This window comes from Methylocaldum sp. (assembly GCF_035627495.1).
Taxonomy (GTDB): domain Bacteria; phylum Pseudomonadota; class Gammaproteobacteria; order Methylococcales; family Methylococcaceae; genus Methylocaldum.
This window is the reverse complement of record NZ_DASPLO010000167.1, coordinates 1-57,671: the sequence shown is the minus strand read 5'-3', so window position 1 is coordinate 57,671 and position 57,671 is coordinate 1. Positions and strand designations below refer to the sequence as shown.

General features: G+C 58.1%; 51 protein-coding genes (1 of these 51 running past the window's edge). 30 read left to right on the top strand and 21 right to left on the bottom strand.

All coding sequences use genetic code 11. The features are described from left to right. A protein-coding gene (locus VEB01_RS14960; RefSeq protein ID WP_324876784.1) for a PAS domain S-box protein crosses the window boundary here: on the top strand, positions 1-1,008 show its final stretch. It extends 1,116 nt beyond the left edge of the window; the window shows 1,008 of its 2,124 coding nt (coding positions 1,117-2,124); its start codon lies off the left edge, out of view; it ends in the stop codon at positions 1,006-1,008. A gap of 172 nt (positions 1,009-1,180) precedes the next feature. Here the strand turns inward: VEB01_RS14960 and thyA are convergent, their stop codons facing one another. The 6 genes from thyA to dnaA form a co-directional block, all read right to left on the bottom strand. Next, positions 1,181-2,077, bottom strand: coding sequence for a thymidylate synthase (gene thyA, locus VEB01_RS14955; protein ID WP_324876850.1), 897 nt, complete (start codon positions 2,075-2,077; stop codon positions 1,181-1,183). 60 nt (positions 2,078-2,137) lie between these two features. Beyond that, a complete protein-coding gene (lgt, locus tag VEB01_RS14950) occupies positions 2,138-2,950 on the bottom strand; it encodes a prolipoprotein diacylglyceryl transferase (RefSeq protein ID WP_324876782.1) in 813 nt (270 codons plus the stop codon). A gap of 319 nt (positions 2,951-3,269) precedes the next feature. Beyond that, positions 3,270-5,687, bottom strand: coding sequence for a DNA topoisomerase (ATP-hydrolyzing) subunit B (gene gyrB / locus VEB01_RS14945; RefSeq protein ID WP_324876780.1), 2,418 nt, complete (start codon positions 5,685-5,687; stop codon positions 3,270-3,272). 9 nt (positions 5,688-5,696) lie between these two features. After that, positions 5,697-6,776 carry a DNA replication/repair protein RecF gene (recF, locus tag VEB01_RS14940; protein ID WP_324876778.1) on the bottom strand — a complete coding sequence of 360 codons (1,080 nt, stop codon included), beginning with the start codon at positions 6,774-6,776 and terminating at the stop codon, positions 5,697-5,699. Between the two features lie 81 nt (positions 6,777-6,857). Further along, positions 6,858-7,961: a DNA polymerase III subunit beta gene (gene dnaN / locus VEB01_RS14935; RefSeq protein ID WP_324876776.1), complete on the bottom strand. Its 1,104-nt coding sequence runs from the start codon at positions 7,959-7,961 to the stop codon at positions 6,858-6,860. Positions 7,962-8,038: 77 nt separating this feature from the next. Continuing rightward, positions 8,039-9,364, bottom strand: a complete 1,326-nt coding sequence (gene dnaA / locus VEB01_RS14930) for a chromosomal replication initiator protein DnaA (protein WP_324876774.1) — start codon at positions 9,362-9,364, stop codon at positions 8,039-8,041. 184 nt (positions 9,365-9,548) lie between these two features. Here dnaA and rpmH point away from each other — a divergent pair, with 184 nt between their 5' ends. The 7 genes from rpmH (at position 9,549) to VEB01_RS14895 (ending at position 18,099) form a co-directional block, all read left to right on the top strand. Next, the gene (gene rpmH, locus VEB01_RS14925; RefSeq protein WP_324876772.1) at positions 9,549-9,683 is read left to right on the top strand and encodes a 50S ribosomal protein L34; all 135 of its coding nucleotides are present in this window, start codon (positions 9,549-9,551) and stop codon (positions 9,681-9,683) included. A gap of 3 nt (positions 9,684-9,686) precedes the next feature. Then, complete coding sequence (rnpA, locus tag VEB01_RS14920; RefSeq protein ID WP_324876770.1) at positions 9,687-10,082, top strand: ribonuclease P protein component; 396 nt, start codon at positions 9,687-9,689, stop codon at positions 10,080-10,082. Next, positions 10,037-10,261: a membrane protein insertion efficiency factor YidD gene (yidD, locus tag VEB01_RS14915; RefSeq protein WP_324876768.1), complete on the top strand. Its 225-nt coding sequence runs from the start codon at positions 10,037-10,039 to the stop codon at positions 10,259-10,261. Before rnpA ends, yidD begins: the two co-directional genes overlap by 46 nt. Positions 10,262-10,263: 2 nt before the next feature. Further along, complete coding sequence (gene yidC, locus VEB01_RS14910; RefSeq protein ID WP_324876766.1) at positions 10,264-11,898, top strand: membrane protein insertase YidC; 1,635 nt, start codon at positions 10,264-10,266, stop codon at positions 11,896-11,898. Between the two features lie 121 nt (positions 11,899-12,019). Then, on the top strand, positions 12,020-13,366 hold the full coding sequence (gene mnmE, locus VEB01_RS14905) for a tRNA uridine-5-carboxymethylaminomethyl(34) synthesis GTPase MnmE (RefSeq protein ID WP_324876765.1): 1,347 nt from the start codon (positions 12,020-12,022) through the stop codon (positions 13,364-13,366). A 241-nt stretch (positions 13,367-13,607) separates the two neighbouring features. Then, positions 13,608-14,903, top strand: coding sequence for an MFS transporter (locus tag VEB01_RS14900; protein ID WP_324876764.1), 1,296 nt, complete (start codon positions 13,608-13,610; stop codon positions 14,901-14,903). 133 nt (positions 14,904-15,036) lie between these two features. Then, positions 15,037-18,099 (top strand): bifunctional diguanylate cyclase/phosphodiesterase, encoded by a 3,063-nt coding sequence (locus VEB01_RS14895; protein WP_324876762.1) that lies wholly within the window; start codon positions 15,037-15,039, stop codon positions 18,097-18,099. Here VEB01_RS14895 and VEB01_RS14890 read toward each other — a convergent pair. After that, positions 18,058-18,948: a DMT family transporter gene (locus VEB01_RS14890; protein WP_324876760.1), complete on the bottom strand. Its 891-nt coding sequence runs from the start codon at positions 18,946-18,948 to the stop codon at positions 18,058-18,060. The genes VEB01_RS14895 and VEB01_RS14890 overlap by 42 nt on opposite strands. 479 nt (positions 18,949-19,427) lie before the next feature. Here VEB01_RS14890 and VEB01_RS14885 point away from each other — a divergent pair, with 479 nt between their 5' ends. Continuing rightward, complete coding sequence (locus tag VEB01_RS14885) at positions 19,428-19,748, top strand: RNA recognition motif domain-containing protein (protein ID WP_324876759.1); 321 nt, start codon at positions 19,428-19,430, stop codon at positions 19,746-19,748. 844 nt (positions 19,749-20,592) lie between these two features. Here the strand turns inward: VEB01_RS14885 and VEB01_RS14880 are convergent. After that, complete coding sequence (locus VEB01_RS14880) at positions 20,593-21,249, bottom strand: MlaD family protein (protein ID WP_324876758.1); 657 nt, start codon at positions 21,247-21,249, stop codon at positions 20,593-20,595. A gap of 179 nt (positions 21,250-21,428) precedes the next feature. On the opposite strand from VEB01_RS14880, the gene VEB01_RS14875 reads away from it, so the two are divergent. Next, a complete protein-coding gene (locus VEB01_RS14875; RefSeq protein ID WP_324876757.1) occupies positions 21,429-22,883 on the top strand; it encodes an amidohydrolase family protein in 1,455 nt (484 codons plus the stop codon). Between the two features lie 76 nt (positions 22,884-22,959). Here VEB01_RS14875 and VEB01_RS14870 read toward each other — a convergent pair whose 3' ends face one another. The 3 genes from VEB01_RS14870 to VEB01_RS14860 form a co-directional block, all read right to left on the bottom strand. Next, positions 22,960-23,103 (bottom strand): DUF3309 family protein, encoded by a 144-nt coding sequence (locus VEB01_RS14870; protein ID WP_324876755.1) that lies wholly within the window; start codon positions 23,101-23,103, stop codon positions 22,960-22,962. 92 nt (positions 23,104-23,195) lie between these two features. Continuing rightward, positions 23,196-23,570, bottom strand: coding sequence for a 3D domain-containing protein (locus tag VEB01_RS14865; protein WP_324876754.1), 375 nt, complete (start codon positions 23,568-23,570; stop codon positions 23,196-23,198). A gap of 119 nt (positions 23,571-23,689) precedes the next feature. Next, entirely contained in the window at positions 23,690-24,241 is a 552-nt protein-coding gene (locus tag VEB01_RS14860; RefSeq protein WP_324876752.1) for an rRNA large subunit pseudouridine synthase E, read from the bottom strand. Positions 24,242-24,278: 37 nt separating this feature from the next. Between VEB01_RS14860 and VEB01_RS14855 the strand changes: the two genes are divergently transcribed. The 4 genes from VEB01_RS14855 (at position 24,279) to VEB01_RS14840 (ending at position 30,321) form a co-directional block, all read left to right on the top strand. Further along, positions 24,279-25,235, top strand: a complete 957-nt coding sequence (locus VEB01_RS14855; protein WP_324876751.1) for a TrmH family RNA methyltransferase — start codon at positions 24,279-24,281, stop codon at positions 25,233-25,235. A gap of 107 nt (positions 25,236-25,342) precedes the next feature. Continuing rightward, a complete protein-coding gene (locus tag VEB01_RS14850) occupies positions 25,343-27,544 on the top strand; it encodes a putative bifunctional diguanylate cyclase/phosphodiesterase (protein WP_324876750.1) in 2,202 nt (733 codons plus the stop codon). Positions 27,545-27,667: 123 nt separating this feature from the next. Then, entirely contained in the window at positions 27,668-29,119 is a 1,452-nt protein-coding gene (locus VEB01_RS14845) for a B12-binding domain-containing radical SAM protein (RefSeq protein WP_324876748.1), read from the top strand. Positions 29,120-29,247: 128 nt separating this feature from the next. Next, on the top strand, positions 29,248-30,321 hold the full coding sequence (locus VEB01_RS14840) for a cytochrome-c peroxidase (RefSeq protein WP_324876746.1): 1,074 nt from the start codon (positions 29,248-29,250) through the stop codon (positions 30,319-30,321). Positions 30,322-30,441: 120 nt separating this feature from the next. On the opposite strand, the gene VEB01_RS14835 is transcribed toward VEB01_RS14840, so the two are convergent. The 6 genes from VEB01_RS14835 to VEB01_RS14810 form a co-directional block, all read right to left on the bottom strand. After that, positions 30,442-31,098, bottom strand: a complete 657-nt coding sequence (locus VEB01_RS14835) for a c-type cytochrome (RefSeq protein ID WP_324876744.1) — start codon at positions 31,096-31,098, stop codon at positions 30,442-30,444. Between the two features lies 1 nt (position 31,099). After that, positions 31,100-32,728: a b(o/a)3-type cytochrome-c oxidase subunit 1 gene (locus VEB01_RS14830; protein ID WP_324876743.1), complete on the bottom strand. Its 1,629-nt coding sequence runs from the start codon at positions 32,726-32,728 to the stop codon at positions 31,100-31,102. 3 nt (positions 32,729-32,731) lie between these two features. Further along, positions 32,732-33,253 carry a cupredoxin domain-containing protein gene (locus VEB01_RS14825; protein ID WP_324876741.1) on the bottom strand — a complete coding sequence of 174 codons (522 nt, stop codon included), beginning with the start codon at positions 33,251-33,253 and terminating at the stop codon, positions 32,732-32,734. An 8-nt stretch (positions 33,254-33,261) separates the two neighbouring features. Further along, entirely contained in the window at positions 33,262-33,417 is a 156-nt protein-coding gene (locus VEB01_RS14820; RefSeq protein WP_324876739.1) for a hypothetical protein, read from the bottom strand. 247 nt (positions 33,418-33,664) lie between these two features. Continuing rightward, entirely contained in the window at positions 33,665-33,979 is a 315-nt protein-coding gene (locus VEB01_RS14815) for a hypothetical protein (protein ID WP_324876737.1), read from the bottom strand. A gap of 85 nt (positions 33,980-34,064) precedes the next feature. Further along, complete coding sequence (locus VEB01_RS14810) at positions 34,065-34,922, bottom strand: hypothetical protein (RefSeq protein WP_324876735.1); 858 nt, start codon at positions 34,920-34,922, stop codon at positions 34,065-34,067. A 382-nt stretch (positions 34,923-35,304) separates the two neighbouring features. Between VEB01_RS14810 and VEB01_RS14805 the strand changes: the two genes are divergently transcribed. Continuing rightward, complete coding sequence (locus VEB01_RS14805) at positions 35,305-35,976, top strand: ribonuclease T2 family protein (RefSeq protein ID WP_324876733.1); 672 nt, start codon at positions 35,305-35,307, stop codon at positions 35,974-35,976. Positions 35,977-36,053: 77 nt separating this feature from the next. Here the strand turns inward: VEB01_RS14805 and VEB01_RS14800 are convergent, their stop codons facing one another. Further along, positions 36,054-36,560: a DUF1269 domain-containing protein gene (locus VEB01_RS14800; RefSeq protein ID WP_324876731.1), complete on the bottom strand. Its 507-nt coding sequence runs from the start codon at positions 36,558-36,560 to the stop codon at positions 36,054-36,056. Positions 36,561-36,996: 436 nt separating this feature from the next. On the opposite strand from VEB01_RS14800, the gene VEB01_RS14795 reads away from it, so the two are divergent. The 6 genes from VEB01_RS14795 to VEB01_RS14770 all read left to right on the top strand — a co-directional run bounded on the left by VEB01_RS14795 (position 36,997) and on the right by VEB01_RS14770 (position 45,149). Then, positions 36,997-38,046 carry a Fic family protein gene (locus tag VEB01_RS14795; RefSeq protein ID WP_324876729.1) on the top strand — a complete coding sequence of 350 codons (1,050 nt, stop codon included), beginning with the start codon at positions 36,997-36,999 and terminating at the stop codon, positions 38,044-38,046. Beyond that, positions 38,033-38,302: a hypothetical protein gene (locus tag VEB01_RS14790; RefSeq protein WP_324876727.1), complete on the top strand. Its 270-nt coding sequence runs from the start codon at positions 38,033-38,035 to the stop codon at positions 38,300-38,302. The genes VEB01_RS14795 and VEB01_RS14790 overlap by 14 nt, the downstream gene beginning before the upstream one ends. Positions 38,303-38,307: 5 nt before the next feature. Next, entirely contained in the window at positions 38,308-39,753 is a 1,446-nt protein-coding gene (locus VEB01_RS14785) for a DUF3375 domain-containing protein (RefSeq protein WP_324876725.1), read from the top strand. Continuing rightward, positions 39,753-40,397 carry a DUF4194 domain-containing protein gene (locus VEB01_RS14780; RefSeq protein WP_324876723.1) on the top strand — a complete coding sequence of 215 codons (645 nt, stop codon included), beginning with the start codon at positions 39,753-39,755 and terminating at the stop codon, positions 40,395-40,397. Before VEB01_RS14785 ends, VEB01_RS14780 begins: the two co-directional genes overlap by 1 nt. A gap of 1 nt (position 40,398) precedes the next feature. Beyond that, complete coding sequence (locus VEB01_RS14775) at positions 40,399-43,764, top strand: ATP-binding protein (protein WP_324876721.1); 3,366 nt, start codon at positions 40,399-40,401, stop codon at positions 43,762-43,764. Positions 43,765-43,958: 194 nt separating this feature from the next. Further along, positions 43,959-45,149, top strand: a complete 1,191-nt coding sequence (locus VEB01_RS14770; RefSeq protein WP_324876719.1) for a DUF3322 domain-containing protein — start codon at positions 43,959-43,961, stop codon at positions 45,147-45,149. Between the two features lie 2 nt (positions 45,150-45,151). Here VEB01_RS14770 and VEB01_RS14765 read toward each other — a convergent pair whose 3' ends face one another. After that, positions 45,152-45,343: a hypothetical protein gene (locus VEB01_RS14765; RefSeq protein WP_324876717.1), complete on the bottom strand. Its 192-nt coding sequence runs from the start codon at positions 45,341-45,343 to the stop codon at positions 45,152-45,154. Positions 45,344-45,423: 80 nt separating this feature from the next. On the opposite strand from VEB01_RS14765, the gene VEB01_RS14760 reads away from it, so the two are divergent. From VEB01_RS14760 to VEB01_RS14720, 9 genes are all read left to right on the top strand, one after another. Then, positions 45,424-45,708, top strand: coding sequence for a hypothetical protein (locus tag VEB01_RS14760; RefSeq protein WP_324876715.1), 285 nt, complete (start codon positions 45,424-45,426; stop codon positions 45,706-45,708). A 13-nt stretch (positions 45,709-45,721) separates the two neighbouring features. Next, entirely contained in the window at positions 45,722-48,133 is a 2,412-nt protein-coding gene (gene hsdR / locus VEB01_RS14755; protein ID WP_324876713.1) for an EcoAI/FtnUII family type I restriction enzme subunit R, read from the top strand. A gap of 129 nt (positions 48,134-48,262) precedes the next feature. Next, positions 48,263-50,005 carry a class I SAM-dependent DNA methyltransferase gene (locus VEB01_RS14750; protein WP_324876711.1) on the top strand — a complete coding sequence of 581 codons (1,743 nt, stop codon included), beginning with the start codon at positions 48,263-48,265 and terminating at the stop codon, positions 50,003-50,005. Continuing rightward, positions 50,005-51,969: a restriction endonuclease subunit S gene (locus VEB01_RS14745; protein ID WP_324876709.1), complete on the top strand. Its 1,965-nt coding sequence runs from the start codon at positions 50,005-50,007 to the stop codon at positions 51,967-51,969. Before VEB01_RS14750 ends, VEB01_RS14745 begins: the two co-directional genes overlap by 1 nt. A 138-nt stretch (positions 51,970-52,107) precedes the next feature. Continuing rightward, the gene (locus VEB01_RS14740; protein ID WP_324876707.1) at positions 52,108-52,299 is read left to right on the top strand and encodes a hypothetical protein; all 192 of its coding nucleotides are present in this window, start codon (positions 52,108-52,110) and stop codon (positions 52,297-52,299) included. A 13-nt stretch (positions 52,300-52,312) separates the two neighbouring features. Then, on the top strand, positions 52,313-53,941 hold the full coding sequence (locus tag VEB01_RS14735; RefSeq protein ID WP_324876705.1) for an AAA family ATPase: 1,629 nt from the start codon (positions 52,313-52,315) through the stop codon (positions 53,939-53,941). Between the two features lie 134 nt (positions 53,942-54,075). Beyond that, positions 54,076-54,795: an HNH endonuclease family protein gene (locus tag VEB01_RS14730; protein WP_324876703.1), complete on the top strand. Its 720-nt coding sequence runs from the start codon at positions 54,076-54,078 to the stop codon at positions 54,793-54,795. After that, positions 54,792-55,856 (top strand): virulence RhuM family protein, encoded by a 1,065-nt coding sequence (locus VEB01_RS14725; protein WP_324876701.1) that lies wholly within the window; start codon positions 54,792-54,794, stop codon positions 55,854-55,856. The genes VEB01_RS14730 and VEB01_RS14725 overlap by 4 nt, the downstream gene beginning before the upstream one ends. A gap of 243 nt (positions 55,857-56,099) precedes the next feature. Beyond that, positions 56,100-57,050 (top strand): acetylxylan esterase, encoded by a 951-nt coding sequence (locus VEB01_RS14720; RefSeq protein ID WP_324876699.1) that lies wholly within the window; start codon positions 56,100-56,102, stop codon positions 57,048-57,050. Between the two features lie 195 nt (positions 57,051-57,245). Here VEB01_RS14720 and rpmG read toward each other — a convergent pair whose 3' ends face one another. Continuing rightward, on the bottom strand, positions 57,246-57,401 hold the full coding sequence (gene rpmG, locus VEB01_RS14715) for a 50S ribosomal protein L33 (RefSeq protein WP_324876697.1): 156 nt from the start codon (positions 57,399-57,401) through the stop codon (positions 57,246-57,248). Between the two features lie 14 nt (positions 57,402-57,415). Further along, positions 57,416-57,652 (bottom strand): 50S ribosomal protein L28, encoded by a 237-nt coding sequence (gene rpmB, locus VEB01_RS14710; RefSeq protein WP_324876695.1) that lies wholly within the window; start codon positions 57,650-57,652, stop codon positions 57,416-57,418. Positions 57,653-57,671 lie beyond the last annotated feature (19 nt).

Here is a 57,671-nt window from a genome sequence, read left to right as displayed (position 1 = left end):
TCACCGCCGGACTCCATTGGCGCCGACTGGGCGAAAGCCGTTTATTCCGAAGATTACGAGCGGACAAGACTCCGCTGGCGGCATTCGGTAGAAACGGGCGAGCCATTCGAAACCAGATATCGTCTTCGCTCGGCCGAGGGGTCTTACCGATGGTTTCAAGTTCGCGCCCGCCCCATTTGTGACGGGAACAATTGCATCACCAAATGGTTTGGCACGGGCTCCGATATCGATGAACTGGTCCGGGTACAAGATGCACTGGAGGAAGCGGACCGGCGCAAGAACGAATTCCTGGCCATGCTTTCCCACGAACTGCGCAACCCCTTGGCACCCATCCGCAATGCGGTTCAGGTAATGGGGCTGCTGAATCTGAGCGATCCTCGGCTGCAGTGGGTTAAGGATATGATCGATCGCCAAGTCCAACATTTGGTTCATTTGGTCGATGATCTCTTGGATGTATCCCGCATTACCCGTGGCAAAATCACACTAAAAAACGAACCTGTCGAACTGTCCATGCTCATCGAGCGGTCGGTCGAGGCTAGCGCGGCCATTATCGAGGCCCACCATCATCAGCTGCTGATCTCATGCCCACAAGAACCTCTCCTGCTTACAGGGGATGTGGTCCGGCTTGTTCAGATATTTACCAACCTTTTGAATAATGCGGCCAAGTACACGCCCCACGGTGGACGCATTCAAATGACGGCGATCGCAGATACCCGGGAAGTCGTATTGTCCGTCAAGGACACCGGGATCGGCATTTCGCCGGAACTTCTCCCGCATGTATTCGATCTTTTCACCCAGGCCGAACGCTCGCTGGACCGCTCTCAGGGCGGCCTTGGGATCGGCCTGACTTTGGTGCGGAAGCTGGTTGAAATGCACGGTGGAAGGATAGAGGCCTTAAGTGCCGGCCCCGGTCAGGGGAGCGAATTCGTGGTCAGGTTGCCGTTGTCGAACAGCTCTTGGCTTAAAAACCGGCCAGAGATGACACAAGAACGGTCAGCCGAGACATGACGCTTTCTGGTCGTCATCACTCGCCTTGAGCTAGCGAACGGCGATGCCTGGTTGTTAGGGCTTTGGATGGATACACTGACCTAAAATTCCAAGGCTCTCCACCCCGGCAGGGTATTGCTCGGTACAGGCTGGAACGCGTTTAAAAGGCGCCGATTCGACTGGGCGAAAACAGCTAAACCGCCACTTCGGCCGGTATGTGGGGGTGGGGATCGTAACTTTCCAACTCGAAATCCTCGATTCGATAATCGAAGATATCGGCCGCCTTGCGCTTGATAAGTAATCTGGGAAGCGGACGCGGTTCTCGTTCGATCTGAACCTGCGCCTGCGGGATATGGTTCAAATATAAATGCACATCGCAGCCGAACCAGACGATCTCACCTGGCTCGTAACCGCAGTGATCGGCGAGCAGGTGCGTCAGTAAGGCGAGATTGGCGATGTTCCAGCCCAGCCCCAGATAGGCGTCGGCCGAACGTTGCATCAAGGCTCCCGACAATTTGTTGGTAGCCTGGCAAACGAAGAACTGATAGGTTTTGTGGCAGGGGGGCAGCGCCATCTCATCCAGTTCAGCCACATTCCACCCCTCGAAGAGCAGTCGGCGTGAAGTAGGATTGTTCTTCAACCCGTTGACTAATTCTTGTACCTGATCGATCTCTTTCCCATCGTAACCCCGCCAACGTCGCCACTGGTGCCCATACACAGGCCCCAAGTCGCCCCATTGAGCCGCAAAATCATCATCGTTAATGATTCGTTGCTCAAAATCTTCCTGGCTTATGGCTTCGCCGCTCGCGGCCCGGTATTTTTTTAACGGCCAATCGGTCCAGATGCGTACATTCTGCTCTAGTAGCTCGCGGATGTTCCGGCCGCCGGACAACATCCATAAAAGCTCCTTGAAAGCGATCTTCCAGAAGATCTGCTTGGTGGTGAATATCGGGAACCCTTCGGCAAGATTGAATCGCATCGTGTAGCCGAAGAGGGCTCGCGTCCCGACCCCGGTTCGATCAATGCGCTCGTCGCCTTCATTTATCAACTTTCGAAGTAAAGTGAGATATTGCTCTTCGGAGTGGGACATCATGATGGACGTAATAGGTGTGTAAAACCAGTCTTTGGCCGCGATACGACGCTAACGAACTTAAGACTCCTTTGTTCTCATTCGACCCGCCGCGGGGCTGCGACGATAGGCCAGAACAAGAAGCAGGATACCCAAAATAATCATGGGGAAGGTCAAGACTTGCCCCATGGTCAACCACCCGAAAGCCAGGTAGCCGATGTGCGCGTCCGGCAGCCGCACGAACTCGATCATGAAGCGGAAGATGCCGTATAGCAGCAGAAATAAACCGCTCACCGCCATTCTCGGAGGCGACCGCCGACTGAATAATTGTAGTGCGACGAAGAGGACGATGCCCTCCAGAAACGCTTCGTACAATTGGGAGGGATGGCGCGGCTCCGGGCCGGCGCCAGGGAACACCATTGCCCAAGGGACGTCAGTGGGCTTGCCCCAAAGCTCCGCGTTGATGAAATTTCCGATTCGGCCTGTGAATAGCCCGATAGGCACATACGGCGCGATGAAGTCCGTTACCTCGAAGAATGAGCTGTTCTGCCTACGCCCATAGATCCACATCGCGGCGATGGCGCCCAGCAACCCGCCGTGAAAAGCCATACCGCCTTCCCATACCCGAAACAACATTAAGGGATCTTGGATAAACGCGGAAAAGCTGTAGAACACCACGTATCCGATTCGGCCTCCGATCACCAGCCCAAGCGCCGCATAAAAAATTAGGTCTTCCACCTGAGAGGTGCTCCAAGGAAAGCCCGGCTCTTTTGCTCTTCGCCGAGCCAGCCACCACGCGCCGCCGATACCGATAACGTACATCAGCCCGTACCAGTGAATGTTCAAAGGACCGATGCTGATGGCCACGGGATCGATAGAAGGATAGGGCAACATTAGGCTGTCTCTCCGTAAATGAAGTTCGGTTAAGTGCAGTCTGAGGATTCTAAAATGAGCGATCGTGGGCGATCAGAAGACCGGGATGGGTTAAAAGTATACCCTGATCGCGAGCCGGAGGCGCCTCGGAAGATCGAGGAAGCTCATCTCAATTGTTCCACGTGGAACAATTGAGATGAGTCAGACGGCCCGCCCGCGCTATGACTTTGGTGATTTTCCGCGAGAAGGCAGGCCGCACCCTAAAAACAAAAAAGGCTCCCATTGAGGAGCCTTTTTAGAGTAACAGAAGAGCCCCCGTGTTTCCGGGAGCCAAGCCGGGTCACACGTCCAAATTTGCGACTTCCAGGGCGTTTTTCTCGATGAAATCACGCCGAGGTTCGACCTGATCGCCCATTAACGTGGAAAAGACCTCGTCGGCGCCTATCGCATCCTCGATCTTGACCTGAAGCAACCGGCGCGTGTTCGAATCTAGCGTAGTCTCCCAAAGCTGCTCCGGATTCATCTCGCCTAGGCCTTTATAACGCTGGATATGCTGACCTTTCTTCGCCTCGGTCATCATCCACTGGAAGGCTTCCTTAAAGTTCCGTACCCGCTCCCGTTTGTCGTCGCTGGCGATAAAAGCGTACTCGCCGAAAAGCCCGTCGATCTTACGACCGAACGCGGTAAGACGCTTGTAATCCCCCCCACTGAAGAAACCTGCGCCGATATCGAAGGTCTTGTGTACGCCGTGCAGCCGCTTACTGACATGAGCGCGGAACTCGTCCGAGTCACTTGAAAACTCCAGATTGATCGCAAAGCTTGCACTCCGGTCGCTAGCATTCGACCGCTCCACCAAGGCCGCGAACCACGCCTCGCACTCCGAACGGTTAGCGATAGTAGCCGCGTCCAAAACCGGGTGATCGATCAAAAGATCGAGCAGGATTTCATCGTAGCGGTGGGCGAGACGCTCGATGAGCCCCTGGACATTCAGGTACTCCCTTGCGAGCTGCTCCAAACCTTGCCCCTGTATTGGCGGCGTAGTTTCGTCGATATGCAGGCGGGTCTTTTCGAGGGCCAGTTGTAACAAGTAGTTATTGAGTTCCGTATCATCCTTCACGTATTGTTCCTGTCTGCCCTTCTTGACCTTATAGAGCGGGGGTTGCGCGATATAAATATGACCCCGTTCGATCAGTTCGGGCATCTGACGATAAAAGAAGGTCAGCAGCAGCGTCCGAATGTGGGAGCCGTCGATATCGGCATCGGTCATGATGATGATTCGATGGTAACGCAGCTTATTCGGATCATATTCCTCCCGCCCAATGCCACAGCCGAGCGCAGTGATCAAGGTGCCGACCTCCTCGGACGAGAGCATCTTGTCGAACCGGGCCCGCTCCACATTGAGGATCTTGCCTTTGAGCGGGAGTATTGCCTGTGTGCGCCGATCCCGGCCCTGCTTGGCAGAACCGCCTGCTGAGTCGCCCTCGACGATGAAAAGTTCGGACAAGGTCGGATCGCGCTCCTGACAGTCGGCCAGCTTGCCGGGCAACCCGGCAATGTCCAATGCGGTCTTCCGCCGCGTCATCTCCCTGGCTTTACGGGCCGCTTCGCGCGCGCGCGCGGCATCGATCATCTTGTTCGCGATCAATCGGGCGACCGGAGGGTTTTCTAAAAGAAACTCCTGAAACTTCTCGCCCATGGCCGATTCCACCACGGGCTTCACTTCGGACGAGACGAGCTTGTCCTTGGTCTGCGACGAGAACTTGGGGTCTGGAACCTTTACCGAGAGCACTGCAGTTAGCCCTTCGCGCGCATCATCGCCCGAGGTGGCGATTTTCTGCTTTTTCAGCAAGCTTTGATCTTCGATGTACTGATTGAGAGTACGGGTCAGCGCTGCACGGAAGCCGGCCAAATGCGTGCCCCCGTCCCGTTGGGGGATATTATTGGTGAAGCAGAAGATGTTTTCCTGGTAAGAATCGTTCCATTGCAAGGCGGCTTCGACCCCGGTTCCGTCCTTTTCCGTTTGGAAGTAGAACACTTTATCGAACAGGGGCGTCTTATTCTTGTTGAGATGCTCGACGAAGGCACGTATTCCGCCCTCGAACTCGAACACGTCGCTTTTGCCCGTTCGCTCGTCCTCCAGAGAAATCCGGACTCCGGAATTCAGGAACGACAGCTCGCGGAGCCGCTTGGCCAAGACTTCGTAATGGAACTCGATGTTAGTGAAAATGGTTGAACTGGGCTTGAAGCGGATGGCCGTACCGGTCCCATTCGCATCACCTACTTCGGCCAGCGGGGCCTGTGGCTCGCCTTCACGATACTCCTGCCGGTAACGCTTGCCGCCACGCTGGATTTCCAAAGTCAGATGCTCGGACAACGCATTCACAACGGAAACCCCGACGCCGTGGAGTCCGCCGGAAACCTTATAGGCATTGTCGTCAAATTTTCCGCCGGCATGCAGGACGGTCATGATGACCTCGGCGGCGGAGCGCCCCTCTTCCTCGTGAATATCTACGGGAATTCCACGGCCATCGTCAGTCACGGTCACCGACTCATCGCTGTGGACGATAACTCTGACCGTCTTGCAGTGGCCGGCCAAGGCTTCATCGATCGAGTTATCCACGACCTCGAATACCATATGGTGAAGGCCGGAACCGTCGTCGGTATCCCCGATGTACATACCTGGACGTTTGCGGACGGCATCAAGCCCTTTTAGAACCTTGATGGCGGAGCTGTCATAATCGTTAGCGAGTTTGGTCATGCTCATTTTTTAGTTCATGCTTTGCATTACTTGCCCATGTTCCACGTGGAACACAGCGGCGTCATCGTCAACGGCCTCTTTAATGATTTGCTCGGCGGTGGCGGTGATGAAAAACTGGGTGCGCCGCTCTCGCAAAAAACCGAGAAGCCGATTCTTATTGTCCTCGTCCAACTCGGATGCCACATCGTCAATCAGCACGCACGCGCTCACGCCGGCACTTTCTTCCATGAGCAGAGACTGAGCCAGCAAAAGCGCGTAAACCAAAAGCTTCATTTGGCCACGGGAGAGATAAGCTCTTGCCGGACGACCGTCCAGCGTAATCGAGAAGTCGGCTTTGTGAGGGCCCGATTGCGTATGCCCAAGGCGAATGTCCGCTGCGACATCCTCCTGCAACACCGCTTCCAGAGTTTTGCTCTTGTTCCACCCTGATTGCACGTGCAGATCAAATTTGAAGCCCGCGAAAAATCGCGCGGCACTTTGAAGAAAAAATGGTTTAAGTCTCTCCGCATAACGTTCGCGCGCACCATCCATTATTGTACCGTACCGCGCGACTTCGCGGTTCCATAGCTCGATTTCGCGAAGACGCTTTTCTCGCACTAGCGTATTGCGCTGACTCAATGCCTTAACATAGCGCCGCCAGCAATCAAGATATGACTCCTCGATATGAAACACGCCCCAGTCGAGAAACTGACGGCGGTGTTTCGGAGCACCTTCGAGCAAAGCGCCGCTTGCCGGCTGAATCACGAGGACCGGAAATGCACGAATCAGCTCGGCGCTGGAATGGATTGTCCTACCCGCAAGATGAATCTCCCGCTTATTGCGTGTGATATGAACTCCGCTTGGAACAACGAGGCCGGCATCGTTCCGGATCTTTCCGGTCACCATTAAACCGCTCTGACCGAACCGGATTGCCTGGTTGACCTGAGCAGTACGAAACGACCGTGCCCGCCCCAACAAATAAACCGCCTCAAGCAAGGACGTTTTCCCGCTGGCATTGGGACCGACGACGAAGTTGAGGCGCGGGGATGGCTCTATCGTAGCGGATTCGATGTTGCGTACATCAAAAGCCTCGATTTTGACCAGGCTCATGCGTAGCCTCGCTCACCCATAGCCTTAAGCACGGATCAGCCCGTAACCACGCCGTATCTGGCTGGCGAAGAATGCCCCACGCTACAGACGCATGGGCATGACGATGAATTTGAACTGGCTGTCTTCGCAATCCTCGATCAAGCAACTGGTAGCGCTCTCGGTAAACGACAATCTAACGCGCTCGGAATCCACGTTGTTGATGGCATCCAAAAGATAAGACGCATTGAACCCAACGGAAATGCCCTTGCCTTCCAGATCGACGGCAAACTTTTCCTCGGCCTCTTCGTGCTCCGGATTCTGAGCCTTGAGACACATGTCGCCGTCCTCGCTCACCTCCATGCTAATGCCCTTGTACTTTTCATTGGACAAAACGGAGACCCGCGTCAAAGCGCCTTTGAATGTGGCCTTGTCCGCCGACACCACGCGCGTCAGCTCGCGGGGCATGACGCGCTGGTAATCGGGAAACCGGCCTTCGATCAGCTTCGCGGCAAAGCTGACCGTCCCCAAATCCACGCGCAGATTGTTCGGCGCAATTTGAACGGTTACCGCATCATCCCCTTCGCCCAGCAACCGGTTCAATTCCAGAACACCTTTCCGCGGAACGATGATCTGCCTGCTTTCTCCGGCATGACCTTCCAGTTGCTGCTCGAAAAAAGCAAGACGATGGCCATCCGACGAAACCGCCCGAAGCATTTGGCCGCCCAAATCCAGCAGCAATCCATTCAGGTAATAACGAACATCCTGCTGCGCCATTGCGAAGACGGTCTTTTCAAGCGCGCGCCTCAAATAATTGCTGGGAATCGAAACTTCGACTTCCGGCGTTCCCGCATCGAATTCCGGATAGTTGCCTGCAGGCAGGGTGCTCAAATTGAAACGGCTGGACCCGCACTGGATAACGAATTTTTCCTGCCGGCAATCTATGTTTATCAAGCTTTTTTCCGGCAAGAGGCGGCAAATATCCAAGAACTTGCGAGCCGGTACGGTAACCGAACCCGAATCACCGACGTCCACGGCAACTTTGGTGACCAACTGAACTTCCAAATCGGTGCCGGTGAACTCCAAAGCGTCGTCGTCCAGCTTCAGAAGGACATTAGACAGGATGGGCAACGTCTGGCGCCGCTCGATGACGCCGACGACCTGCTGCAACGGCGTCAGCAAATTTTCCCGCGTTATGGTGAACTTCATAGTAGGGTCATGTGTTGATGCGGAACTAGTTGAGCAAAAAGAAAGATCCAGCTTCTCAAATCGCCATTACACCAAGTCTAGTTGGATAACGTGCGCATGAGGTTCGAATAGTCTTCGGCGAACTTGCTATCGCTTTCCTTCAGCTCCTGAACCTTGCGGCACGCGTGCAAAACCGTCGTATGGTCCCGCCCGCCGAACTGCTGCCCGATTTCGGGCAAACTATGATTGGTCAGCTCTTTGGCAAGTGCCATGGCGATTTGCCGAGGACGCGTCACCGAACGAGTACGCTTGTTCGCCAAGAGATCGGCCACCCGGATTTTGTAGTATTCCGCGACCGTCTTCTGGATATTTTCCACGTTGACCATGCGGTCCTGGAGCGCGATCAAATCCCGCAGCGCCTCTTTCGCGAACTCCAGCGTAATCGGCTTGCCGGTGAAATGGGCGTTGGCGATAACGCGCCGCAAAGCCCCTTCAAGCTCACGGATGTTCGAGCGAATCCGCTTACCGATGAAGAAAGCCACTTCCGGCGACAAATCGGCGCCGGCGTGATGCGCTTTACTCATGAGGATGGCCACACGGGTTTCCAGATCCGGCGGCTCGACGGCTACCGGAAGCCCCCACCCGAAACGCGACTTTAACCGTTCCTCGAGCCCCTTGATTTCCTTGGGGTAGCGATCGCAGGTCAGGACGACCTGATGCTTGTTTTCCAGGAGGCTGTTGAACGTATGAAAGAACTCCTCCTGGGAGCGTTCCTTGCCGGCGAAAAACTGTATATCGTCGATCAACAAGGCGTCGACCGTACGGTAATACTCTTTGAACGCCCCGATCGCGTTATGCTGCAACGCCTTCACCATATCCGAAACAAACCGCTCGGAATGAAGATAAACGATGTTTGCCGACGAATTCGCCCGGAGAATTTCGTTACCGATGGCGTGCATCAGGTGGGTTTTGCCGAGACCTACGCCGCCGTAAATAAAAAGCGGGTTGTAGGCTCGCCCCACATTCTGCGCCACCTGGATGGACGCCGCCTTGGCCAGCTGGTTGGATTTGCCCTCGACGAAATTGTCGAACGTGAAAGCCGTGTTCAGGTTGTTGGGAAGCCCTTTCTTGCCGCTGGATGGCCTCTTGATCGCCGGCGCGACGGGAGACGCTTCCTGCTGCTTTCGAGTACCGATTTCCAGAACGACGTGGGGTGGCGGCTGGATCTTCTGGTCAGATAGAACTTCTTCGATCTTGCCGATAAAATGCTGCTTGACCCAATCGAGCACGAATCGGTTGGGGGCTAAGAGTTTCAGTTCCGAACCATTTTCGACCGCTTGCAAGGGCCTGATCCAGGTATTGAACTGCTGCGGAGGCAACTCGCCTTCGAGCTTGCTCATGCACTGGCTCCAAAGCGCGCTCATTGTGTGGCTTCCTTATCGTGCTCGACGAATAGAACATAAGGCATAGGCGATAAATGCGTGAGCGCTTTAACGGAATCCTTTATCATACCTCAAGAGCAGACTTATCCACAGCATTGACAGAGTATCGCCTGTGAATTAGCATGCGGAGCTTTGTATTTTCTTTGCGGAATTCAACAGGTACACCATGAAAAGAACCTACCAGCCCAGCAAGATAAAGCGCGTCCGTACCCACGGCTTTCGCGCGCGTATGAAAACCCGTGGCGGACGTTCGATTTTGAATGCGCGCCGCGCCAAAGGCCGCAAACAACTTACCGTCTGACGTTTGGAGTCGCCTAGCTACGGCTTCCCCCGAACACGCCGCTTAAGCACCGCCGCCGACTTCCAGCGCGTTTTCGAGCAGCCCTGCAAGTCCGCTGACTATTACTTAACCGTGCTCGCGCGAACCAACGGTGAGACTTATCCGCGCCTCGGGTTAGCTATTGCCAGACGACAAATCCGTAACGCCTCCGATCGCAACCGCGTCAAGCGCCTCATCCGCGAAAGTTTTCGCCTACAGCAGCAAGCGCTCGGCGGACTCGATTTTGTGGTAATGGCGCGTAGCGCCGCAATTCAGGCAGACCATGAAACAATCCGAAGCTCATTGCACAAGCACTGGGAAAACCTGGTGAGGCGATGCAAGCCGTCCTGGTCTTCCTCATCAAATTCTATCAGTACCTGATTAGTCCTTGGGTGGGGCAGCATTGCCGTTTCCATCCGACATGCTCCAGCTATGCCTTAACCGCTATCCAGCGGTTTGGATCTCTGCGGGGCTCCTATCTTGCCGCGAGGCGACTGCTGAGATGCCACCCGTGGCACGAAGGCGGTGTTGATCCCGTCCCAGAACAATTCGGAAAATAAGAATGGATAATTTAAGGTTCGTTCTCTTCGTCCTCTTCATATTTCTCAGCTTCATGCTGTGGCAGCAATGGCAAGTGGATTATGGGCCTAAGCCCGAGCCCGTAGCGCAGTCCGGAGCTGGTCCGTCGACTCCGGCGGGCGATGTACCCGAGTCTGCTCGAGGCGTCGACGACGTCGCCAAAAAGGCTGAGCCGTCCGCTGCGGGCGCCGAGCATCAGCGCGTCAGCGTCGCCACGGACGTCATACATGCAGAGATCGACATCGAGGGCGGTGATCTGCGCATCCTCGATCTTCTCGGTTATCCCCAAAGCAAGGACCAGCCCGACCAGCCGGTCCGACTGCTCAACGATGAAGACAACTTTTTCATTGCACAAAGCGGCTTTTTGGGAGACGAGGCCCGCTCGCCCACCCATCACAGCACTTGGCAATCCGAAGCCGATACATACACGCTGGCGGAAGGCCAAGACACCCTTCGCGTGCCTTTCACGTGGACCAACGGTCAGGGGATCAAGATCACCAAAACCCTGGTCTTTACTAAAGGCAGCTATCTGATCGGGCTGGAGCAACAAGTGCTCAACCAGTCCGAAACCGAATGGAAGGGACGTCAGTACGTTCAGCTGCAGCGTAAGAATCCCGAAGACAAGGACAAGGATGCTTTCGTCCGGACGTACACCGGCGGTGTCTTGTACACCCCGGAAGAAAAATACGAAAAGATCACCTTCGAGGACATGGCGGATTCGAATCTGAACCGGAAAGCCAAAGAAGGCTGGATCGCCATGATCCAGCATTACTTCCTGGCGGCCTGGATTCCACCGGCCAGCGAAGAGCATAGCTATTACACCAAGGCTCTTTCCGAGGATCATTTCGTCATCGGAGCCTACTCGCCCGCGCTCGATGTCAAAGCCGGCGAGGAAAAAGTCTTCAAGGCCAACTTGTTTGCCGGCCCCAAACTCCAGCGGGTGTTGGAGCAAACGGCCCCCGGCCTGGACCTGACGGTGGACTACGGCGGGCTTACCATCGTCGCCAAGCCCATTTTTTGGCTGCTGGAACAGTTCCATAAAATTTTCAACAATTGGGGATGGGCAATCATCTTTGTCACCATCACTCTTAAGGCCCTATTCTACAAGCTGTCGCAAGCCAGCTACCGCTCCATGGCCAGAATGCGGAAGCTTCAGCCCAAGCTTCAGCAGTTGAAGGAGCGTCATGCCGACGACAAGCAGAAGTTCAACGCGGCGATGATGGAGCTGTACCGGAAGGAAAAAGTTAACCCTCTGGGTGGCTGTTTGCCGATCCTGGTCCAGATCCCTGTGTTCATCGCCCTGTACTGGGTTCTGATCGAAAGCGTGGAAATGCGTCAGGCGCCGTTCGTTCTTTGGCTGAATGACCTGTCCTCCAAGGATCCCTACTTCATCCTTCCGCTGATCATGGGCGTCTCCATGTTCATTCAGCAGAAGCTGAATCCGCCGCCGGCCGATCCGGTACAGGCCAAGGTGATGCAGTACTTCCCGGTCATATTCACCGGCTTCTTCGCCTTTTTCCCGTCCGGACTGGTGCTCTACTGGGTGGTCAACAATATCCTGTCCATCCTCCAGCAGTGGCACATAACCCGGCAGATCGAAAGGGCCGCCCCCGCCTAGCGCGGTCGCAATGCAGAGGGGTTTGCGGTGAACCCCTCTGCATACTTTCTTGTCCTACCGCTCGCAATAGCCAAAATCAGGGCTCCCGCCCGAAACCATCGGCTCGTCCCGAATCCATCCGATGAACACGCTATCCCGCGACACCATCGCCGCCATCGCCACCCCCCCCGGTAGGGGCGGCATTGGCGTAGTCCGTATCTCCGGCAATGCCGTACCCTCTGTAATACAAGCGGTATTGCAAAAGGACCTTGAACCGCGCTACGCCCACTACAGTCATTTCTACGGCCACGACGGTTCCGTTCTCGATACCGGTCTGGCCTTGTACTTTCCTTCGCCCCATTCCTTTACGGGCGAAGATGTCCTCGAGCTGCACGCGCACGGCGGCCCGGTCGTGCTCGATTTGCTGCTGCGCCGCGTCTTGACGTTGGGCGTCCGGCTGGCGCGTCCGGGAGAATTCAGCGAGCGGGCGTTCCTCAACGACAAGATCGATCTTGCTCAAGCGGAAGCCATCGCCGATTTGATCGAGAGCACTACCGAACAGGCCGCCCGATCCGCCCAACGCTCGCTTCAGGGCGAATTCTCGACCCGGATCCACCAGCTTGTCGAAGCCCTGATCGAACTGCGGCTGTATGTGGAAGCCTCCATCGACTTCGCCGACGAAGACATCGACTTTCTCTCCGAAGGCCATATTGCGGAAAAACTCGCGGAACTCATGACGGCGCTGCGGCACATCCGCCATTCCGCCCGGCAAGGCTGTTTACTCCGCGAGGGCATGACCGTCGTCATCGCCGGTCGCCCCAATGCCGGGAAATCCAGCCTCCTCAACCAACTGGCCGGACGCGAAGCCGCCATCGTCACCGAAATTGCCGGCACCACGCGCGACACCTTGCGCGAACATATCCAAATCGACGGAATGCCTCTGCACGTCGTGGACACCGCGGGGTTGCGCGACAGCGAGGATATCGTCGAACGCGAGGGTATACGCAGGGCTCAAGCCGAAATCCACAAGGCCGACCGCATACTGCTTTTGATCGACGACCGCACTCCGGAAGAAGGAGAAACCCTGTTCCAAACCCTGCCCGCCGACATCCCGGTCACCCGCGTCTACAACAAGATCGATCTCACCGGAAAACCCGACGGTTTCGTCGAGGGACAGGACGGCACGGCGGTGTATTTGTCGGCCAAAACCGGCGAAGGCATGGAACATCTCCGGCGGCACCTCAAAGCCGCGATGGGCTACGACAGCGAGGCGAACGATGTATTCATCGCCCGCCGGCGTCATCTCGATGCGCTAAGCCGCGCCCAGAGCCTCATAGAAAGCGCACAGACGCAACTCAAAACCCGCGCCGCGGAACTCCTCGCCGAAGATCTACGAGAAGCTCAGCATGCGCTATCGGAAATCACCGGCGAATTCACCAACGAAGACCTTTTAGGCCGGATTTTCTCCAGTTTTTGTATCGGCAAGTAATTTCGCCGTCAGGGTGTCAAATGCGGCTTTGGTCGAGCGAAGCCTGAGCTTCGAGTGTCGGGCGCCGGTTTAGGGGTGAAGATCGGCCTTTTCCCGGCCGAGAAAACCAAACCGCTTAAGCCATCAAAATTGGGAGCCAAGCTCGTCTCCCGAACACTCCAAGGAATTCTGCTAGCCTAGCAGGCGAGACACTAACCCCTACACCCGAATCCGCTGACAAATACCTACGGAATACATGTCCTTGCCTACGACCAAAGCCTCCGCACTCCGCCATCGCGACTTCACCCTTTACCTGTGCGCCCGGTTTCTCGGCGCCGTCGCGGTGCAAATGCAAAGCGTCGCCGTGGGCTGGCAAGTTTATGCGCTTACCGGCGATGCGCTGGATCTCGGGCTGATAGGGCTGGCCCAGTTCGCGCCCTTCGTACCGCTGGTGCTGATCGCCGGCCAGATGGCGGATCGCTTCGACCGCCGCCGGATCATCATGCTCTGTTACGCCGTGGAAGTGCTGTGCGGCCTGTTGCTGATCGGATTCACGCTGACCGGCCTCGAGATCGTCTGGCCGGTTTTTGCCGTGATGGCGCTGTACGGGTCGGCTCGTGCGTTCATGATGCCGTCGAGCCAGGCCATCGTGATCAACCTGGTGCCCGCCGAAAGCTTCGGCAACGCCGTGGCGCTCAGTTCCTCGAGCTTTCAACTGGCGGTCATCGCAGGCCCGGCGCTCGGCGGGGTGCTTTATCTGGCGGGACCCATGACCGTTTACACGACAGTTGCGGTGCTGCTCGGCCTCTCGGTAATCCTGATGTTGCTGATGCGCCGCCTTCCCCAGAAATCCGCTGACCGCGAACCCATGAGCTGGCATACCGTGCTGGAGGGCTTGCGGTTCGTGCGCTCCCGGCCCACCGTATTCGGCGCCATTTCGCTCGATTTGTTCGCCGTTCTGTTCGGAGGCGCCACGGCATTGCTGCCGGCCTATGCCAGCGACATCCTGCACGTGGGCCCGACCGGGCTGGGCCTGCTGCGCACCGCACCGGGAGCCGGCGCCGCACTGATCGCCTTGGTCCTGGCCTTCGCTCCCATATCCCGCCACGCCGGACGCTGGATGTTCGGCGGCGTCGTCCTATTCGGAACGGCGGTCATCGCACTCGGTCTGTCGACAAGCTTCGCCGTGTCGATAGCGGCACTTTTTCTGATGGGAGCCGGCGACATGGTCAGCGTGTACATACGCCACATGCTGGTCCAGCTCGAAACCCACGATGCCATCCGTGGGCGGGTCAGCGCCGTCAACTCAGTCTTTATCGGTGCCTCGAACGAACTGGGCGAATTCGAATCCGGCCTTACGGCCGCGTGGTTCGGTTTGGTTCCTGCAATCATTCTTGGGGGAACGGCAACACTGGGCGTTGCATTATTTTGGATGTACGGCTTTCCGGACTTGCGCGCGATGGACCGCTTTCCACACCGCGCTTCCGAGGCGCCATCCTCCGGACAGCGGACCGGAACCAGGCCAAAACCACGTTCAGGCCGACGGCGACGCCGCTGAAATGCCTTTCGACGAGGCTCGATTTCATCTCGGGCGGTACGAGCTTCCATTTCTTGTGCGTTATGCTTAAAGTTCCCCGCGGACAACTCCGCCTTAGGCCCTTTTAGCACCACACCTTTCAAGCACTACAGCGATGGCATCCGTCTCTCAATCCGTTCTTAAGAGCGGGCGGCTCACTTATCCGCTGGGCTTGATCATTTTCGCGGCATCGTATTTCGTGACGGCGAAACTCAGCCTGTCGCTAGCGACCGTCCACGTCAAAATCACCCCGATCTGGCCTCCAACCGGCCTCGCCCTGGCGGTCTGTCTCGCTTTCGGCCGGCGCTGGTGGCCCGGAGTTTTTCTCGGAGCCTTGGCGGTCAATCTCACGACCGGCCCGGTATCGTTAGCCGCCCTCCCGATCGCCGCCGGCAACACGCTTGAGGCCGTCGCCGGAGCCACCTGGATTGCCCGGTTGATGCCTCCGGACCGGATTTTTTGTACGGTCCGGAATGTATTGCGGTTTATGGCTCTGGGCGTGCTGGCCGCCCCCCTCGTCAGCGCCACCACCGGCCCGCTGAGTGTGATGCTGTTCGAGCCGGGTACATCCCGCTCGATCTTCGGTCTATGGTGGACCTGGTGGCTGGGGGATGCGGGCGGTGCGCTCGTGGTGGCCCCGCTTTTTCTGGCGCTGGCCGGCCAATCGAAAATCGTACGCGTGAGCGTGGAACAGGCAGTCCACGCTGCGCTGACGGTGCTGGCGTCGCTGTATGCCTTTGGCGGGTGGCTGCACGCGGATACGGCCCATTACCCATTGGTCTTTCTCACCATCCCCATGCTGATTTGGGCCGCCTTCCGCCTCGGTTTGCTCGGCATCGCAACCACGCTGGCGCTTAACGCCGCGATCGCGACGGCAAGCACGGCCCATGGAATCGGGCCTTTCGCCCAATATTCGGCAAACGCCTCTTTTCTGCTGCTCGACGCTTTCGTCCTCATCGTCGGCGGCACCACCCATGTCATGTCAGCCCTGGTGGCCGAACAAAAAGCCAATCAGTCCATGCTGCGCAATCGCGGCGAGCTTCTGGAGCAGCGGGTCGTGGAATCGACCCGCCAGCTCGAAGCGGAGCGCGAACGTTTCAAGAGCATCCTCACGAACATGCGGGACGCCGTGTGGAGCGTTTCCCCGAACGGCGACGAGGTGCTGTTCGTCAACAAGGTTGTCGAGGACATCTACGGCTATAAGCCGGAAGAGTTCTACGCCGACCCGAATCTGTGGATAAATGCCGTCCACCCGGACGATCGTGCGCGTGTGCACGAGGGGTTCGGGAACCTTCTGAAAGGCATGAGCTTCGACGCCGTGTACCGGATCGTTCGCCGCGACGGCGAAGTACGCTGGATTCACGACATCGGCTATGCCGTCACCGATCCGACCGGACACCGCACACGCCTCGACGGCATCACCCGCGACGTGACCGCGCAAAAGCATATCGAAGCCGAGCTCCGTCTCGCGCAGGCGGCATTCGAAAACACCGCCGAGGGGATAGTCATCACCGATGCCGAGACTCGGATCATCGCGGTTAACAAGGCATTCACGGCCATTACCGGCTATTCCGAATCCGATCTGATCGGCAAAACGCCGCGCCTTTGGCAGTCGAAGCGCCACAATGCCTCTGTTTACAAAACACTGTGGGCCGCCATCAGGACAACCGGGCAATGGCAGGGCGAACTCTGGAATCGGCGCAAGAGCGGCGAAATCTTTCCGGCGCTGGAGAACGTCAGCGCGATCCGGGGCCGGAACGGCGAGATTCTGAACTACGTGGCCGCAGTCTCGGATATCAGCGGCGTCAAACAATTCGAGAAGCAGTTGTTCCAACTCGCGCACCACGATGCGCTTACCCAATTGCCCAACCGCCTGCTGTTCACGGATCGGTTGGACCATGCCTTGTCCCATGCGCATCGCGAGGGCCATCGGGTCGCCGTCTTGTTCATCGACCTCGATCGCTTCAAGAACATCAACGACAGCTTGGGCCATACCGTGGGCGATCAATTGCTGTGCGAGGTCGCATCTCGGCTGACCTCCGCCGTCCGCGAGAACGATACCGTGGCCAGGCTGGGCGGCGACGAATTCGTCATCGCCCTGGAGCATATCAACACCTCCGAAGGCGCGGCCGTGCTCGCCGAAGCACTGGTAAGCGCGCTCGCCGAACCCGTCCGGGTCGACGACCACGAGCTTTTCGTCACCCCCAGTATCGGCATCAGCATCTATCCGGACGACGCGAAAAGCACCGAGGACCTGATCGGACATGGCGACGCGGCGATGTATTACGCCAAGCGGCTGGGGCGGAATCGCTTCCAGTTCTACAGCGAATCGCTAACCCAAGAGGTTCTCGAAAAGGTGAAGCTGGAAACCCAATTGCGTCAGGCGATCAAGCGGAACGAACTCGAGGTCTACTATCAGCCCCAGGTCGATCTCTTCGAGGGCTCCGTATCGGGGACCGAGGCGCTGCTGCGCTGGCGCCATCCGGAGATCGGCCTCGTGTCCCCCACCAAGTTCATCCCGCTCGCCGAGGAAAGCGGGATCATCTGCCAAATCGGCGAATTCGTGCTTCGCGAGGCGTGCCGGCAGGCCAAGACCTGGCTCGACCAGGCGCTTCCCCTCAAGCGAGTCGCCGTCAATGTGTCCGGCCAGCAATTGCTCGACACCGATCTGGTAGGACTGGTCTCGAAAGCGCTCGCCGAAACCGGCCTCGACCCGCAATACCTGGAAATCGAGATAACCGAGACCATCGTCATGCAGCAGACGGAGAAGACTTTGAGCACTCTCCAAGGCTTGCGCGCACTCGGTGTGACTCTCGCCGTCGACGACTTCGGCACCGGCTATTCGAGTCTCGGTTATCTGAAGCAATTGCCCGTGCACCGCCTGAAGATCGACCGGTCTTTCGTCATGGATGTCCCGCACGATCATAACGACGAAGCGATCATTCGGGCGATTGCCGCGATGGCCCGCTCGCTCCACCTGGAATTGGTCGCGGAGGGCGTGGAAACGGTGGCGCAACACGCTTTTCTCGCTGCAGAAGGATGCCAGATGGGCCAGGGATATTTGTTCGGCAAGCCGGTGCCGCCCGCCGAGTTCAGCTTCGAACCTCGCCAAGCGGCCACGGAAGCGGCCGACTGGTCACCTCCCACCAGCGGAACGGGCGGCCAAGAACGGCAATAACACCCCGCAGAGCAGCACCAGCATACAGCCGGCCAAGGCTTTCTGATCGGGAATCTTCGCGAATAGCAACATGCCCCAGATCACACTCATGACCGGAGCGAGGTAGCCCACGGCACCGACCAGAGCGGCGGGAGCCATTTGATACGCCCGCGTCATGTACAACTGGGCGCCGCTGCCGGAAAGCCCCGCTAGCATCACCCAGCCCCAGGCATTTCGCGAAGACGGCCATAGGACACCCGAAAACCCGAAATAAACGAGATGGATCGCCACGGCGACCAGGCAGAAATAGAAAACGACCACCTGCGGCGGATTGCTGCGGCCGGCACGGGCGACCATCAAGTACGCCAAAGCCGCCAGAAACCCGGAGCTCAAAGCCATGAAGCGCCCGAGGAAGTCCGAAGGATCCAGCCTGGGCTGAAATAGCAGAAGAAGGCCCGCAAGCGACCCGAATATGGCCAGCCAGACGGACAGGGAATTTCGCTGCGATAAAATCGCGGGTCCGAGCAGAGCCACGAACACACCGCTGCTCGCTGTCAAAAACGCGCTTTCGCCGGGGCCGATCCGCTGAATCGCCGCGAACGAAAGAGTCAGCGAAACTGCCCCGAACAAGCCCCGCAGCCAAAGCGACGCCCGCCGGTCGCCGAATAAAGCCCAACCCTGCTTGAGCCACAGCGCCGGCATCACGAGGATGAAAAGATTTACCGCGACCCGGATAAAGCTGACCATCGGTGCGGCAACCGGAGGAATGGTCAGGGAGGCAGCGTACACACCAACGCCCATCACCGAAAACAGGAAGGCGGCAATGGCCATGTAGCCAAGTCCCCGAATATGAATCGGGTTTTGGCGCACACGTCCGCGTTCCGCACACCCAGCGGTCCGATCAGAATTGTTAGAAATCACGGGTGGATCTGTCCGACGAAGCGATCTGAGGACATTAAGAAACGTTAACGAGGGATGAAGGCGCTCGATGACTGAATATTTCAGATACCCGAAGGGATTGCAAATCAATCCGGGAAAAGTCCCTGCGGGGTGGATTTTCCCTCAGGCCGAAATCAAGCCGTTAGCCGCTTTAAGCACACATTCGCGCCACATATTATCCGTAGAAATAACCATAGGCAAAGGCATACCGGCATGCTAGAGTTCGTTCGCCTGACACGTTCCTTCCGCGGCATTTGGTAACTCCTTCCTGGATCCGGCGTCGTTCCGCTCTGTTCCCGAAGTCCTCGCCTCATACCCCAAGAAGTAACTCGCTAGGTTTGTCCTCGGCCTTGGAGGCCGGTTTTGTTGTTTAATGTTCCGACCCGAGTCGGAGCGGGAGTTATTTTCAGATGAAGAATATTTACGTAGGCAATTTATCATTCCAAACTACGGAAGAAGAGCTTCGCCAGCTGTTCGCCCAGTACGGCGAGGTTCAATCGGTGAACCTGATTACCGACCGCTTTAGCGGGCAATCCAAAGGCTTCGGCTTTGTCGTGATGGATAGCCGCGGTGGACAGGAAGCCATTGATAAGTTGAACCAGACCCAGGTTGGCGGACGCTCCATCACCGTCAACGAAGCGCGTCCCCGGGAAAACAATGGTGGCGGATCTACGCAACGCCGCGGCGGCGGCGGTGGTGGTGGCTTTGGCGGTCAGCGCCGCGGTTACTAACCGGTAACCCAAAAACATTATGCGGAGCAGGCCGTCTTAGCGTCGCCTGCTCCGCAATGCCGGCCCGAGACTGGGCCGGCTTCTGCCGACCACCAGGCAGATCCCCAGCTCCAGCCCATTGCCTTATCCGCCTGCTTATTGCCCGAATAGGCTGCTTTCCGCAGACATCTCCCTCTAACCGAACCCGGAAGGACGCTTAATCCGTCAGCGCCTCGCGTAAATATAAGGAACCGGACGCGAATGGAATGTCTTCCCGATATATCGGGCAACCCGAAACGCGGCAGACGACATGATCAGGTAACTACTGGATCAGCAAGACAATTCCCGCGGACCTCCAGCCGGACGACACTGCTTCCCGGGATATGCGGCGTGTCTTTAAATATGTGAGAGCATGAGGTCTGCCAGTGTCCTAACAACACCGGCGAGTCGGAAATTACGGGTCTGCTTCCGGCAATCGAGCCGTAGGGGAACATCCTTGTTCGCTGCCGACATCCGTTGTCGCTATAGCTCGGCCCGCTGAAGAATTCCGGATCAGAATGTCCCGACTCCCTTCGAGACACCCCGAATCCGTTCGGAACATCCTGTTCCTTGCGACATCCCTAAGTCCCTTCGCAACATCCTAATCCCTACCGGAACATCCTGTTCCAGACCCGAAGCCGGAACCTTGCGGCGCTCACGATTTCGGGTGGTTTCATTAAACCTGTATATCGGCCCGATACAAATACGTACGCCTTCGTATGTACGCAGGGGTTACACGGATTGGAGCCCAAAAAGCCCGATTTCCGCAGAAGATTTTCATCTGTTTTCTCCGATGGTGTCTTAAACCCCTACGGCCCCCATAGCCTCAAATCGTCTGCGGCTTGTTTCGGGGTCTTGCTTCAAGAGCCCGCAGTTCCTCCTCCAGGTCCTGAAGTTCCTGTTGCAGCTTCGGCAGCAAATCTCTTTTGACGGATTCCTCGGTGGCCGCCTGCGCCCTTTGTATTTCGTCCAACAACCGCGCCCATTCGTCCCTCAGCCTTTGTGCCTCCTCCGATTCCGGCACCCGCCGGATATCGGACTCGAAGCGCTCTACCTGGTCGCGAAGAATACCCAGCCCCTCGGTGAAGCTGCGTAAAATTTCCTCCAAGGGAAAAAGCGGCGCCTGTTTTATCGAACCTCGAACCGTGGCGCCGTCCGCCAAAAGCGCATCGTCCGGATCTCCCGGTAGAATCTCGACACGGCGCCGGCCCGGATTGTCGGGGTCTTCGCCCACTAAGAAGCGGGCACTCTGCGTTGCCTCCGGAACAAGCTCGGACTCGATGGCGAGCTTCGCCAGATAGCCGCTCTGTCCGGCCGCTTCGACGGCCGTAACCTCTCCCACCGGCTGGTTCCGAAGTACCACCGTATCTCCCGGCTGCAAACCGCTCAGACCGTCGAGCTGCAGTGTCAGGTTTAATTCGTCCCTTCCGCAGCCCAATAGGAGCACGATCAAAGCGACGATAAAAGTGTGCCTGATAGGCATGGCAATATCTCCCGGACGTAACAAATGATGCCCCAAGATGGTGTCAACAAAGCCCAGCATGATAAAGCAAAGCTCCCGGATGAGCGGCAGAAATCGGCTTTCACCGAAACAAAGCCTTTTGTTGCAGGTCTCATAGGTAGATTTCGGGACCATGAATAGGTTCGGGCAAGGAGAGTTTCATGGCGCACATCGATCCGGAAGGCAGACGTTTACCTATCAAATTGGATACGGCGACAAACGGCGAATACCTGCCGATGCCGCTGTCGGAACCGGTGCATATGGCGAAGCGGCTGGCCCACGATCAAGTTTCCGAGGTTGCGCGACGGCTCGGCATAACCCGACGCGCATTTCTTAAATCGGTGTCCGGCGCCGCGGCGACGCTGCTGGCCATGAATCGGGCTTTCGCCGCCTCCGGTCGAACCGGAGGCCGTTACGAGATTGCTCCCGAAGCAGTCTACGAACCCGAGTTGGCCGAAGCGGCCTTGGGCGGAAAAGAGTTCATCTTCGACATTCAGGGACATCACGTTAACCCCAATGGCCAGTGGCGACGGCCGACCAATCGCTGGACTTATAGCCTCCGTTTCTTCCCGCAGGCCGATTGCGGCGATGGGGCCATAGAATGCTTCTCGGCGGAGCATTTCATCCGCGAAGTGTTTCTGGACAGCGATACGACCATGGCGGTGCTGTCCGCCGTTCCCGCGGCGCCCGGCGACGATCCTTTATCCACCGAGGAAGCCGCCGCCACCCGCGCCACGGTGGATGCCATGCAAGACTCTCATCGGCTGCTGATCCACGGCCTGGTCCGCCCCAACTTGCCGGGCGAGATCGATGCGATGTCGATGCAAAAGGAAAGATACGGTGTCGCCGCCTGGAAGACCTACACCCAATGGGGACCCTCGGGAAAAGGCTACTGGCTCGACGATCCCAACGTTGGGATTCCCTTCATCGAGAAGGCGCGGAGCCTGGGGGTAAAAGTCATCTGCATCCACAAAGGACTTCCCCTGTTCGGCCTCGACTACACCCACTCCACCTGCCGCGATATCGGCGTGGTGGCCAAACGCTTTCCGGACGTCGCTTTTATCGCGTACCACTCGGGCTATGAACCCAAACGGAAGGAAGGACCCTACGATCCCGCCAATGCCTCGGCCGGGGTGGACTCACTCGTCAAAACCATCCAGGACAACGGCATTCCGCCGAACAGCAACATCTACGCCGAGCTCGGCAGCACCTGGAAGCTGCTGATGCGCGACCCTGACCAAGCCGCCCATGTGCTCGGCAAGCTCTTCAAATATGTGGGTGAAAGCAACGTGCTGTGGGGCACCGATTCGATCTGGTACGGCAGTCCCCAAGACCAGATCCAGGCCTTCCGAGCGTTCCGGATCGCCGAAACCCTCCGGGAACGCCACGGCTATCCCGAGATTACCCCGGAATTACGGGCCAAGGTATTCGGCCTGAATGCCGCGAAACCCTACGGCGTTTCACCGGAAGAAATACGCAGGCGCACCGCTTCCGACCGGGTTGCGAACGTTAAGCGGGCGTATTCGGAAGACCCCGAACCCAGTTTCGCGACTTATGGGCCGAAAACGAGACGGGAGTTTTTCGAACTGCTTCGGCTTAGGGGCGGGCCGTTGTAGTCATGACATTCGGGACCACTATCTTGTCTCGCCCCGTCGGGGAATTTGCGTAAATCGCGTCTCTGGAGCGGGAATTTCACAACAAAACCATCAACACAATAATGATCAGAACGATGGCCACGACCCCGCTCGGGTAATACCCCCATCCGCTGCTATACGGCCACGTCGGCAGAAGGCCGATAATCAACAGGATCAAGACAACCAAAAGTATCGTTTCCATCGAAAGCCTCCTTACAAACGCATCCTTTAAACTCCAGGCGAATACCAAAGTTCGGGTTTATCTGCGTTATCGGCAAAACCACGGGCTTTGGGCTACCATGAGATTCTGACCTTCTTCTCGCCCCATGCTACCGCTTGTCCTACTTTTTTGCCCATGTGAATATCAATGCGCTTCTCCCATTTGTCGCCCATCTTGTCCAGCACGACGAATTCACCCACACCATGGACTTTGACCTTTGTTCCGCAATCGAGCCCCATCTCGAACAGATCGTGGGAAACGGCAATGACTTTATTGCCGGATTTGATGGGTTCGTTGCAGGCGCCGATGTGAGGCGTGCTGTCGGTTTGCGCGACGGTCGAATTGTAGGCGCTGGCGGTCACTGTCATTGAACAGGCTTGCACAGGTCCAACCAGCCATAAAGTTGCTGCAAGCAGGAAAGCTCCAAGCGGCTTGCACTTCGTGTCCATACTTACTACCTTCCCATGGATCTTTCAAATCCATCTCTCGGGTCATAATCCAGTAGACACTTGTTTTTGATCCGGGTTCGCCCCCTCTGGTAATGAAGATCGAAGTTGCCAGCCAAGGGCTATAGGGGTGGTTCGGCGTCGCGCCACTCCCCCGGTTTTAGATCGCCCAGCGTCCAGGACCCAACCGCCCAGCGAATCAAACGTAAGGTCGGAAATCCCACCGCAGCAGTCATGCGCCGCACCTGGCGATTGCGTCCTTCCCGTAGAACCAGCTCGATCCACGAGGTAGGGATAGCGGCACGATAGCGAATCGGCGGATCGCGCGGCCAAAGATCCGGCGGTTCCTCGATGACCCGCGCCTTGGCCGGCCGCGTCGGCCCGTCGTTCAACAGCACCCCGCGGCGCAACCGCTCCAAGGCCGCCTCGTCGGGAATGCCTTCCACCTGCGCCCAGTAGACCTTCGGCAACTTATGACGCGGATCGGCGATGCGAGCATGCAATCGGCCGTCGTCGGTCAGCAAGAGAAGTCCTTCGCTATCGCGATCCAGCCGGCCGGCGGGATAAACGTTCCGGAGCGGAATGAAATCGGCGAGAGTGGCGCGATCGTGGCTGCGATCGGTAAATTGCGACAACACATCAAAAGGCTTATTGAAAAGTATCAGGCGGGACACGGTCTTGGTTCGCCTCGGACGGCCCGGAATGGGTAGAATGGAAAACCGTAGAAACTACTATGCAAATCCTTCTGTGTCCAAACCGAAAACACCCCGAACTCCGGACCGCCCGCCCCGGCAAGTACGCCCCCCGAACCGCCCGCAACCGCAGCCGGAGAAATCGGCTGGCCACGCGCCCGAGCGTACGATCAGAATCGCCGGATTGCCCGCCGTCACGGCCCTGTTCAAGCGCGATCCCGACCGGGTTCTGCGGTTTTTTTACGACGAGCGCCTGGTGCCGCTGGTGGGAGACTTCTGCGCGCGCATGGCTCGGCTTCGTCGTCCCTACCGCATGGTGGACACCGAGGAACTGGCGCGTGTCGCCGGCACCGTGCTGCACGGCGGCATCGTCGCGGTTGCCGAGCCGCGGCCCATTCCACCCCTCGATCTCGCGGAAGCCCATCGTTGGGCTCAGAGCGGGCAGCCCCTATTCATCCTGGACGGCATCGGCAATTCTCACAACCTGGGCGCCATCGCCCGCACGCTGGCGTTTTTCGGATTTCAGAACCTGGTGATCTCCGATCATCCGGCCCAGGCCGGACTCTCCGAATCGGCTTATCGCGTGGCGGAGGGCGGACTCGAATACCTGCAAATCTATCGGGCGGTGTCTTTGCCCGGCGTACTGCGGAATCTCAGGCGCGACTATCGGATCGTGGGTACGGCCTTGGGGCACGGCGTTCCCCTGGAGACCCTGGCACAGGACTCTCGCCCCGTAGCTCTGGTTCTGGGCAACGAGGAAGAGGGGCTTCCCACCGCGACGCTCGCGGCCTGCGAAGCCGTCGTGACCCTACAGGGTTCCGGCCGAGTACAATCCCTCAACGTATCGGCGACCGCCGCGATTCTGGCCTACGGGTTGCGTCCACGCCCCGATGCCGCGCGGCCCGCACGTCGAATGAATCCGCCGCAGGGAAAACCGAGGGGCGGCAGTACCCCGAAAAATCGCCCTACGAAATGAGAGGAAACGGCTTTTCCGCTCCTTATGGCGCCATGCCGTGCCGGCCGACAGGCACGTCGGCGATTTCTGACTAAAATTCTTAGATCACTTTAAGATCTTCCCTCGCCTTGAATAATATCCCTTCCGATATGTCGGTCAGGCGCCGCTTGCTGAGCTATGGGCTGCTGGCCTTGCTCCTCGCGGCCGGCTACCTGGCTCTTCGCGGCCACCCCTGGACCGGCTCGGCGCATCTGCACACGGTCATGGAAGCGGTTGCGACACTGCTGGCGTTGATAATCGGGGCCCTGGCGCTGGTCCGTTACTACAGCCGCAAAAGCAATACCTTTCTCGTCATCGGCACCGGTTTCCTGGGTACCGGCCTCCTCGACGGCTACCATGCGCTGGTGACTTCCGAATGGCTGAGCCAGCGATTACCTTCGGAATTGGCGTCACTGATCCCGTGGAGCTGGATGGCCTCGCGTTTCTTTCTAGCCTCCGCCATGCTGTTGAGCTGGTGGGCTTGGCGCCGGGAAGCGAAGCTCGGCGAAGCCGGCCGATTGGATGAGCGATCCGTTTATTTGACGACTGCCACGGCCGCCCTGCTGAGCTTTCTTTTTTTCGCCTTCGTGCCGCTTCCGCCCGCCCATTACCAAGCTTCGTTGCCTAATCCGTTTCACCGTCCCCAGGAACTCGTTCCCGCCCTGCTTTTCCTGTTCGCTCTGGTCGGCTATTTGAAAAAAGGAGAATGGAAGAGCGACAGTTCCGAGCACTGGATGGTGCTGTCGCTGATCGTGAGTTTCGTATCCCAAGCCGTCTTCATGTCGTCTTCGAGCCAACTGTTCGATCTTGAATTCGACCTGGCCCATCTGCTCAAAAAGGCCAGCTACATTTGCGTGCTCACCGGTCTCATGATCAGCATGTCTTCCACTTACCGACGGGTGGAGAACGAGATCGAAACCCGCACGGCGGCGGAAGCGAAGGTCGAGCGATTGGCATTCTTCGACGAGCTCACCGGGCTGGAGAACCGCCGCTCTCTCCAGGCGCGGATCGATCAAGCATTGGCGGCCTCGAAAAGGCACGGCTGGTACGGGGCGCTGCTTTTCCTGGATCTCGACAACTTCAAAAACATCAACGACTCGCTGGGCTATTCGGCGGGAGACGCGCTGTTGCAGCAGGCGGCCAATCGTCTAGCCTCGCAGATTCGCAGCGAGGACACCGTAGCGCGGTACGGCGGCGACGAGTTCGTGATACTGCTTTCCGAGGTGGCGGACAAGCCGGAGAACGCCCGCGACAAGTGCTGGAAAATAGCGGAGAAGGTGCTCGCGTCACTGGGGGAACCCTATCGGCTCGGAGGTCATTCTTACCACGTGACGCCGAGCATAGGCATCGTCCTTTTTCCCGAGGCGACCGGAACGGGCGAAGATTTGCTCAAGCATGCGGATATGGCGATGTACCGGTCGAAGCACGAGGGCCGAAACGCCCTCCGGTTCTACGACCCACAAATGCACAAAAGCGCTCAGCGGAGGCTTGCTCTCGAAGAAGAACTCCGCAGCGCGATCGATCGGTTGGAACTGCGCCTCTATTTCCAACCGCAATTCGACCTCCAAACCGGCCGCCCCTCGGGCGCGGAAGTACTGATGCGCTGGCTGCACCCGGAACGGGGGGTGGTCGGCCCATCGGATCTCATTTCCCTCGCTGAAGCATCCGGCCTGATATTGCCCATCGGCGAATGGGTCATCGGGCAAGTGGCCATGTACCTGCGTCACTGGGAGCAAAAAGGCTTGCTCACCGACATCCGCACCGTGTCGGTCAATCTTAGCCCGGTGCAGTTCCGCGATCCGCACCTCGTAGACACCATCTTGCAGACGCTGACCCGACGGGGAGTCGATCCCTGCCTGATCACGTTTGAGCTGACCGAGAGCGCCGTAATGGAAGATGTCAAAAGCACACTAAAAAGAATGCGCGCACTGAAGGAGGCGGGTGTGCGCTTGTCCCTGGACGATTTCGGGACCGGATACTCCTCGCTGGCTTATCTCAAACAGCTGCCGCTCGACGAACTGAAAATCGACCGCTGCTTTATCCGCAGCATCGGGTACAACCAGCAAGATGCGGCCATCGTGGAGGCCATCGTCAACTTAGCCCAGCACCTCAATTTGGACGCGGTAGCCGAAGGCATCGAAACGGCCGACCAATTGGAGTTTTTACAGCGCATCGATTGTGGGTTCGGCCAGGGATATCATCTCAAGGAGCCTATCGACGCCGACGAGTTCGAGGCGTTTATCAGCCGGCAATCGGAGTCGTACGGCATACGCCACACCCGGATCGTGTAGCCGGACCATCCCGCCGCACGAGCTCCCGGCGGCGTAAAGTTTTGCAATCACCTCGACAAGCCGTCAAAATCGAATAGGAAATAAGCAGGAAGCCTTGATCCCTATGGACACGGAGGTTGCATAATGCCCGCTACGCGCCGCATCCATCTCATCAACCCCAGGGCGGACACATTCGCCACCCGGCCGATGCTCTTCGGCCGCGCACTGTACTCCCCGGTCGCGGGGCTATTGACCGTTGCGGCGCTCATCCCCGAGGACGAGTACGATATCGTCCTGACCGACGAAAACATCGAGCCGATCGATTTCGATCTGAAGATCGATATGGTCGGGATTTCGGCGATGACGTCGTACGTCAAACGCGGTTACGAAATCGCCGATACGTTTCGGCGCCGCGGCGTACCGGTGATCATGGGAGGGGTGCACGCGAGCTATATGCCCCACGAGGCCTTGCAGCATGCCGATGCAGTGGTGGTCGGCGAAGCCGAACTGGTTATGGCCAAGGTGCTCGACGATCTCAAGCGGGGACGGCTGAAAGGCATCTACAAGGCGGACCGTCTGCACTCGATGGAAGGACTTCCCCGCCCGCGCCAAGACCTCCTGAAAAGCAATCGCTACATCAACAAGGGGTTCATTCAAACCTCACGCGGCTGCCATCATGCCTGTATGTTCTGCGCCGAACCCACCATGTACGGGCTTCGCTTCCGCTACCGGCCCATCGAAGATCTCATCGCCGAAATCGAGGAAAGCGAGGAGAAGGTTATCCTGCTCAACGACGCCGATTTCTTCGGCACTCCGAAGCGGGCCATGGAAGTGATGAAGGCGTTCAAAGGACGCGGGCTCAAATGGCAGGCCGCCGTGAACAGCCGCGATGCGCACGATGAACGATTGTTGGAACTGGCGGCGGAGAGCGGCTGCTTCATGCTTTCGATCGGCTTCGAATCCGTCTCGCGGCAGACGCTCCGCAACGTGCACAAATGCCAAAACAATCCGGACGATTATCGGGCGCTGGTGGAGAAGCTCCACAAATACGGAATCATGGTTCTCGGACTCTTCATGCTTGGTTTCGACGGCGACGAACCTTCGGTCTTCGATGAAACCCTTCGTTTCAACATCGATTCCGGCTTCGACATGTGCGGTTATTCGCTCCTCACACCTTATCCCGGCACCATCACTTGGTTCCAGATGATGCGCGAAGGCCGAATCGTCTCTCACGATTGGGACAAGTACGACCAATCGCATATCGTCTACCGGCCGACCGGACTCACTCCCCAAGAACTTTACGAGGGCTATCTCAAAACCTACGACGGCTTTTACACCGTGCCTTCGATGATGCAGCGCTTTCCGTACTCGGACGCACGCAGCCGCTTCTATTGGACGATCTACAATCTCTTTTTCCGCAAAGGAGGTGTCGTCACGCGCGATCCCGCCGAACTGGTCGCCCGGCCCACGCCGGGACCTGAATATCCGGCGGTGCCACCGCTGATGCCGCAACGCGCCGTCTGGCGAAATCTGGTCCTTGAAGGCCTGGAAGGCACGAAAGCACCACCCGAAGCGAACGAGATTTCTGCAGCCTGAGCTGAACGAGTCTGCCCGGTCGGGCAAGCCGCAATTGAGAAATCGCATTTGAGCTACCGAAACGCAACTCGATAATGGCCCTCCGGGGCTTGTTCTTCCGATATTCGGTTTTCGTAAGGAGAGCAAAAGTGAAAAAACTACTGTTGTGCCTACTGCTAGTGGCAGGAACCGCAGGGGCAGCCGACGAACTCATGCAAAAGGCGCAGGCCCTGTTCAAACCTATTCCCACCGAACCGCCGCCCATCCGAAACACCGCCGTTACGCCGGAGAGGGTCGAGTTGGGCAAGATGCTTTACTTCGATCCGCGCCTTTCGAGGAGTTGGATGATCAGCTGCAATAGCTGCCACAACCTCGCGTTGGGCGGCGTCGATCTAGAGCAGACCTCGATCGGCCACGGATGGCAGAAAGGCCCCCGCAACGCACCCACTGTGCTGAATTCCGTGTTCAATGTCGCCCAGTTCTGGGACGGTCGGGCCGCAGACCTTCAGACGCAGGCCAAGGGTCCCTTGCAGGCGAGCGTGGAAATGAACAACACCCCCGAACGGCTCGAAAAAACCCTAACCACCATTCCCGGGTATGTCGACCGCTTCAAGAAAGCCTTCCCGAACGAGCCCAATCCAGTGAGTTTCGATAATTTGGCGAAAGCTATCGAAGCTTTTGAAGCGACCCTGATCACCCCGAATTCGCCGTTCGACCGCTATCTCAAAGGCGACGACAAAGCGCTTAACGAGGCGGAGAAGCAAGGCTTGGCAGTTTTCACGAACAAGGGCTGCTCGAATTGCCATAACGGGATCAACATGGGCGGCAACGGCTATTTTCCCTTCGGTGTCGTGGAAAAGCCCGGCGCGGAGATCCTGCCGCTGAAGGACAAAGGACGCTTCACCGTCACCAATACCGCGAGCGACGAGTACGTCTTCAAAGTGCCCTCCCTGCGGAATATCGTGTTAACCCCGCCCTATTTCCACTCCGGCCAGGTGTGGGATCTGAGGCAGGCCGTAGCCATCATGGGCACGGCCCAATTGGGCGCCAAGCTGACCGATCCGGAAATCGACTCGGTCGTCACCTTTTTGAGAACCTTGACCGGCGATCAACCCAAAATCGAATTGACCAGCCTGCCGCCTCACACGAAAGACACGCCCCTGCCGATCGTGGAAATTACCCCGGAGGGCACGGTGAAGCCTGAAGGAACGGTAAAGCATTAGCGGTGTAGGCCGGGATAAGCCTGTCCTGAGCGGAGTCGAAGGAGCGAGCCGTTCCCGGCGCTCATTTTGCCGGAAACGCTTCGCTTATTCCGGCCTACAACTACACGGACAATAGGTAAATCAGCGTTCCAAACCGGCGTAATACCGCGCGAGCTGTCTGATCTCCTCGTCGCTGAGCTGCTGCACGATCAGGCGCATGCGCTGGTAGATATCGTTGTGCCGCGCGCCGGATTTGTATGCCAACATCGTTTGTTCGAGATAGCTGGTTTTGTCACCGGCGAGAACCGGCGTGTCCATGGTTTGGCCTTGTCCGGCGGAACCGTGGCAGGAGGCGCAGGGTGCGACGATCCGCCTTCCGTCGCCCTGGCTGACGAGTTCGCGGATGGCGTCCGGAACCTCGCCCATCTTCTGTGCAGGGGCCGCGGGCTGGCGGCTGTACCACGCCGAGACGTCCGCCATGTCCTGATCCGACAAGCCGGCGGATATGCCCACCATGATCTCGTTCGAGCGGCTGCCGTCCTTGTAATCATGAAGTTGCTTGTAGAGATAGGTCGCCGATTGCCCTTGAAGATAAGGGTATTCGCTTTCGGCATTTTCAGGCGTGGCGGCATGACAGGCTTCGCAGGCTTGGGCGATTTCCTTACCCTTCTCGGCATTGCCGTTCTTAACGAACTTCAGGGTTTCCGGCGTCCACGCCACGTGCGTTGAAGGCTCCGCCACAACTTGACCGCTAACCGCCGCGAGCAACATCCATCCGAGCAGATAGGACTTTTTCATCTTAGTAACCCCACGCGACCGAGCCGAAGGTTTTAATAAGGAAAAATTGGGCGATGGGATAGCCGAAATTCGCCAGCATGAGCGCTGCTATCACGATATTCCACACGCTGAAGCCGTTCAACAGCGGATGCACCCGGGTCACCGGTTCCAGGTCTTCGACGTACTCGATCTCATAAGCCTGCACGGGTCCGGTTTCTTTCTGACGATGCGATTTCGCGAGGATGTAGACGAACAGCGCGGCCGAAGCCGTGAGCACCGTCCCCCCGACGACCATGGTCAGCACATAGGGATCCCAGGCAAATGTGAGAGGGCTGTTGTAGGTCACGGTCGAAATGCGGCGCGGCTGTCCGAGCAACCCGAGGATATGCCAGGCAGTCGTCAGAATGACGAACCCCCAAAACCACGACCACAGTTGTACGAGAACCATCTTGGATGAATAGAGCGGCTTGCCGGTCACAGACGGCCAAAGGTAATAAGCAATGGCCATGTACATGATGATGGTGGTCCCGCCAAAAATGAGATGGAAATGACCGGCCACCCAAGCCGTATTGTGGACCATGGCGTTCAGTGCATAACTGGCGTTGACGAGGCCGCCGAAACCGCCCAGGACCAGCATCGAAGCCGCCAGAATTCCAGCCAGCATCATAGGATTACGCCAAGGCAGCGTCCCGATCCAGCCGAACAAACCCGTACCGCCCTTGGCGCGGCCGCCCATTTCCACCGAGGCGGTCACCGTGAAGGCGGTAAGCAGAGTCGGCACGGCCACCAGAAAGGTGAGCACGCCGTGAGCCAGCTTGAAACCGGCCCCCTGTTCGGGGTCCATGTAGAGATGGTGAAAACCGATCGGCAGGCTCATCACCAACAGCATGACGAAGGCGATACGACCCAACTCATGGCTGAACAGCTTGCCGCCCGCCGCCTTGGGGACGAAGCTGTAAAGGGCGATGTAGGCCGGAATGAGCCAGAAATAAACGATCGGGTGGAGGGTCCAGGCGAAGAGCGTTCTGGCGAGCCCCACATCCACGGTCTGTTTGAGTCCCAAAGCCCAGGGAACGAGTTGGAACAAAACCTCCGCCGCCACGCCCGCGCTGGTCCAAAGCCACAGAATCGCATTGGCGGTGGTGGCGAACATCGGCAAGGGGACCGGCTCGCCCGGATGGGCTTTTTTCCACTGCCCGTGCATGACGATCATGATCACGCACCAGAACCAAGAGCCCACCACCAGCAGTGTCGCACCGATGTAAAACAGCGGATGGGCCTGTACCGGCGGATAAAAGGTGTAAAGCACGGACGCCCGGCCAAGCAGCAACGGGATCGCAGCCAATCCCGTCCCGACCGTGCTTGTCCAAAAGCCGATCCAGGCCCATTTCGGGTTCCATAACGGCGTTTTCAGGCTAGACACGGCCGTGACATAGCCGAACCCCATGATGAAAAAGGTCGTCAACACATAAGCCATCAACACGCCATGAGTGCTGACGGAAGCGAAGTACACGCCGGGCGACTGAATCGCCGGGATCAGCTCGCTGCGCTCCAGCACCTGGTAGAACCCAAAAACCGCTGCCAAACCGAAGGCGCCGAAAGCCACCCAAAAATGGCTCAGGGCGAGTTTTCTGACTTCGATATCCGCCATAGCTTATCTCCCGACTGGTTGCACGTTGGAGGCGGTGGGCCAGTTCTCCTTGGCCACCACCGTCACCTTGCTCCACATGTGATCGTGTCCGAGCCCGCAGTATTCGTTGCAGAGCATGGGATACTCGCCGGGCTTCGGAAATGTCGTGGTGACCTGCGAAACATAACCCGGCACGACCATGGTGGCCATATTGGTCATGGGGATATGAATGCCGTGCAGCACGTCGGCGCTGGCGATGCGAAAGGTGACCTGGGTTCCGGCGGGAATCTGAATCTGGCGAGGGTAAAACCCGTAGCGGGCGGCGACCAGGATCACTTTGATGGTTCCGTCCGGCTGGGTCCAAACGCCCAGTTTATCCTCGGCGAACTCCTCGCTGAGATGAAGGCTGGCGGAATCGATGGTTTCGATGTGGCCGGGCGGGTGGATATTCCGTGCGATGGCGGTATAGAAAATCGCGGCCAGCAAGATGCCGATGACCGCTAGAACCACATAGATCCATTTTTTTTCGAGCGGATGGATGTGCATGGCTTACCTCACTGGACGCCGCCGCGCGGCAGGAATACGCCGAAGTAAAGGAAGAGCCAGGCGATCACCATTCCGGTGACGATCAGGCAGAGCAGCGTCCAGGTACCGATCGGCGTGAATTTCGAGGGATCAAAACGTTCTTCTTCATTATTTCTTATATCCATGTCTATCCCCTTGACAGAATTAGCCGTGCGTCAACAAGCCGGAGTGTGCCCCGCCTGATTGCCAAAGGCAAGCTTTAATCCGTTACGATTTGCGGTAAAACAACAGATTCCGATGGCTGCGCGATAGCCTGTGGAGGGCGGAATAGGGTACTCCCGTATTCCGCCGCAATGGAGAGGCGGCTCATTCGGCGCATTACGCTAAAGCTAATGCGCCCTACGCGGGCTGGAGCGATGTGTTATACACGCCTCACCAATGGCGACGCCCCCTTGCTTGACGTGCCATTTTGTTGGCATGCGCATTAATCACATCCATCGCATCATCTTCATGAGTGCCGTCTATTTTGAAGATGGCGATGTAGTCGCCTGCTGGCTCATTCAAGTGCACGCTACCGAAGGGTGGATCGATGTAGTTTCCGCTCGACAAGGCAAGCTTATTCAAATGTTCACAATACTGCGAAACTTTGTCGTGATAGACCTTTAGATCTGATCTGGGAGGGCAGTTCGTAATGAATCCTCTTTCTTCTAAAAGATCATAGTGTTTTTGTAAGTTATCTAAGTTCATAAATCACCATGCTTGTACCTATAACGTGCCCGAGCTGAGGGCGGGGCGAAAGCTCCGCTGGCAGGCGTCCCACTTGAACGAATAGTTAGCCTTCATTTTCGGTTCTGAAGGTGAAACGGGTAGATGATTTCAGACGAAATAGGTCGAGAAGAAATTGTCGATCTTCGGGCCTACGGGAGAGCACATACGCATCCGACCTCCAGTCGCCAAGAATGACGAAGTGAACTCGGCTCACACAGAGGGCGGAAAAAGCGAAAAGAAGCCGCTCTTCATTTTGCTTTATGTCCGTGTATATCCAGACTCCCTGGAGCTGGTTATCAGGATTGGCTGCCACGAATTTCTGCTCGACGCTACGGAATAGAAGTGATGGATCATGGGTGGGTTCTTGAGAAGAACTATCTGCTGCCATCTCCTCCGCTTGTTGAATGAAATCGGTTGTTCTCCTTTTCACGTCCAGCAATACAATGCGATCCTCTTCGGGTCGGATAACCCAATCAATTGTGTGATTTCCTGCCCCGAACCCAGCCACTTCGAACTCCAGGGGGATGGCCGGATCGATTTTGTGTGGTGGGATCATCTCGACAAGCACTGCTTGATGTCTCTCCGGGTCAGCCAACCGAGCAAGGTAGTCGGTGCGCTTACCGTCAGCGAGACGGGTCTTAGCACAGTACAGCGCAGCGAAAAGCTTGGAAACGGGCACCCACATGTGGGTGCCCCAGACGTGACTCTTTTCGATGCTGTAGGGGACGCCGAACTCATAGCGCCACAAGCCAGTCATTTTGTCGAGAAAGCAGCCCGCATTGATAAGCCGTTCGGGAACGCCAGTAATCACAGAACCGAAAACTTCGCCGGACAAGCTATTCGCCGTTGCCTCAGCAAGCAGGCGGTTTTGCAGCGTGCTTTTCTCAGCTACGACGGCGGGGAAAATGTGGTCGATGAGCATGAAGGCTAGCTACAAATGGGCACTCCAAAAGGCGCAAAACTTTGCACCTCCGAGGTGTATAAAAAACTGTGATCCTAAAGCTGATGCGCTGCTTGAGACAACTAAAACCATTTTTGCACCCTAAATTCCAAATCGATTGCACCTTCGGTGCTCGGATAAGGAGGCCATATCTGGAACTATAAATCCGAGAACGCCGGGTTCCACGTTTTGGGCTCACGGAGAACCGCGGCGCCAGGCACTAATCCACTCGACCGCCGCCGTAGCCCGGATAATCCGTAATAAATCAAAATACAAGAATGGATTGAGGTACGAAACTCATCCTTTTACCATCGTTTCAATCACAAACGGTCGCGTCAACCGTGGCCTTTCCTAGGGGAAAATCGTGAGTATCCTGAAGAGGATTATCTTATTCCTGCTGAGCTTTTCGGCTTTAATGGTTTATGCCGACTGGAGCGCGGAAGACGAATACGCCTGCCGTAACAACGTGGCCGGAAAATTCAAGTATTACGCACTGGCTTTATCCTGGTCGCCGGAATTTTGCCGTTCGCATCCCGACCAATCAGACGAACGGCAATGTCGGGAAAACCGCCAATTCATCGTCCACGGGCTTTGGCCGCAATGCGAAAACGACTCCCCACGAAATTGCCGAAACGGCCGCCGAACCGATCCGGTCGATAACCCGAGAATTTACGCCTTCATGCCGTCGGACTATTTGATCCGTCACGAATGGCAAACGCACGGAACCTGCAGTGCGCTATCCCGCAACAATTATTTCGCTCTGACCGAAGCGCTTTACGGGAACCTGAATTTGCCCCGGCTCGCGGGTACTGTCGAAGCGGATGAGATCAAGTGGCTGTTTATGGAGAAAAATCCGGGGCTGGACGCCGACGAAATCGTGCTGTCCTGCGGTGCCAATGGGCAAAGAAGCAGCACCAAGACTTTGGATGAAGTCATGGTTTGCTTTGACCGGAACACCCACGCCTTTACCCGATGCGAGAATATCCGGGACACATGCCGAGCGCTAAAGACGGTTACGATCACCCAAGCGCAGTGAGTTCGGAGACAAGAACAGCGGCATACCGGGCTTTTCCCGTTCCAGCCGCCGTATCCGAGTCCGCTCTCGATCCGCGCTTACGGGAATGGCGGAATGGTCGGTTCGGTGCCTTCGCATTCCGCCTCGGGATGATGTTTTTTGATCAATTCTTCGATTTCCTCCACCCGATCTTTCGGGACGTCGACCATAACCAGCAACTCGCCCCGCTCCATGGCGTCTTCGTAATTCTTTAGCTGTCTATTGCCGATACTCGCGCCTATCATGCTCGACGACCAAGCGCCCACTCCCGCTCCCAGCAGCGAAATCGCCAGGACCGCTCCGCCGCCGAGAACCAATCCGGTCGGCAAGGCCACCGCGACCAGCCCGGCCAGCATGCCGGTCATTCCGCCAACGGCTATGCCTTGCTCCAGGGAGGGAATGAAGTCGGTCTTCTGCAGAAACGTCGCCTCCGGCAAATCTTCGAGCGGCACTCCCCGTTTCGCCAGAACATGGATATGCCGTTCATCCACCCGGGCGAGAAGCAGTTCGTCCACGATCTTCTTCGTGATCTCGATATCGGGCACCAAAAAATAAATTCTCTTCATAACCGTCTCCTAAACGTCATTTCCCGGCAGTTTCCCGTAGCTTCGGGATCGATCCGCTTCCCGATGTCGGCCGCTGGCGAGCGATATTTCCCGCCCACGGAAACAAGCTGCGACCAGCCGATCGGAACCATTCCTCTGGTCACGCTCGCCCAAACCCACGTGAAAAAGCCGGCTAGGACCGCCCCTTCGAAGCATTCAACACCGTCTGTTAGACAGCACTGTTGCGGGCGGGGTTCGTGGTCGCGCTTACACCTTTTCCCCGCGCCCATCAGCGTCTTTCCTCAGGAATTCTCACCAGCCCGCAAGCCAACTTACCCATCGATGCATAAAGTACGGCCAGTATCCTGCGTTCGATCGTCGATACTATTTGGGTGTGAATGGGTGCACTTTTGGTGAAAGATCGAGAATGGGTGTAATTGGGTGTAGTATTGGTTGGATGATCCGCTCCGACACCATCCAAATCACGCCGGAAATTCTGACTCTGATTTCCCGAATCGACGAGTTCAAGGGAGCATGGCGCGCCCTGGGCACGCTTGCGCCCGATCGGCTGTCGGCACTGCGCCGCGTGGCCACGATAGAAAGCATCGGCTCGTCCACCCGGATCGAGGGCAGCAGGCTGTCCGACCGGAAAGTCGAGCGCCTGTTGCCCAACTGGCAGATCAAAACGTTCGCCACCCGCGACGAGCAGGAGGCAGCCGGCTACGCGGAGCTGATGGAGCTGGTCTTTTCATCCTGGCAGGACATCACGTTCACCGAAAATCACATCAAGCAGTTGCATCAAAACCTGCTCGTCTACAGCGAGAAGGATGCCCGGCATCGCGGCAACTACAAGACATCAAGCAACAGCGTCGTCGCCTTCGATGAAAAGGATGTTCAGATCGGCGTTGTGTTTCAAACGGCAACGCCCTTCGACACGCCCCGCCTGATGACGGAACTCATGACCTGGATACAGGAAGAGCGCGCCGCCGCTCGCCTGCACCCGTTGTTGCTGATCGGATTGTGGGTGGTGGTGTTTCTGGAGATCCATCCCTTCCAGGACGGCAACGGCCGGCTTTCCCGGGTGCTGACCACGCTGCTGCTCCTGCAGGCGGGCTATGCCTATGTACCGTACAGTTCCCTGGAGAGCGTGATCGAGCAGAACAAGGAAGCCTATTACCTCGCCCTGCGACAAACCCAAGCGACGATCCGATCCGACGCGCCCGACTGGCAGCCCTGGCTGCTGTTCTTCCTGCGATCGCTAGCCGAGCAGATAAGGCGCCTCGAGAAAAAAGTCGAGCGTGAAAAGCTGGTACTGGCACCTCTGCCCGGATTGTCGCTACAGATCGTCGAGTTCGCCCGCGAGCACGGTCGCGTCACGATCGGCGACGCCATTAAGCTGACCAAGGCAAGCCGCAACACGCTCAAGCAGCATTTCCGCGCACTGGTCGAGCGAGGACACCTGAACCAGCATGGCAGCGGACGCGGCGTTTGGTATGAACTGCGCTGACGCTCACGGGCCGATGACTACGGATTGCACTCCATTTTGCGCGACGCTGCCGAAAGCGCCGCAGGATGTTTCCATGCCCGGCGGCATGATGCAATCTGTCGGATGCGCAGTCATACAACACGGGCGCCGCGGTACCCGCCCAGCCAAGGCATATCAGCGCTGGATGGAACGTATTCCCGCGGTCTATCGCGAAGCGGTACACGAGGACGGCGCTTTCACCGAATCGCTATGGGCGATTGATCCCTCTCACGGCTAGTAAGCATGAACTTGGACTACGCCACCCTTGACCTTCTCCGCCAGAACCATCCCGCCTGGCGCTTGCTGCGCTCGGATCATGCGCCGCTGGTGGCGAGTTTTCTTCATCGCGCGTTCGTCGCGCCCAATGTGCGGGTGATGGCGCAGGCGGATCTGGCCGAGGCGCTGGAGGACGAGCTATTCGGACTGCGCGAACGGCTGGGGCAGGACGCTTTTCCCAAACCCGCGCTCGAATATCTGAACGACTGGGCCGGCAACGACAAGGCCTGGCTGCGCAAGTTCTACGTTCAAGGCTCGGACGAACCGCATTTCGATCTGACCCCGGCCACCGAAAAGGCGATTGCCTGGCTGGGCACGCTGACCGAACGCGCCTTCGTCGGCACGGAATCGCGGCTCCTCACGCTGTTCGAGCTGCTCAAGCAGATGAGCGAAGGCTCCGAGACCGACCCCGAGGCGCGCATCGCCGAATTGCACAAGCGCCGCGACGAGATCGACGCCGAAGTGGCGCGCATTCTGGCCGGCGACATCCCCCTGCTGGACGACACGGCGCTCAAGGACCGCTTCCAGCAGTTCATCGCCCTGGCCCGCGAGCTGCTCACCGATTTCCGCGAAGTGGAGCACAATTTCCGCGCGCTGGACCGGCGGGTGCGGGAGCGCATCGCGCTGTGGGAGGGCAGCAAAGGCGCGCTGCTGGAAGAGATCATGGGCGAACGCGACGCCATCGCCGACTCGGACCAGGGCCGGAGCTTTCGCGCCTTTTGGGATTTCCTGATGTCCAGCCGACGGCAGGAAGAGTTGACGCAATTGCTGGATCGGGTGCTGATCCTGCCGCCCGTGGCCGAACTCGAGCCCGACGCCCGCACCCGGCGCATCCACTACGACTGGCTGGAGGCGGGCGAACACACCCAGCGCACGGTAGCCCAGCTGTCGCAACAGTTGCGCCGCTTTCTGGACGACCGGGCCTGGCTGGAGAACCGGCGCATCATGGACATCCTGCATGGCATCGAGGCCAAGGCGCTGGAACTGCGGGACACGCCGCCCTCGGGAGAGATGATGACCGTCGCCGACACCGCCGCGACCATCGAGCTGCCCATGGAAAGGCCGCTCTACGTCCCGCCGATCAAGCCGCGGATCGCCGACGTGGCGCTGGAAACGGGCGACGCCGAGGTGGACGCCGCCGCGCTGTTCTCCCAGGTGGTCATCGACAAGGCGGCGCTGTCGCGCCACATCCGCCACGCCCTGCAGGAGCGGTCGCAAATCACCTTGCGCGAACTGTGCGAGAAACGCCCCCTGAAGCAGGGACTTGCCGAGTTGGTCGCTTACTTGCAACTGGCGGGCGAAACCTTCAAGGCCGTAGTGGACGAAGAGGTCACCGAGATTATTGTCTGGCACTACGGCGACGACGGACGCATGAAACAGGCCCGGCTGCCGCGGGTGATCTTCGTGAGGTAATGATGGCGGAACAAGACATCGAAACGCCGAACAACGCCGCGCCCGATCTGTCGGCCCTGGTGGTGCCGCTGCTGAAGGGCGTGATCTACCGGGAAAGCGATCCCGCGCTGTGGAACGCGCTGCTCAATCTCCAGGGCCGCGCGCGCGACTACGTGGCCGTGCTCGGGCTGGAGCTGATGCTGGACGAAGCCGAAGGCTACGCCTTCCTGCGCTCGCGCGCCGACGACGAGGACGACGCCGCAGCCAAGACGCCGCGCCTGGTTGCCCGGCGCCCGCTGTCGTTCCCGGTCAGCCTGCTGCTGGCGCTGCTGCGCAAGAAACTGGCCGAATTCGATGCGAGCGGCGGCGACACCCGCCTGGTACTGTCGCGCGGCGAGGCGGTCGAGCTGATCCGGGTGTTCCTGCCCGAGGGCAGCAATGAGGCCAGGCTGATCGACCAGGTCGACGCCCACCTCAACAAGATCGTGGAGCTCGGCTTTCTGCGCCGCCTGAAGCCGGCCGCCGGGCAGGAAGCGACGGTCGAGGTGCGTCGCATTCTCAAGGCCTTCATCGACGCGCAATGGCTGGCGGAATTCGATCAGCGGCTGGACGCCTACAAGGCGCATCTGTTCGAGAACCGACAAGACAACCGAGACAATGATTGACATGGAAACGCTGAGCCTGGATTTCATCGGCGACGACACGCTCACCGGCTACCGCCTGCACCGCCTGGAAGTGTTCAACTGGGGCACCTTCGACGGCCGGGTCTGGACGCTGCATCTCGACGGCAAGAACGCCTTGCTCACCGGCGACATCGGTTCCGGCAAATCCACCCTGGTCGACGCCGTGACCACGCTGCTGGTGCCGGCCCACCGCATCGCCTACAACAAGGCGGCCGGAGCCGACACCAGGGAACGCACCCTGCGCTCCTACGTGCTGGGCCATTACAAGTCCGAGCGCAGCGACGCCACCGGCTCGGCCAAGCCGGTCGCCTTGCGCGACCACAATAGCTACTCGGTGATTCTCGGCGTGTTCCACAATGCCGGCTACGATCAGACCGTGACCCTGGCCCAGGTGTTTTGGATGAAGGAACCGCAGGGGCAGCCCGCGCGTTTCTTCGTCGGCGCCGAACGCGCGCTGTCCATCGCCACGGACTTCGCCCATTTCGGCTCGGACATCGGCGCCTTGCGCAAACGGCTGCGCAACTCGGGCGTCGAAATCTTCGACAGCTTCCCGCCCTACGGCGCCTGGTTCCGGCGCCGCTTCGGCATCGACAACGAACAGGCGCTGGAACTGTTTCACCAGACGGTCTCGATGAAGTCGGTGGGCAACCTGACCGACTTCGTGCGCAGCCACATGCTGGAACCTTTCGACGTCGCCCCGCGCATTACCGCCCTGATCGCCCATTTCGACGACCTCAACCGCGCCCACGAAGCGGTAGTGAAAGCCAAGCGCCAGGTGGAACTGCTCACACCGCTGGTGGCCGACTGCGACCGGCATGCGGAACTCGCCGCCCGCTGCGAGGAACTGCGAGCTTGCCGCGAGGCGCTCAAACCTTACTTTGCGCGCCTGAAACTCGGCCTGCTGGAAAAGCGCATCGCTACACTCGACGACGACCTGGCGCGACTCAATACGCAGGTGGCGCGGCTGGAGGAACGAAAGCAAGGGCAGCAGGCCGAAGAGAGGGAACTTAGGCGCAGCATCGCCGAGAACGGCGGCGACCGCATCGAGCGGATCGGCGAGGAAATCTGCCAGAAAGAGGAAGAACAAGCGCGGCGACGCAAAAAAGCCGAAGACTACGCCGAACTGGTGCGATCCCTGGCCCTCGCTCCGCCCGAGAATGACGACGCCTTTCTGGCCCAGCGGCGGGAATTCGCTGCCCTGCAGGAGAAGGCCGATGCCTGCGAAGCGGAGCTCCAGAACGAGCAAAACGAAGTGCGCTTCGCTTTCGCCCAGGGCCGGGAGGAGCACAAGGCGCTGACGGCCGAGATCGAGAGCCTGAAGGCCCGCCGCAGCAATATCGACGCCCAGCAGATCGCCATGCGCGCCGCCTTGTGCCGGGCGCTGAACCTGTCCGAGGACGACATGCCGTTCGCCGGCGAGCTGATCCAGGTGCGCGAGGACGAGCACGACTGGGAAGGCGCGGCGGAACGCCTGTTGCGCAACTTCGGCCTGTCCATGCTGGTGCCGGACGCGCATTACGCGCGGGTGGCGGAGTGGGTGGACCGCACCCATCTCAAGGGGCGGCTGGTCTATTTCCGGGTGCGGGAAGGCCATCGCGCCGAGCTGCCGAGCCTGCACCGCGATTCGCTGGTGCACAAGCTCGCCGTCAAGCCCGACTCGGCCTTTTACGACTGGCTGGAACGCGAACTCGCCCACCGCTTCGACTACGCCTGCTGCGCCACCCAGGAGCAATTCCGCCGCGAGCCCAAGTCCATCACCCGCGCCGGCCAGATCAAGGCGCCCGGCGAGCGCCACGAAAAGGACGACCGGCACCGCCTGGACGACCGCGGCCGCTACGTGCTCGGCTGGTCCAACGCCGCCAAGATCGCGACCCTCGAAGCCAGGGCCCGGCTGCTCGAAACCCGGCTGGGCGAATTGGGCAGCCGTCTCGCCGCCCTCGACACCGAACAAAAGGCGATCAGAGCCCGGCTGGCGACGCTATCCAAACTGGACGTCTACCGCGACTTCCGCGAACTCGACTGGCACCCCCTGGCCGGCGAAGTGGCCAGGCTGCAAGAAGAAAAACGCCAGCTCGAAGCCGCCTCAGACGTGCTCAAGCAACTCGGCGAACGGCTGAATGCCTTGGTACTCGCCCTGGAAGAAACCGAACGCCGGCTCGTCGACCGCAGGGATGATCGATCCAGGACCGTGCAGAAAAGGAGCGACGCCGACGCCTTGCGAGTGCAAACCCAAGCCGTGCTCGACGACCCGGCCAACGCCGTCCACGCGGACCGCTTCGTCTCGCTGGAAGCGATGCGAGCCGACGCCCTGGGCGAACACCGCCTCGAAGTCGAAAACTGCGACCCGCGGGAACAGGACACGCGCAAGTGGCTGCAGAGCCGCATCGACGCGGAGGACGCCAAGCTCGGCCGTCTGCGCGACAGGATCATCAAAGCCATGGCCGAATACAAGGAAGCCTACCGGCTGGAAACCCAGGACGTGGACGTCAGCGTCGAAGCCGCCCACGAATACCGCGAGATGCTGGCGAAGCTTCAGGCCGACGACCTGCCCCGCTTCGAGGCCCGCTTCAAGGAACTGCTCAACGAGAACACCATCCGCGAGGTCGCCAACTTCCAGTCGCAACTCAACCGGGAGCGGGAAACCATCAAGGAGCGGATCGGCCAGATCAATGCATCGCTGAACCAGATCGACTACAACCCCGGCCGCTACATCGTGCTGGAAGCGCAGCTATCCCAGGACAACGACCTTCGCGATTTTCAAGCCGCGTTGCGCAAATGCACCGAAGGCGCGTTAACGGGTTCGGAAGACGCCCAATACTCCGAAGAGAAATTCCTGCAAGTGAAGGAGATCATCGAGCGTTTCCGCGGACGCGAGGGGCAGGCCGAATCGGATCGACGCTGGACGGCGAAGGTCACGGACGTGCGCAACTGGTTCACGTTCGCCGCTTCGGAACGCTGGCGCGCCGACGGAACCGAGCACGAGCACTACTCGGACTCGGGCGGCAAATCGGGCGGACAAAAGGAAAAACTGGCCTACACCATCCTGGCGGCCAGCCTGGCCTATCAGTTCGGCCTGGAATGGGGCGCGGTGCGTTCCCGCTCCTTCCGCTTCGTGGTCATCGACGAAGCCTTCGGCCGCGGCTCGGACGAATCGGCCCAGTACGGCCTGAAACTGTTTCAGCAGCTCAATCTGCAACTCCTGATCGTCACGCCGCTGCAGAAGATCCACATCATCGAACCCTTCGTGGCCAGCGTCGGCTTCGTGCACAACGAAGAAGGCCGCGCCTCCAAGCTGCGCAACCTCTCCATCGAGGACTACCGAGCGGAAAAGGCGAGGGCCACGGCGTGACATTATTCCGTTCCGTAACGGAAACTCTAAAAAAGCCCTCTCCCTCTCGGAACATAGGTATCCACAGAGATCGTCACCCCGGCAGGGAGTGCCGGGGCCCAGAAGCCAAGGACGGCAACGGCTGGTCACGTCCGTGTGTCCTGGATACCGGCAATCCATGCCGGTATGACGCACAAACCGGAAGGAATTGAGGCATGAACTGGACCACGCCGGCCGATCTGCGCGCCCAAGTGCAAAGGCTGTGGGACAGGGGGCTGATGCTGGCCGGCCTGGTCGATGGCGAGACGTTGTTCCCGCGCCGACTGACACTCAAGGGACCCTCGTCGTCCGAACTCGCGGACCGGTTCGATCAGGTACGGACCTGGATTGCCGATCTTAGGCACGGCGCGCACTACCGGGTGGTGATGCGCGAAGTGCGGCACCGCATCCTCGGCGCGAACCTGATTCCCGAGGAGATCTGGATAGACACGCTCGACGATGCGCTGGCCCTGATCGGAAAGCGCCGGGACGCCGAGCGCTTCGCCGAACTGGTGGCGATCACCCGAAAGCGCTTGGCACCGACACTGCCCTGGCTTGCCAAGCATCCCCTGAAAGCCCTGGAACTGGCTCCTCACTGGCCGCTGCTCCTGGACGTCGTCGACTGGATGCGGGCCAACCCGCGCCCCGGCGTCTATTTGAGACAAATCGACATTCCGGGCGTCCATACCAAGTTCATCGAAACCCATCGTGCGGTATTGTCGGAACTCTTCGACCTCGCCCTGCCGCCCGACGCGATCGATCCCCAGGCTGTCGGCAGCAACCAGTTTTGCCGCCGCTACGGATTTCGCGACAAGCCGCCGCGCATCCGTTTCCGCATCCTCGATCCCGAATTAGCCTTGCTGCCCGGCGCCACCGACCAGGACATCACCCTCGACCACGACACCTTCGCCCTGCTGGACGCCAAAGTTATCCGGGTATTCGTCACCGAAAACGAAATCAACTTCCTCGCCTTCCCGAAAATGCCCCGCAGCATGGTCGTTTTCGGCGCCGGATACGGATTCGACATGCTGGCCAGGGCCGCTTGGCTACACCGCTGCACCGTCCACTACTGGGGCGACATCGACACCCACGGCTACGCCATCCTGGACCAACTGCGGGCCCATCTTCCTCACGCCCGATCCTTCCTCATGGAGCGCGACACGCTGATGGTCCACCAGTCCCAATGGATGACCGAGCCCCAGCCCGTCCGCCGCGATCTCCCTCGCCTCACCCCTGAGGAACGCGAGCTTTACGACGACCTCCGCGACAACCGCATCCGGCCCTCTCTCCGGCTCGAACAGGAACGGATCGGCTTCGGCTGGATCGAGGCGGCGCTGAGTAGACTGCAATCCGGGCATGGTGGCTGAGCCTACCGTTCGAGCCGGGTCTCGTACACGAGCTTGCCGGCCAGCGGAACAGCGGCATGGAGTATTTCCGGGTTTGATGTAGCGCCCCGAGCATCGTTGCCGGCGGCGATGCGCCGGGAGCTGACCGGTACATGCCGAATCCGCCCGTACGGTAGGTCGGGAATCCATTCCCGACATAAGGGATGCGTCGGCAAAGGATTGCCGACCTACGACTAAGCTCTTCAGCTGGAGGGGAGGAGAGTAACTGCCCTGGACAGCAAATCGAGTCTCGTCCGTGGCCGCTCACCGCCTCCAAGATATCCGGATTTCACGTGAATCTTCGTTTTTATTGGTTTATTGCAATGTATACATGACAATAATTGATGTGGTGCTCACAAGAAGAACTTACCGCCCCGTCGACAAAGCCCTTAAACGCGAGATGACCGCACTGCTCAGCGTCCCCACCGAGACCGCTGTTTTCAAGCATCTGTTTGCCGCTCCACCGTTCGCGAGCCGAGCGAGGGCCAAGCCTTTTGGCCGTGTTGCCCTTGCTGATGGGCGCGGGTTGTTACTGAAATAGAAAGGAGAAGTAATTGGACAAGTTACTGCTCAGCGAGCGCGACATCTGCACGAAGTTCATCACACCGGCGATCCAACAGGCCGGGTGGCAGCAGCACGAGTTCCGTGAGGAAGTGCAACTCACTGATGGTCGAGTCATGGTGCGAGGCAAGTTAGCCGCACGTATCAAGAACCCGGACGCGAAAGGCGGACCAAAGCGTGCGGATTATGTCCTCTACGCTCGCCCGAATGTTCCTATCGCCGTCATCGAAGCCAAACAGAACAAGTACCCGGTGGGGTACGGAATGCCGCAGGCACTGTTCTATGCTGAACTCCTGGACGTTCCCTTTGCTATTAGCAGCAACGGCGATGGATTTCTTCTGCACGACTGCACAGGACTGACTCAACCAGTCGAACGCGAGTTATCGCTCAGCGAATTTCCCTCACTGGCGACGCTGTGGCCGCTCTATCAGCAGTGGAAAGGGCTGACAGAGCCCGATACCGTCAAACTTGTCGAGCAGCCTTTCTACAGCGACGGCAGTGGCCGCGAGCCCCGTTACTACCAGCGTGTGGCGATCAACCGGGCGATCGAGGCCATCGCCAAAGGCCAGCAGCGCGTTCTGCTCGTCATGGCGACAGGCACAGGCAAGACATACACCGCCTTCCAGATCATCTGGCGTTTGTGGAAAGCCAAAGCCAAGAAACGCATTCTCTTCTTGGCCGACCGCAACATCCTGGTCGACCAGACCATGCAGCAGGACTTCGCCCCTTTTGGCGAGGTCATGCACAAGATCACCAACCGTGAGGTGAAGAAGAACTACGAAATCTATCTCGCGCTCTACCAGGCGGTGACGGGCAAGGAAGAGTGGAAGCAGATTTACCGCCAGTTCCCCTCCGATTTCTTCGACCTCGTGGTGGTTGATGAATGCCACCGGGGCAGCGCAGCCGACGACTCCGCCTGGCGCGAGGTGCTCGACTACTTCAGCGGCGCCACCCATCTGGGACTCACCGCCACCCCCAAAGAAACCAAAGAGGTCAGCAACATCACCTACTTCGGCGAGCCGGTCTACACGTATTCGCTCAAGCAGGGCATTGAGGATGGCTTCCTGGCACCCTACAAGGTCATCCGCATCGCCACCGATGTGGATGCCGTCGGCTACACGCCCGAGAAAGGCAAAGTCGACAAGCTGGGGCAAGTCGTCGAACAACGCCAGTACAACACCAGGGACTTCGACCGCAATCTGGTGCTTGAGAAGCGCACCAAGCTGGTAGCCGCCAAGGTATGGGAATACCTCAAAGGCACCGACCCGATGGCCAAAACCATCGTGTTTTGCGACGATCAGGACCACGCCGAGCGGATGCGCCAGGAACTGGTCAAGCTGATACCCGCCGCAGCAGCCAATCGCCGCTATGTGATGCGCATCACCGGCGACGATGCCGAAGGCAAGGCGCAGCTCTCCTACTTCATCGACAACGACGAGCCATATCCGGTCATCGCCACCACATCCAAGCTCCTGACCACCGGCGTCGATGCGAAGACCTGTAAGCTCATCGTGCTGGATCAGACGATCAACTCGATGACCGAGTTCAAGCAGATCATCGGACGCGGCACGCGGCTGCGAGAGGACTACCATAAGCTCTACTTCACCATCATGGACTTCAAGGGAGCCACGCGACTCTTCGCAGATCCCGATTTCGACGGCGAACCGGTCGTGATTTACGAGCCCAAGCCGGATGAGCCCGTCGTGCCCCCGGACGAACAAGAACCTTTCACGACCACCAGCGAACCCGCACCGCAACCATACGGCCCCACGTTCGGCGAAAACGGCGACGACGAGAGCACTGGTGGCGAGGGCCGCGTCAAATATGTTCTGGACGACGTTGACGTGCAGGTGGCGGTCGAGCGCTCCCAATATCTCGATGCCGACGGCAAGCTCATCACCGAGGATTACCGAGTTCTCCTCAAGGAGGACATCAGGAAATCGCTGCGAGCGCAGTTCGGTTCGCTGACCGACTTCTTGCGGCGCTGGTCGGAAACCGAGCGCAAACAAGCCGTCCTGGATGAACTCAGAAACCGCGGCGTGCCGCTGGAAGTCTTGCAACAAGCCGTTCCCAACGGTGAAGACATCGATGCCTTCGACCTGGTCGCCCATGTCGCTTTCGACCGGAAGCCCCTGACTCGTCGCGAGCGTGCGAACAAAGTCAAGAAGCGAGACGTTTTCGGCAAATACGGCGAACAGGCACGGGCCGTACTCGAAGCTCTACTGGAAAAATTCGCCGACCACGGTGTTCAGGACATCGAAGACCCCAAGATCCTGGAGCTGCCGCCATTCGATCAGTACGGCACAAAAACCGAAATCCGCAGAGGCATTTTCGGCGGGGCCGACCAATACGCCCAAGCGATAACCGAACTCGAACAAGCGCTTTACGATGAAAAACGCGCCTGATCCTGTCGTAACCCGCTCCGCGATCCGGTGGGTTACGGCACGCGCCGAAGTCACAGGTCACCAGCCGGAACCGCCGTGCGTGCCTAACCCACCCTACGACAGACGACTGAACCACGATAACAACCGACGATGAATCTCAGCAGCACCATCAAATCCATCCAGGACATCATGCGCAAGGACGATGGCGTCGATGGCGACGCCCAGCGCATCGGCCAGCTTACCTGGATGCTTTTCCTCAAGGTCTTCGACCAGCGCGAGGAAGAGTGGGAAGACGACGACCCTAACTACCAGTCGCCCATTGATGAAAAATTCCGATGGCGGAACTGGGCAGCCTATAAAGTCGATCCCGACGGGAAGAAAAAGCCGCAAATCCAAGGCAGCGAGTTGATCTCTTTCGTCAACAACGACCTGTTCCCGGCACTGAAAGAGATCGACGCCTCCGCCAGCCCGATGGCCAAGGTCATCAAGCAGGTCTTCGAGGATTCCAACAACTACATGAAGTCCGGACCGCTCATGTTGGCCGTGATCGAGAAGCTGGAAGAAGCCATCAACTTCCACGACTTCAAAGCCCGCGCCCAACTGGGCGATGTCTACGAGCAAATCCTGAACGACCTGCGGAGTGCCGGCAATGCCGGCGAATTCTATACCCCGCGCGCGATCACCCAGTTCATGGTGGACCGGGTCAACCCGAATCTTGTAAAGCGCGAAACGGTGCTCGACCCCGCTTGCGGTACCGGCGGTTTCTTGACTGCGGCCATCGACCACTTCCGACATCAGCTCAATGAAAAATCCAGCGCCGAAGACAGGCGCGCCATCGAAGAGTTGATTCGCGGCATCGAAAAGAAGCAGCTTCCCCATCTGCTGTGCACCACCAATATGCTGTTGCACGGCATCGACGTGCCCAGTCAGATCGAGCACCGCAATACGCTGGGCCGCCCGTGGAACGATTGGCGGGCCGATGAAAGGGTAAATTGCCTGCTGACGAATCCGCCGTTCGGCGGATACGAGGACGACAACGCCGGCCAGGACTACCTGATCCAGAGCAGGGAAACAGCCGACATGTTCATGCTCCTCATCGTCAAACGTCTTTTGAAGGAAGGAGGCCGCGCGGCAGTGGTATTGCCCGACGGCTTCATGTTCGGCGACGGCATCAAGGCCCGGTTGAAAGAAATGCTGCTCGAAGAGTGCAACCTGCATACCGTCGTCCGCCTTCCCAAGGGCGTGTTCGCGCCGTATACCAGCATCAAGACCAATTTGCTGTTTTTCACCAAGGGCAAGCCCACCGAAACCATTTGGTTTTACGAGCACCCTTACCCCGAAGGGTACAAGAGCTATTCCAAGACCAAACCGATACGCTTCGAAGAATTCCAGGCAGAAATCGCCTGGTGGGGTTCGGAAGACAATGACTTCGCCGACCGGGTGGAGAACGAATTCGCCTGGAAGCTCGACTTCAAGACCAAGAAGCAGGAAGCGGTAGCCGCCGCCAAGCCGCATTGGGACAAGGCCGAAGAACTGAACAACCAGGCCGCGCAACTGGAGAACCGGGCTCGCGACCAGCGCAACTCCATCAACGGAGTTACGGATGCCCAGAATCGCAAACAGGCGGAAAACCAGATTGCCGAACTGCGCGAACAGGCCGAATCCTTGCGCCGGCAGGCCCGCGACGCCCAGGCGGCGGGCGACCGCCTCTACTGGCCCATCTACAACCTCGATCTCAAGAACCCCAACGCGCCGGAAGAGGAGAGCCACGATCCCGACGTACTGCTGGAGAAATACAAGAAGCTGCTCGGCGAAATCGAAGAGACGCAAAACCTGCTGAAAAGCGAACTGGCCGCCGCCCTTGCACATCACTTTGCCGGTGAAGATACCTGATGGATGCGCAGCGGTTTTTGGCGGAGTTTGGGCATATTGCGAATGCGCCGGGAGGGGTACAGCGGCTGCGGGAGATGATCCTTTCTCTAGCGGTTTCAGGCGACTTACTTGTGAACGATACACCACAAGATGCGCGCCCACTTCTTGAGTCGATAGGAGAGAAGAAACGTTCGCACAAAGATCAGAAGAGGGTGGTTCAACCCCAAGAACCATTAAGGCGCGGCGATATTCGGGCACCTGCCCACTGGGCTCCGTGTCGCCTGGGCGATCTCGTCTTGACAATTACTGGTGGCGGCACACCGTCAAAAAGTAGTTCAGCCTATTGGGGAGGTGAAATCCCCTGGGCAAGTGTCAAGGACATTAAGGATTACAAATACATAACGAGCACTGAAGACCGAATTACAGAAGATGGACTGAAAAACAGCTCATCTAATCTAATTCCGCCTGGCAGGGTCATCGTCTGTACCCGCATGGGACTGGGCAAGCTTGTAATCAATCAAGTTGCGATTGCCATCAATCAAGACTTGAAAGCACTTGAGCTGCCAAGCGAAGTCAATGTTGATTATTTCTACATTCTGTATCGGACTCGGAACATTAAAGGCAAGGGTACAACCGTTTCAGGCATTAAACAGGATCAGTTACTCGCGTTACCAGTCGCTCTTCCCCCTATAGATGAGCAAATCCGCATCGTCGCCAAAGTCGATGAACTGATGGTCTTGTGCGACAAGCTGGAGGCGCAGCAGCAAGACCACCGCAAACTGCAAAACGCCCTGCGCCAGTCCACGCTGCAAGTCGTTGCCTCCGCCACCAGCCCGCGCGAACTGCAAACCGCTTGGGCGCGCCTCGCCGAGAATTTCGGACAGCTCTTTCACGCGCCGGAGGATGTGGTGGAGCTCAGAGGGTTAATTCTTGATCTCGCGGTTTCGGGAAATCTGCTTTCGCCATCAATGAAAACCGAATCGAGTGGTGCAGCACTCCTGGATGAGATCGCTAAGGCGCGACTCGAGTGGTCCAAGTCTTGCGATGGCCAGGAACAGAAAGAAGCCCTCTCAATGATCAGAAAACTCCGCACACAGAAAATCACTGTTCCGAAAACTGTTCTCCCTGATCACTGGGTTTGGGCCACTTTGCTGCAGATAGCTCAAGTCATCGTTGATTGTGACCATAAGACTCCTCGATACGCTGAAACCGGTGTTCACCTAATACGGACGACCGACATCCGTAATGGGCAAATGCTCCTCGGCAAAACCCGGAAAGTCTCTGAGGAAAGTTTTATGCAGCGATCCAGGAGACTAAGCCCAGTTCCTGGCGATATCCTCTTCACCCGAGAAGCTCCGATGGGCGAAGCAGCAGTGGTCCCAGAGAATGAGCGTGTTTGCCTCGGTCAGCGTTTGATGCTCATCAGACTATTCAACGAGTACTTCAACAATCAGTTTTTGCTCTACGTCATCCAGAGCCCAGGCTTCCAAAGAAGAATGCAAGTTGCTGCGGTGGGCCTGACCGTGAAACACATAAATGTGAGCAGCGTGGAAGAGCTTGTCATTCCTGTGCCGCCAAAGGCGGAACAGGATCACATTGTTCTGATGGTGGATTCACTTTTCAAACTCTGCAACGAAGTTGAGGCGCAACTAAACCGTAAGGTAACCATCTCTACGAACTTGGCTAAATTCGCGACTGCAACCGTAACCGGCATTACCGTCGAACAAGAAGAAGACGAACCCATGAACGCCCCCCAAACCAAACTGATCGCCCCGCTGCGTTTGGGCCAAACACCTGACACCAAAGCCCAGGCCCCGCTCGCTTCTATCCTGGCGCACCACGATGGCGAGATGAACGCCAAGGATTTGTGGCAGCGCTTCGGCGGCGAGATCGATGCCTTCTATGCCCAGCTCAAGCTCGAAGTGAGCAAAGGCTGGATCCGGGAGCCTGCCGTAGCCGAGATGAGGGTAGTGGAAGCGGACTGATGCCCATGTGCCGGACCGTCGCACGCGCTGCTTCTTCAGCACTGGGCCAGTGCCGGAACTGGTGTTTGAGCAAACTGGCCATACTCGCAACGTTTTTCATCCGGAGTTTTTCGATCTCTTGCAAACGGAGGCTCATCCATGAATGCCACACTCACACCTAGTCCAGAGACGCAGGCCATGCTGGACAGCCTGCAACAGGCCGTTGCTCAAACCTTGGAGCGCAAGAAGCGCTTGGGGCAATACGTCGTTTTCTGGGATCACAACACCCCGATCGCGGTTGGCGATGATGCCCCCAAGTCGTTCCAAACCAAGGCCCAAGAGAATAAGTAAAAGCACGCCAATCATGCATTTGCAGCGGATAAGCATCAGGGACTTCAAAAACCTGAAAGACTTCGAGATTCACTTCAGCGAATATTTCGACCATGCCGGGGGTGGCAGCGCCGCCCAGGACGCAAAGCCGATCCGGAGCCACGCCGTGATCGGCCAGAACGGCACGGGCAAGTCGAACCTGATCGAAGCCATCATCACCATTTTCAGGGATGTGGATTTAAACAACGATGCCAGCTTCGACTATGAGCTCGATTACAAGATCAGGGGGCACGAAATCACGCTTAAGGCGAATCGCGGCATCGGCAATCGCCCGCTGGTCACGATAGACGGTAAGGCGTCGTCGCAAAGCCATCTCAGCGAGCACGCCAAGGAATACCTGCCCTCGCATGTCTTCGCCTATTACTCGGGCAAGAACGAGCGGCTGGAGGCCCTGTTCCAGGCCCACCAGGAGCGTTTCAAGAACCTGCTGCGTCGCGATGGCGACGATCTGGTTCGGCGTCTTTTCTATTGCCGCGGCGGACACAGCCAACTCGTCCTGCTGGCCTGCCTGTTGTCGGACGATCCTGTCTTCGCCAAGTTGCTGGAGAACCTGAATATCGCGGCCCTGGAATCGGCCCTGTTTGTACTCAAGCAGCCGCACACGCTACGCGATCTCAAGGACAAGGATATTCTCGAAGGCGACCCTCGGTTCTGGTATGCGCGAGGCACGGTAGTTGGCGACCTGCTCGACAAGCTTTGGCAAGTCTCCTGGGCGCCGATCGAAGAAACCAAGGATGTGCAAATCGACTTCCGGCGACGTCCGGAGAAGCAAAAACGCTTATACCTGTACGTGCCCAATCGAAAGAAGCTGAACGAGCTGGGTGAAATGGTAGGAACGCCGGACAGATTCTTTCGCTACGCCGAAGGCGCGTATATCGGCGACCTGCTGGAAGAAGTCCGCATCACGATCAAGAAGCGAGAAGAGAATGGGGGTAATGTCAGCTTCACCCAGCTTTCCGAAGGCGAACTGCAAATGCTTACCGTCCTGGGTCTGATGCGCATCACCAGCGAAGATCATTGCCTCTTCTTGCTCGACGAGCCCGATACGCATTTGAATCCGATCTGGAAGCTGCGCTATTTCGACGATATCGAAAGCGTACTGAAACCCCGTGAAGGAGCGGTGATACAAGGCGAATCGCAGATCATCATCACCACGCACGATCCGATGATGATCGGCGGCCTCAAGCGTGAACAGGTACGCATCCTGCGCAAAGAAGGCGAGAAATCGGTGGTGGATGTTCCCGACACGAACCCGCAAGGCATGGGAGTAACCGGCCTACTGAAGAGCGAGTTGTTCGGTTTGGCCTCCACGCTGGATTCCGAAACCGAGCGCCGCCTGCATCGACGCAACTACCTATTTGCATTGGACGACAAACGTACAGCAGAGGAGGACGGCGAGCTCACTCGCCTGAGCGCCGAGCTTGCCGATCTGGGCTTTTCTAACGCCGACTTTAAAGACCCGTACTACGCCATGTTTGTGCGCAAAATGGCCATGCATACGCGCTTCCACAAACGAACGCTGACGCCCGAGGAGCAGAAAGCGCAGGACGCGATAGCCGACGAGATCATCGATGAGATTTTGCGCGAAGAGGGTGCCGAATGATCTGGATTGATCTCGAAAACCGTCGGCCTACCGATACCGACATTCCTAAATGGACGCCTTGGACTGAAGCGCAGTGGCAGGACTGGCTTACCGAGTCGGCCCGGCTCGTTAACGAGTTGGGGAAATTGCAGCATTTGGGCGATATCAAAGCTCGAAACGAACTGATCGATAAACATAGCGACCACTGGGGCAAGTTGAAGTCGTGGCTTTTGGCTCTTTCGGGCGGGAAGTGCTGGTTTTCCGAGGCAAGAGATATCTACTCACATATGGACGTCGAACACTTCCGCCCCAAAAAGGAAGCAAAAATCTTCGATGGCACAGGGCGTGACGGTTACTGGTGGCTCGCCTTCGACTACATGAACTTTCGAGTCTGCGGAAACGTCGGCAACCGCAAAAAAGGCGGCTGGTTTCCGTTGCATGAGGGGTCGCTCTGCTCGACCTACGACAATCGATGCGAAGAATCCGAAGCGCCTTACCTGCTCGACCCCATCGACAATGACGATGTCAACCTTCTTGCCTTTGATGAAGAAGGAAAAGCCATAGCCGCGCCTGGGGCTACTACTTGGGAGGAACGTCGGGTCGACGAAACGATCAAGCGCCTGAAGCTGAACGAGCACGAAGCCCTAACCGAAGAACGCAAGAAGATATGGCAACGAATGACACGGACAATCGAGCAATACAGAACTGCCAAATCCCGATGTGGCACAGGCGGTAATCCGGCTGCCAAACAGAAGGTGCGTGACTGTCTTTGCGAAATCAAAGCCATGACGCAGCGGGACGCTGAGCTTTCCGCAGTGGCCAAATGGTGCGTGCTTTTTCGCAACGATCCTCAACTCGCGAGATTGGTGTCATGACTCAGCCGGAGATATCTGTCGGCGAATTCCTGCTCTATGAGACCGAGGACGGCCGTACCCGCGTCGAATGCCGCTTCGCCGACGACACATTATGGCTGACTCAAGCCCTGATGGCGGAGCTGTTTCAGGTCAAAGTGCCAACGATCAACGAGCACCTGAAGACCCTGTACGCCGACGGCGAACTGCTGCCGGAGGCAACTATTAGGAAATTCCTAATAGTTCGCCAGGAAGGAGACCGCAAGGTCAGCCGCAACATCGATCATTACAACCTCGACGCCATCCTAGCCGTGGGCTACCGGGTGCGCTCGGTGCGCGGCACGCAGTTCCGCCGCTGGGCCACGGAGCGTTTGCGGGAGTATCTGGTGAAGGGCTTCACGCTGGATGACGAGCGGCTGAAGAATCCACCCGTAGCGGGTTCCGGCGTACCGGATTATTTCGACGAACTGCTGGAACGCATCCGCGACATCCGGGCCAGCGAGCGACGCATGTATTTGCGGGTGCGCGAAATTTTCTCGATGGCGGCGGATTACTCCCCCTCGCTGACCGAAACGACGCGATTTTTCCGGGTCATTCAGAACAAGCTGCACTTCGCCGCCACCGGCAATACGGCTCCCGAGATCATCCGCGAGCGTGCCAACGCGACCAAACCGAATATGGGGCTGACCTCGTGGAAATCCGGCTCGGTTCAGAAGGCAGACGTGACCGTTGCCAAGAATTACCTGCGGGAGCATGAAATCAGCGAGTTGAACCGCATTGTTGTGATGTGGCTGGACTTCGCAGAAGACCAAGCTAAGCGGCGAAAACAAATCTTCCTGAAGGACTGGGAGGAGAAGCTCGATGCCTTCCTCAAATTCAACGACCGTAACGTGCTGCCGAATGCGGGCAGTGTCTCCAAGAAGCAGGCCGATGCGCACGCAGAAAGCGAATACGCCCGCTTCGCCACAGAGCGCCGAGCACTGCTGGAGGCCGAAGGCACGGAGCACAACATTAAGATGCTGGAGGCGGCAGCGAAGATGCTGCCGTCGCCCAATCGAAGGAAGAAGCCTGCGGATAAGCTATAGCCAGAGCATTACTCACGAGCTAATCAAGCCCCTCTCGCGCCGAATTTTTCCGTAAGCTGATATGCTTCGTTTAAGCCTTTCGACCGGAGCGGGGCACCGGATCGACATCAAGGACAATTGCGTAATGGACGATACTTCGAGGACCTTAAAAAGAAATGGCTGCACAAGCTGCAGCTCGCCGCGCAGGCCTGCCGCAATCGAGACAACCGGCGGCCGATTTAGGGTTATTCGAGAGAGAACGCCGTGATTTCCGACAAGCCTTCGTTCGACCCCACCTATGGCTACAGCCTGGAATCTCTGCTTCGAGTCGGCTGGCCGGAAGAGCCCGGCGATTTCGTCGACTTTTGGGAGTCCCGTTACCGGCGCACGCTGACAATCCACCCCGATCCCGAGATGACTCGTTGTAAAGGCGATCATCCAGACTTCGATGTCTACGATATCGGTTATCGATCGACCGACGGCTTCATCATAGGGGGCTGGCTGTTGAAGCCCAAGCGCGAACCGATTCGACGCGGGCTGGTCGTCGGCCATGGGTACGGCGGCCGGGAGGCTCCGGATTTCGATCTTCCGGTCGGCGAGGCGGTTATTTTGTTTCCCTGCTTCCGCGGACTCGCCCGCAGCCGGCGTCCGCCCGTGCCGGACAATCCAGCGGGCCATGTCCTGTACGAGATCGACCGGCGCGATCGCTACATCCTGGGCGGCTGTGTCGAGGACTTATGGCTGGCGGTCTCGACGCTGATCAGCGCCTTTCCTCACATTGAGGGCCATATCGGCTATCTGGGGATCAGCTTCGGCGGCGGCATCGGCGCTTTGGCCTTGCCCTGGGAACCGCGCATCCGCATCGCCCACCTGAACGTCCCGACTTTCGGCCACCATCCTCTGCGTCTTACGCTGCGGACCCTAGGGAGCGGCGAAGCCGTCCGGAGATACGAGCGCCGGCATGGGTCTGTGCTGGAAACCTTACGGTATTACGATGCGGCCTGTGCCGCGAGACACATTCATATTCCCGTCCATGTCGCGGCGGCACTGTTCGATCCGGTCGTCGCACCGCCTGGCCAGTTCGCCATCTACAATGCGCTGGCGGGGCCGAAAAGCTTATTCGTGCTTCAAGCCGGACATTCCGATTATCCCGAGCAGCGCGAGCAGGAAAGGGAGTTGCTGGCAGAGCTTAGAACCTTTTTCGAACCGCTCTGAGCAGGGAGACACCCAGGTGCGACCGGCGCCTTGATCGGGCAACGCCCTGTCTTCGGGCACACGACTGAGCGAATGGACAAATCTTGCTAAGCTGAAAGAAGGGGAGCGTGTCGAACGCCTCAGCTTAATGGGGTAGCCGGTCGATAAGCCGGATCACGGATGTTATGCGGGTCCGCGACCCGGACGAATCACCAATTATTTGATTTTGCCTTCCTTGTACACGACGTGCTTGCGGACGACCGGATCGAATTTCTTGATCTCCATCTTCTCCGGCATATTCCGCTTATTTTTGGTGGTCGTATAAAAATGGCCGGTGCCGGCGCTCGATACCAATTTGATTTTGTCGCGCATGGTTCAGACCTCGATTAAATTTTTTCGCCGCGCTTGCGGATATCCGCCAAAACGGCATCGATACCTTTCTTGTCGATAATGCGCATTCCATGGCTGGAAACGCGAAGACTTACAAAACGGTTCTCGCTTTCGACCCAAAAACGGTGCTGGTGCAGATTCGGATTGAACAGGCGCTTCGTCTTATTGTTAGCGTGCGAGACGTTATTGCCTACAATACGGCGCTTGCCCGTCACCTGGCATACTCTGGACATGGTTGACCTCTAACTCGCC

Bases quoted from the DNA above. Each gene is read 5' to 3' on its own strand.
- VEB01_RS14895 (WP_324876762.1), top strand. From the start codon at position 15,037: ATGGCATCCGTCTCTCAATCCGTTCTTAAGAGCGGGCGGCTCACTTAT.
- rpmG (WP_324876697.1), bottom strand. From the start codon at position 57,401: ATGCGCGACAAAATCAAATTGGTATCGAGCGCCGGCACCGGCCATTTT.
- VEB01_RS14845 (WP_324876748.1), top strand. From the start codon at position 27,668: ATGCCCGCTACGCGCCGCATCCATCTCATCAACCCCAGGGCGGACACA.
- dnaN (WP_324876776.1), bottom strand. From the start codon at position 7,961: ATGAAGTTCACCATAACGCGGGAAAATTTGCTGACGCCGTTGCAGCAG.
- VEB01_RS14785 (WP_324876725.1), top strand. From the start codon at position 38,308: ATGAACTTGGACTACGCCACCCTTGACCTTCTCCGCCAGAACCATCCC.
- VEB01_RS14725 (WP_324876701.1), top strand. From the start codon at position 54,792: ATGACTCAGCCGGAGATATCTGTCGGCGAATTCCTGCTCTATGAGACC.
- VEB01_RS14745 (WP_324876709.1), top strand. From the start codon at position 50,005: ATGGATGCGCAGCGGTTTTTGGCGGAGTTTGGGCATATTGCGAATGCG.
- VEB01_RS14875 (WP_324876757.1), top strand. From the start codon at position 21,429: ATGGCGCACATCGATCCGGAAGGCAGACGTTTACCTATCAAATTGGAT.
- VEB01_RS14735 (WP_324876705.1), top strand. From the start codon at position 52,313: ATGCATTTGCAGCGGATAAGCATCAGGGACTTCAAAAACCTGAAAGAC.
- VEB01_RS14835 (WP_324876744.1), bottom strand. From the start codon at position 31,098: ATGAAAAAGTCCTATCTGCTCGGATGGATGTTGCTCGCGGCGGTTAGC.
- VEB01_RS14740 (WP_324876707.1), top strand. From the start codon at position 52,108: ATGAATGCCACACTCACACCTAGTCCAGAGACGCAGGCCATGCTGGAC.
- yidD (WP_324876768.1), top strand. From the start codon at position 10,037: ATGCAAGCCGTCCTGGTCTTCCTCATCAAATTCTATCAGTACCTGATT.
- VEB01_RS14750 (WP_324876711.1), top strand. From the start codon at position 48,263: ATGAATCTCAGCAGCACCATCAAATCCATCCAGGACATCATGCGCAAG.
- VEB01_RS14815 (WP_324876737.1), bottom strand. From the start codon at position 33,979: ATGAACTTAGATAACTTACAAAAACACTATGATCTTTTAGAAGAAAGA.
- VEB01_RS14820 (WP_324876739.1), bottom strand. From the start codon at position 33,417: ATGGATATAAGAAATAATGAAGAAGAACGTTTTGATCCCTCGAAATTC.
- rpmB (WP_324876695.1), bottom strand. From the start codon at position 57,652: ATGTCCAGAGTATGCCAGGTGACGGGCAAGCGCCGTATTGTAGGCAAT.
- mnmE (WP_324876765.1), top strand. From the start codon at position 12,020: ATGAACACGCTATCCCGCGACACCATCGCCGCCATCGCCACCCCCCCC.
- lgt (WP_324876782.1), bottom strand. From the start codon at position 2,950: ATGTTGCCCTATCCTTCTATCGATCCCGTGGCCATCAGCATCGGTCCT.
- rpmH (WP_324876772.1), top strand. From the start codon at position 9,549: ATGAAAAGAACCTACCAGCCCAGCAAGATAAAGCGCGTCCGTACCCAC.
- dnaA (WP_324876774.1), bottom strand. From the start codon at position 9,364: ATGAGCGCGCTTTGGAGCCAGTGCATGAGCAAGCTCGAAGGCGAGTTG.
- VEB01_RS14880 (WP_324876758.1), bottom strand. From the start codon at position 21,249: ATGCCTATCAGGCACACTTTTATCGTCGCTTTGATCGTGCTCCTATTG.
- yidC (WP_324876766.1), top strand. From the start codon at position 10,264: ATGGATAATTTAAGGTTCGTTCTCTTCGTCCTCTTCATATTTCTCAGC.
- VEB01_RS14790 (WP_324876727.1), top strand. From the start codon at position 38,033: ATGAACTGCGCTGACGCTCACGGGCCGATGACTACGGATTGCACTCCA.
- VEB01_RS14865 (WP_324876754.1), bottom strand. From the start codon at position 23,570: ATGGACACGAAGTGCAAGCCGCTTGGAGCTTTCCTGCTTGCAGCAACT.
- VEB01_RS14770 (WP_324876719.1), top strand. From the start codon at position 43,959: ATGAACTGGACCACGCCGGCCGATCTGCGCGCCCAAGTGCAAAGGCTG.
- VEB01_RS14795 (WP_324876729.1), top strand. From the start codon at position 36,997: ATGATCCGCTCCGACACCATCCAAATCACGCCGGAAATTCTGACTCTG.
- gyrB (WP_324876780.1), bottom strand. From the start codon at position 5,687: ATGACCAAACTCGCTAACGATTATGACAGCTCCGCCATCAAGGTTCTA.
- thyA (WP_324876850.1), bottom strand. From the start codon at position 2,077: ATGTCCCACTCCGAAGAGCAATATCTCACTTTACTTCGAAAGTTGATA.
- VEB01_RS14885 (WP_324876759.1), top strand. From the start codon at position 19,428: ATGAAGAATATTTACGTAGGCAATTTATCATTCCAAACTACGGAAGAA.
- VEB01_RS14810 (WP_324876735.1), bottom strand. From the start codon at position 34,922: ATGCTCATCGACCACATTTTCCCCGCCGTCGTAGCTGAGAAAAGCACG.
- VEB01_RS14830 (WP_324876743.1), bottom strand. From the start codon at position 32,728: ATGGCGGATATCGAAGTCAGAAAACTCGCCCTGAGCCATTTTTGGGTG.
- VEB01_RS14855 (WP_324876751.1), top strand. From the start codon at position 24,279: ATGGAAAACCGTAGAAACTACTATGCAAATCCTTCTGTGTCCAAACCG.
- VEB01_RS14825 (WP_324876741.1), bottom strand. From the start codon at position 33,253: ATGCACATCCATCCGCTCGAAAAAAAATGGATCTATGTGGTTCTAGCG.
- VEB01_RS14870 (WP_324876755.1), bottom strand. From the start codon at position 23,103: ATGGAAACGATACTTTTGGTTGTCTTGATCCTGTTGATTATCGGCCTT.
- VEB01_RS14800 (WP_324876731.1), bottom strand. From the start codon at position 36,560: ATGAAGAGAATTTATTTTTTGGTGCCCGATATCGAGATCACGAAGAAG.
- VEB01_RS14780 (WP_324876723.1), top strand. From the start codon at position 39,753: ATGATGGCGGAACAAGACATCGAAACGCCGAACAACGCCGCGCCCGAT.
- recF (WP_324876778.1), bottom strand. From the start codon at position 6,776: ATGAGCCTGGTCAAAATCGAGGCTTTTGATGTACGCAACATCGAATCC.
- VEB01_RS14775 (WP_324876721.1), top strand. From the start codon at position 40,399: ATGGAAACGCTGAGCCTGGATTTCATCGGCGACGACACGCTCACCGGC.